General features: G+C 62.1%; 54 protein-coding genes, 1 other RNA gene and 1 riboswitch. Of the genes, 28 read left to right on the forward strand and 27 right to left on the reverse strand.

What is annotated here, in order from left to right:
- The coding region (locus M0D66_RS04325) for a YadA family autotransporter adhesin (protein WP_266209151.1) at positions 1-1,432 on the forward strand (1,432 nt) is incomplete at its 5' end.
- Between the two features lie 192 nt (positions 1,433-1,624).
- On the opposite strand, the gene M0D66_RS04330 is transcribed toward M0D66_RS04325, so the two are convergent.
- Complete coding sequence (locus M0D66_RS04330) at positions 1,625-2,470, reverse strand: MurR/RpiR family transcriptional regulator (protein WP_093635458.1); 846 nt, start codon at positions 2,468-2,470, stop codon at positions 1,625-1,627.
- Positions 2,471-2,761: 291 nt separating this feature from the next.
- On the opposite strand from M0D66_RS04330, the gene edd reads away from it, so the two are divergent.
- The 4 genes from edd to M0D66_RS04350 all read left to right on the forward strand — a co-directional run bounded on the left by edd (position 2,762) and on the right by M0D66_RS04350 (position 7,463).
- A complete protein-coding gene (gene edd, locus M0D66_RS04335; protein ID WP_093635460.1) occupies positions 2,762-4,666 on the forward strand; it encodes a phosphogluconate dehydratase in 1,905 nt (634 codons plus the stop codon).
- Positions 4,667-4,668: 2 nt separating this feature from the next.
- Complete coding sequence (gene eda / locus M0D66_RS04340; protein WP_054034506.1) at positions 4,669-5,310, forward strand: bifunctional 4-hydroxy-2-oxoglutarate aldolase/2-dehydro-3-deoxy-phosphogluconate aldolase; 642 nt, start codon at positions 4,669-4,671, stop codon at positions 5,308-5,310.
- Positions 5,311-5,563: 253 nt separating this feature from the next.
- The gene (locus M0D66_RS04345; protein ID WP_266209153.1) at positions 5,564-6,949 is read left to right on the forward strand and encodes a GntP family permease; all 1,386 of its coding nucleotides are present in this window, start codon (positions 5,564-5,566) and stop codon (positions 6,947-6,949) included.
- 10 nt (positions 6,950-6,959) lie between these two features.
- Complete coding sequence (locus tag M0D66_RS04350) at positions 6,960-7,463, forward strand: gluconokinase (RefSeq protein ID WP_093635466.1); 504 nt, start codon at positions 6,960-6,962, stop codon at positions 7,461-7,463.
- Between the two features lie 99 nt (positions 7,464-7,562).
- Here the strand turns inward: M0D66_RS04350 and purB are convergent, their stop codons facing one another.
- Positions 7,563-8,951, reverse strand: a complete 1,389-nt coding sequence (purB, locus tag M0D66_RS04355; protein ID WP_200618171.1) for an adenylosuccinate lyase — start codon at positions 8,949-8,951, stop codon at positions 7,563-7,565.
- 141 nt (positions 8,952-9,092) lie between these two features.
- On the opposite strand from purB, the gene M0D66_RS04360 reads away from it, so the two are divergent.
- The 6 genes from M0D66_RS04360 (at position 9,093) to M0D66_RS04385 (ending at position 14,888) form a co-directional block, all read left to right on the forward strand.
- The gene (locus M0D66_RS04360) at positions 9,093-10,055 is read left to right on the forward strand and encodes a LysR family transcriptional regulator (RefSeq protein WP_266209154.1); all 963 of its coding nucleotides are present in this window, start codon (positions 9,093-9,095) and stop codon (positions 10,053-10,055) included.
- Between the two features lie 138 nt (positions 10,056-10,193).
- Positions 10,194-11,507: a Glu/Leu/Phe/Val dehydrogenase gene (locus M0D66_RS04365; protein WP_054034502.1), complete on the forward strand. Its 1,314-nt coding sequence runs from the start codon at positions 10,194-10,196 to the stop codon at positions 11,505-11,507.
- Between the two features lie 265 nt (positions 11,508-11,772).
- The gene (locus M0D66_RS04370; protein WP_054034501.1) at positions 11,773-12,666 is read left to right on the forward strand and encodes a glutamate/aspartate ABC transporter substrate-binding protein; all 894 of its coding nucleotides are present in this window, start codon (positions 11,773-11,775) and stop codon (positions 12,664-12,666) included.
- An 82-nt stretch (positions 12,667-12,748) separates the two neighbouring features.
- Positions 12,749-13,489: an amino acid ABC transporter permease gene (locus tag M0D66_RS04375; RefSeq protein WP_200618173.1), complete on the forward strand. Its 741-nt coding sequence runs from the start codon at positions 12,749-12,751 to the stop codon at positions 13,487-13,489.
- A complete protein-coding gene (gene gltK, locus M0D66_RS04380) occupies positions 13,489-14,166 on the forward strand; it encodes a glutamate/aspartate ABC transporter permease GltK (RefSeq protein WP_054034499.1) in 678 nt (225 codons plus the stop codon). The genes M0D66_RS04375 and gltK overlap by 1 nt, the downstream gene beginning before the upstream one ends.
- Positions 14,163-14,888, forward strand: a complete 726-nt coding sequence (locus M0D66_RS04385) for an amino acid ABC transporter ATP-binding protein (RefSeq protein ID WP_200565197.1) — start codon at positions 14,163-14,165, stop codon at positions 14,886-14,888. Before gltK ends, M0D66_RS04385 begins: the two co-directional genes overlap by 4 nt.
- A 119-nt stretch (positions 14,889-15,007) precedes the next feature.
- Here the strand turns inward: M0D66_RS04385 and M0D66_RS04390 are convergent, their stop codons facing one another.
- Positions 15,008-15,937 (reverse strand): class II glutamine amidotransferase, encoded by a 930-nt coding sequence (locus M0D66_RS04390; protein WP_200565196.1) that lies wholly within the window; start codon positions 15,935-15,937, stop codon positions 15,008-15,010.
- A gap of 190 nt (positions 15,938-16,127) precedes the next feature.
- Between M0D66_RS04390 and pyrC the strand changes: the two genes are divergently transcribed.
- From pyrC to rnpB, 3 genes are all read left to right on the forward strand, one after another.
- Positions 16,128-17,207, forward strand: a complete 1,080-nt coding sequence (gene pyrC, locus M0D66_RS04395) for a dihydroorotase (protein WP_266209155.1) — start codon at positions 16,128-16,130, stop codon at positions 17,205-17,207.
- Positions 17,208-17,218: 11 nt separating this feature from the next.
- Entirely contained in the window at positions 17,219-18,052 is an 834-nt protein-coding gene (locus M0D66_RS04400; protein WP_266209156.1) for a DUF3025 domain-containing protein, read from the forward strand.
- Between the two features lie 41 nt (positions 18,053-18,093).
- Positions 18,094-18,507: RNase P RNA component class A (gene rnpB, locus M0D66_RS04405), an RNA gene on the forward strand.
- A gap of 110 nt (positions 18,508-18,617) precedes the next feature.
- On the opposite strand, the gene M0D66_RS04410 is transcribed toward rnpB, so the two are convergent.
- Positions 18,618-19,040 (reverse strand): OsmC family protein, encoded by a 423-nt coding sequence (locus M0D66_RS04410; protein WP_063497318.1) that lies wholly within the window; start codon positions 19,038-19,040, stop codon positions 18,618-18,620.
- 682 nt (positions 19,041-19,722) lie between these two features.
- Here M0D66_RS04410 and rplM point away from each other — a divergent pair.
- The 3 genes from rplM (at position 19,723) to erpA (ending at position 21,190) form a co-directional block, all read left to right on the forward strand.
- Positions 19,723-20,151 (forward strand): 50S ribosomal protein L13, encoded by a 429-nt coding sequence (rplM, locus tag M0D66_RS04415; protein WP_020069304.1) that lies wholly within the window; start codon positions 19,723-19,725, stop codon positions 20,149-20,151.
- An 11-nt stretch (positions 20,152-20,162) separates the two neighbouring features.
- Complete coding sequence (gene rpsI / locus M0D66_RS04420) at positions 20,163-20,555, forward strand: 30S ribosomal protein S9 (RefSeq protein WP_007180423.1); 393 nt, start codon at positions 20,163-20,165, stop codon at positions 20,553-20,555.
- A gap of 269 nt (positions 20,556-20,824) precedes the next feature.
- Complete coding sequence (gene erpA / locus M0D66_RS04425; RefSeq protein WP_007180424.1) at positions 20,825-21,190, forward strand: iron-sulfur cluster insertion protein ErpA; 366 nt, start codon at positions 20,825-20,827, stop codon at positions 21,188-21,190.
- Between the two features lie 78 nt (positions 21,191-21,268).
- Here the strand turns inward: erpA and M0D66_RS04430 are convergent, their stop codons facing one another.
- A complete protein-coding gene (locus tag M0D66_RS04430) occupies positions 21,269-22,399 on the reverse strand; it encodes an anhydro-N-acetylmuramic acid kinase (RefSeq protein WP_093635474.1) in 1,131 nt (376 codons plus the stop codon).
- A 206-nt stretch (positions 22,400-22,605) separates the two neighbouring features.
- Between M0D66_RS04430 and tyrS the strand changes: the two genes are divergently transcribed.
- The 3 genes from tyrS to M0D66_RS04445 all read left to right on the forward strand — a co-directional run bounded on the left by tyrS (position 22,606) and on the right by M0D66_RS04445 (position 25,155).
- Complete coding sequence (gene tyrS / locus M0D66_RS04435; protein ID WP_093635476.1) at positions 22,606-23,850, forward strand: tyrosine--tRNA ligase; 1,245 nt, start codon at positions 22,606-22,608, stop codon at positions 23,848-23,850.
- 54 nt (positions 23,851-23,904) lie between these two features.
- The gene (gene dtd / locus M0D66_RS04440; protein ID WP_093635478.1) at positions 23,905-24,363 is read left to right on the forward strand and encodes a D-aminoacyl-tRNA deacylase; all 459 of its coding nucleotides are present in this window, start codon (positions 23,905-23,907) and stop codon (positions 24,361-24,363) included.
- A gap of 111 nt (positions 24,364-24,474) precedes the next feature.
- Entirely contained in the window at positions 24,475-25,155 is a 681-nt protein-coding gene (locus M0D66_RS04445) for a histidine phosphatase family protein (protein WP_266209161.1), read from the forward strand.
- Between the two features lie 33 nt (positions 25,156-25,188).
- Here M0D66_RS04445 and ruvB read toward each other — a convergent pair whose 3' ends face one another.
- Positions 25,189-26,253 carry a Holliday junction branch migration DNA helicase RuvB gene (gene ruvB / locus M0D66_RS04450; RefSeq protein WP_093635482.1) on the reverse strand — a complete coding sequence of 355 codons (1,065 nt, stop codon included), beginning with the start codon at positions 26,251-26,253 and terminating at the stop codon, positions 25,189-25,191.
- Between the two features lie 121 nt (positions 26,254-26,374).
- On the reverse strand, positions 26,375-26,956 hold the full coding sequence (gene ruvA / locus M0D66_RS04455; RefSeq protein ID WP_093635484.1) for a Holliday junction branch migration protein RuvA: 582 nt from the start codon (positions 26,954-26,956) through the stop codon (positions 26,375-26,377).
- 180 nt (positions 26,957-27,136) lie between these two features.
- Between ruvA and M0D66_RS04460 the strand changes: the two genes are divergently transcribed.
- Entirely contained in the window at positions 27,137-27,769 is a 633-nt protein-coding gene (locus M0D66_RS04460; protein ID WP_093635486.1) for a LysE family translocator, read from the forward strand.
- Between the two features lie 4 nt (positions 27,770-27,773).
- Here M0D66_RS04460 and ruvC read toward each other — a convergent pair whose 3' ends face one another.
- The 6 genes from ruvC to M0D66_RS04490 all read right to left on the reverse strand — a co-directional run bounded on the left by ruvC (position 27,774) and on the right by M0D66_RS04490 (position 34,377).
- The gene (gene ruvC, locus M0D66_RS04465) at positions 27,774-28,316 is read right to left on the reverse strand and encodes a crossover junction endodeoxyribonuclease RuvC (RefSeq protein WP_093635488.1); all 543 of its coding nucleotides are present in this window, start codon (positions 28,314-28,316) and stop codon (positions 27,774-27,776) included.
- A 172-nt stretch (positions 28,317-28,488) separates the two neighbouring features.
- The gene (gene purH, locus M0D66_RS04470; protein WP_200618177.1) at positions 28,489-30,054 is read right to left on the reverse strand and encodes a bifunctional phosphoribosylaminoimidazolecarboxamide formyltransferase/IMP cyclohydrolase; all 1,566 of its coding nucleotides are present in this window, start codon (positions 30,052-30,054) and stop codon (positions 28,489-28,491) included.
- A gap of 55 nt (positions 30,055-30,109) precedes the next feature.
- A complete protein-coding gene (locus M0D66_RS04475; RefSeq protein WP_007180440.1) occupies positions 30,110-30,343 on the reverse strand; it encodes a Fis family transcriptional regulator in 234 nt (77 codons plus the stop codon).
- The gene (dusB, locus tag M0D66_RS04480; protein WP_200565189.1) at positions 30,340-31,407 is read right to left on the reverse strand and encodes a tRNA dihydrouridine synthase DusB; all 1,068 of its coding nucleotides are present in this window, start codon (positions 31,405-31,407) and stop codon (positions 30,340-30,342) included. The genes M0D66_RS04475 and dusB overlap by 4 nt, the downstream gene beginning before the upstream one ends.
- Positions 31,408-31,684: 277 nt before the next feature.
- Positions 31,685-32,926, reverse strand: coding sequence for a UbiH/UbiF/VisC/COQ6 family ubiquinone biosynthesis hydroxylase (locus tag M0D66_RS04485; RefSeq protein ID WP_093635494.1), 1,242 nt, complete (start codon positions 32,924-32,926; stop codon positions 31,685-31,687).
- Positions 32,927-32,970: 44 nt separating this feature from the next.
- Positions 32,971-34,377 (reverse strand): aminopeptidase P N-terminal domain-containing protein, encoded by a 1,407-nt coding sequence (locus tag M0D66_RS04490; RefSeq protein ID WP_266209165.1) that lies wholly within the window; start codon positions 34,375-34,377, stop codon positions 32,971-32,973.
- Positions 34,378-34,610: 233 nt separating this feature from the next.
- Here M0D66_RS04490 and M0D66_RS04495 point away from each other — a divergent pair, with 233 nt between their 5' ends.
- Both M0D66_RS04495 and M0D66_RS04500 read left to right on the forward strand, forming a co-directional pair.
- Complete coding sequence (locus tag M0D66_RS04495; protein ID WP_175050754.1) at positions 34,611-35,225, forward strand: glutathione S-transferase C-terminal domain-containing protein; 615 nt, start codon at positions 34,611-34,613, stop codon at positions 35,223-35,225.
- A gap of 294 nt (positions 35,226-35,519) precedes the next feature.
- Positions 35,520-36,278, forward strand: a complete 759-nt coding sequence (locus tag M0D66_RS04500; protein WP_093635496.1) for a M48 family metallopeptidase — start codon at positions 35,520-35,522, stop codon at positions 36,276-36,278.
- A gap of 126 nt (positions 36,279-36,404) precedes the next feature.
- On the opposite strand, the gene lnt is transcribed toward M0D66_RS04500, so the two are convergent.
- The 7 genes from lnt to M0D66_RS04535 all read right to left on the reverse strand — a co-directional run bounded on the left by lnt (position 36,405) and on the right by M0D66_RS04535 (position 44,229).
- Positions 36,405-38,114 carry an apolipoprotein N-acyltransferase gene (lnt, locus tag M0D66_RS04505; RefSeq protein ID WP_266209167.1) on the reverse strand — a complete coding sequence of 570 codons (1,710 nt, stop codon included), beginning with the start codon at positions 38,112-38,114 and terminating at the stop codon, positions 36,405-36,407.
- 49 nt (positions 38,115-38,163) lie between these two features.
- Positions 38,164-39,060: an HlyC/CorC family transporter gene (locus M0D66_RS04510; RefSeq protein ID WP_054034680.1), complete on the reverse strand. Its 897-nt coding sequence runs from the start codon at positions 39,058-39,060 to the stop codon at positions 38,164-38,166.
- 230 nt (positions 39,061-39,290) lie between these two features.
- The gene (locus M0D66_RS04515; RefSeq protein ID WP_266209168.1) at positions 39,291-40,004 is read right to left on the reverse strand and encodes a gamma-glutamylcyclotransferase; all 714 of its coding nucleotides are present in this window, start codon (positions 40,002-40,004) and stop codon (positions 39,291-39,293) included.
- 39 nt (positions 40,005-40,043) lie between these two features.
- Positions 40,044-40,505 carry an rRNA maturation RNase YbeY gene (gene ybeY, locus M0D66_RS04520; RefSeq protein ID WP_054034485.1) on the reverse strand — a complete coding sequence of 154 codons (462 nt, stop codon included), beginning with the start codon at positions 40,503-40,505 and terminating at the stop codon, positions 40,044-40,046.
- A gap of 84 nt (positions 40,506-40,589) precedes the next feature.
- Positions 40,590-41,663, reverse strand: a complete 1,074-nt coding sequence (locus tag M0D66_RS04525) for a PhoH family protein (protein WP_093635501.1) — start codon at positions 41,661-41,663, stop codon at positions 40,590-40,592.
- Between the two features lie 46 nt (positions 41,664-41,709).
- Positions 41,710-43,083, reverse strand: coding sequence for a tRNA (N6-isopentenyl adenosine(37)-C2)-methylthiotransferase MiaB (gene miaB, locus M0D66_RS04530; protein ID WP_200618183.1), 1,374 nt, complete (start codon positions 43,081-43,083; stop codon positions 41,710-41,712).
- A gap of 162 nt (positions 43,084-43,245) precedes the next feature.
- Positions 43,246-44,229, reverse strand: coding sequence for a LysR family transcriptional regulator (locus M0D66_RS04535; protein WP_054034481.1), 984 nt, complete (start codon positions 44,227-44,229; stop codon positions 43,246-43,248).
- A 116-nt stretch (positions 44,230-44,345) separates the two neighbouring features.
- Between M0D66_RS04535 and M0D66_RS04540 the strand changes: the two genes are divergently transcribed.
- From M0D66_RS04540 to ribB, 4 genes are all read left to right on the forward strand, one after another.
- Entirely contained in the window at positions 44,346-44,747 is a 402-nt protein-coding gene (locus M0D66_RS04540) for a VOC family protein (RefSeq protein ID WP_266209170.1), read from the forward strand.
- 31 nt (positions 44,748-44,778) lie between these two features.
- A complete protein-coding gene (locus tag M0D66_RS04545; RefSeq protein ID WP_266209171.1) occupies positions 44,779-45,945 on the forward strand; it encodes an MFS transporter in 1,167 nt (388 codons plus the stop codon).
- A gap of 184 nt (positions 45,946-46,129) precedes the next feature.
- The gene (locus M0D66_RS04550; RefSeq protein WP_175050764.1) at positions 46,130-46,819 is read left to right on the forward strand and encodes a helix-turn-helix domain-containing protein; all 690 of its coding nucleotides are present in this window, start codon (positions 46,130-46,132) and stop codon (positions 46,817-46,819) included.
- Between the two features lie 143 nt (positions 46,820-46,962).
- Positions 46,963-47,145, forward strand: a riboswitch (FMN riboswitch).
- Positions 47,146-47,291: 146 nt separating this feature from the next.
- Positions 47,292-48,011 carry a 3,4-dihydroxy-2-butanone-4-phosphate synthase gene (gene ribB, locus M0D66_RS04555; RefSeq protein ID WP_200618187.1) on the forward strand — a complete coding sequence of 240 codons (720 nt, stop codon included), beginning with the start codon at positions 47,292-47,294 and terminating at the stop codon, positions 48,009-48,011.
- A gap of 93 nt (positions 48,012-48,104) precedes the next feature.
- Here the strand turns inward: ribB and M0D66_RS04560 are convergent, their stop codons facing one another.
- The 4 genes from M0D66_RS04560 to glpD form a co-directional block, all read right to left on the reverse strand.
- Complete coding sequence (locus M0D66_RS04560) at positions 48,105-48,791, reverse strand: HAD family phosphatase (RefSeq protein ID WP_200565178.1); 687 nt, start codon at positions 48,789-48,791, stop codon at positions 48,105-48,107.
- Positions 48,792-48,998: 207 nt separating this feature from the next.
- Positions 48,999-49,712, reverse strand: a complete 714-nt coding sequence (locus M0D66_RS04565) for an MIP/aquaporin family protein (protein ID WP_054034471.1) — start codon at positions 49,710-49,712, stop codon at positions 48,999-49,001.
- A gap of 91 nt (positions 49,713-49,803) precedes the next feature.
- Positions 49,804-51,303 (reverse strand): glycerol kinase GlpK, encoded by a 1,500-nt coding sequence (gene glpK, locus M0D66_RS04570; protein ID WP_093635515.1) that lies wholly within the window; start codon positions 51,301-51,303, stop codon positions 49,804-49,806.
- Between the two features lie 239 nt (positions 51,304-51,542).
- Entirely contained in the window at positions 51,543-53,072 is a 1,530-nt protein-coding gene (glpD, locus tag M0D66_RS04575; RefSeq protein ID WP_093635518.1) for a glycerol-3-phosphate dehydrogenase, read from the reverse strand.
- 202 nt (positions 53,073-53,274) lie between these two features.
- On the opposite strand from glpD, the gene M0D66_RS04580 reads away from it, so the two are divergent.
- On the forward strand, positions 53,275-53,649 hold the full coding sequence (locus tag M0D66_RS04580; RefSeq protein WP_256455538.1) for a hypothetical protein: 375 nt from the start codon (positions 53,275-53,277) through the stop codon (positions 53,647-53,649).
- 79 nt (positions 53,650-53,728) lie between these two features.
- On the opposite strand, the gene M0D66_RS04585 is transcribed toward M0D66_RS04580, so the two are convergent.
- The 3 genes from M0D66_RS04585 to M0D66_RS04595 form a co-directional block, all read right to left on the reverse strand.
- The gene (locus M0D66_RS04585; protein ID WP_093635522.1) at positions 53,729-54,355 is read right to left on the reverse strand and encodes a TetR/AcrR family transcriptional regulator; all 627 of its coding nucleotides are present in this window, start codon (positions 54,353-54,355) and stop codon (positions 53,729-53,731) included.
- A gap of 101 nt (positions 54,356-54,456) precedes the next feature.
- Positions 54,457-54,654, reverse strand: a complete 198-nt coding sequence (locus tag M0D66_RS04590; RefSeq protein ID WP_054034465.1) for a hypothetical protein — start codon at positions 54,652-54,654, stop codon at positions 54,457-54,459.
- 308 nt (positions 54,655-54,962) lie between these two features.
- Positions 54,963-55,742 carry a DeoR/GlpR family DNA-binding transcription regulator gene (locus M0D66_RS04595; protein ID WP_093635526.1) on the reverse strand — a complete coding sequence of 260 codons (780 nt, stop codon included), beginning with the start codon at positions 55,740-55,742 and terminating at the stop codon, positions 54,963-54,965.
- Positions 55,743-55,915: the final 173 nt, after the last annotated feature.

Consider the following 55,915-nt stretch of genomic DNA (forward strand, 5'->3'; position numbering starts at 1 on the left):
GAGCAACATCACGAACCAGATCAACAACGGCGAACTGGGCCTGGTGCAGCAGGATCAGACCACACGTGATCTGACGGTTGCGAGCGACAAGGACGGCACGCGCGTCAACTTCGCGGGCACCGCAGGTGCGCGTGAACTGGTCGGCGTCGCAGCCGGCACGACGAGCAACTCCGCAGTCAACGTTGGTCAGTTGAGTCCGGTTGTTGCGTCGCTCGGCGGCGGTGCGCAGGTCAATGCCGATGGTTCGGTCACCGGCCCGACGTACCACGTGCAAGGCGGCACGCAGAACACGGTCGGCGGCGCACTCGATTCGCTCGATAACGGTCTGTCGACGCTGCAGACGCAGATCAACAACGGCAGTATCGGCATGGTCACGCAAGATCAGACCTCGCGCGACATCCTTGTTGGTGCGGCTACGGACGGTCTGCGGGTCAATATGGCCGGCACAGCGGGCAACCGCGTCGTGACGGGAGTGGCGGCAGGTGCGGTCAATGCGTCAAGCAGCGATGCGGTGAACGGCGCGCAACTGCATGCAAACGCCCAGAGTACGGCAGACGCCTTGGGCGGCGGTTCGACCGTCAATGAGGACGGCACGATCTCAATGCCCACGTACAACGTGGGTGGCACGACCGTGAGCGGCGTCGGCGCAGCAATCACCAACATCGACGGTCGTGTAACGCAGAACACGTCGGACATCGCTAGCCTGCAGACTACCGTCGGCACGATGAGCGGCTCGGTGGCGAACGCGGTGTCGTATGACAGCGCGGCACACAACCAGGTGACGTTGGGCGGTTCGGCCAGCGCGCCGAAGGTGAAGCTGACCAATTTGCAGGACGGTGAACTGTCGGCGACGAGCTCAGATGCCGTAACTGGCTCGCAGCTGTGGAATACCAACCAGCAAGTGGCTAACCTGAACCAGGCGGTGCAGAACCAGCAGTCGACCGGCAGCAGCAGCATCGCGACTGACACAGGTGGTCCGGCAGCATCGGCGACCGGCAGCGGTTCGATGGCGATGGGCGGTGGCGCTCAGGCAAGTGGCGACAACTCGGTGGCACTCGGCGCAGGCTCGGTGGCAGATCAGGCCAACACGGTATCGGTGGGTTCGCCGGGCAACGAGCGCCGTATCACGAACGTCGCTGACGGCCAAGGCCCGACCGACGCCGTGAACATGCGTCAGTTCCAGCAGGGTATCGGCTCGGTCGCGCGTAACGCTTATAGCGGTGTTGCAGCCGCTACAGCGTTGACGATGATTCCGGACGTCGATCCGGGCAAGACGATCGCAGTCGGCGTTGGTACCGGCAACTACAAGGGCTATCAGGCTGTATCGTTGGGCATGTCGGCGCGTATCACCCAGAACCTGAAGATCAAGGCCGGTGCAGGGATCAGCTCGGCGGATACGACTTATGGCGTGGGTGCCGCGTACCAGTGGTAAGTGTCGTGTGATGGTTGCGGAAAGCGCTGCAGCTTAGGTGCTTTTCGTGAACCGGTCTTAGGTAGGTAGTAAAAAGGCGGGCTCTCTTCGGGGAGTCCGCCTTATTTTTTTGGTGCCGGTAACACGGCGCTCGTCAGACCCGATTGCATCGCACCGCGCTTGCGTCGCGATCAGAGCCAACAGGGTTTCGTGTTACGTCCTCGGATCGATCCTTCTGCGGTTGATCACTTCCTTCGCTTGCGCCAGCTTCTCGACCAGTTCCGGCCCGCGGCTCAACGCGACCCCCACTGCCAGAATATCGCCGATCGCCAGATGCGAAACGCGTGAGGTCATCGGCGAAAAAATATCCGTGTCTTCATCGACATTGGCGAACAAGCCGACCGTCGCCAGTCGCGCCAAAGGCGAATTGCCGTGCGTGATCGCAATCACCTTCGCGCCCGCCGCCAACGCAGACTTCACTGCGTCCACGATATCGCGCGTACGTCCGGTATTCGAGATCGCCACCACCACATCCCCTTCACCAAGCAGCGCCGCCGACATCAGAAACGTGTGCGGATCCGAATACGCAACGCTCGGCATGCCGAGGCGAAAAAACTTGTGCTGCACATCCAGCGCAGCAATACCCGAACCGCCCGCGCCGTAAAACTCAATGCGCCGCGCCTGCGCCAGCAGCGCGATCGCCGCCGCCACGCTATCTGACGACAAATTGTTGCGCACCTGGATCAGCGCGCCGATGGTCCGGTCGAGCACCTTCGCTGCGACGCCCGGCGTCGGCTCATCCGGCCGCACATCCCGGTAGACGGCCGGCACTTCCGCGGCTATGCCCTGCGCCAGCCGGATCTTGAACTCGCGGAAGCCCGAAAACCCCAGCGCATGACAGAACCGCGCGATGGTCGGCTGACTGACACCCGCGCGCGCGGCCACTTCGGTCATCGAGAGATCGAGTACCTCACGCGGTGCTTCGATCACGTAATCGGCCAGCTTGCGTTCTGACGGACGCAACTGATCGCGCATCTCTTCCACCTGGGACAGCATCATCGGAAAACTCGCACTATGCTGAAGAATGCGTGGACTATATCTGATTGCTGAAGAAGGTACAAAAACTACATATCGGGCCGTAGGTGTATTCCCTGGTTTTTGCCGCATACACCGCCAAAGCAAAGCCAGTAAGGCAATCCGGCCATTCAAAAATGTCGCAATGCAACAGGAGTCGCGATTGCGATCGTGTAGTTTTTCTACTAACATTGCGACGTCGACTGTTTCGACATCCCCGCGATACCTGCCTGGCATAGTGCGCCTACGCCTCACGCCAGCGACGAAGGAGCTCCGATGGTTTCCCCGCATTCGCAATTGTTGAAGGTCACGCAACGCGTGGTCGAGCGCAGCAAGCCCACTCGCGAGGCGTATCTGGCCCGTATCGAGCACGCCCAGGGCAAATTCCCGGCACGCGGCGCGCTCTCGTGTGCCAATCTGGCGCACGGGTTTGCTGGTCTTGAAGGCCACGACAAGCTCGTCATCAAGCAGATTCGCCAGCCGAACATCGGCATCGTGTCCTCCTACAACGAGATGTTGTCCGCGCACGCGCCGTACAAAAACTACCCGGACATCATCAAAGAAGCCGCGCGTGAAAACGGCGGCGTCGCGCAATTCGCGGGCGGTGTGCCGGCCATGTGCGACGGCGTCACGCAAGGCAACGCGGGCATGGAACTGTCGCTGTTCTCGCGTGAAGTGATCGCGATGAGCACCGCAGTGGCCCTCACGCACAACATGTTCGACGCGGCGCTGTGCCTCGGCATCTGCGACAAAATCGTGCCGGGCCTCCTGATCGGCGCGCTGCAATTCGGCCACCTGCCGACGATTTTCGTGCCGGCCGGCCCGATGGGCAGCGGCCTGTCGAATGACGACAAAGCCAAGACACGCCAGCTGTTTGCCACCGGCCAATGCGGCCGCGACGCGCTGCTCGAAGCAGAAGCCGCCGCGTATCACAGCCAGGGCACCTGCACGTTCTACGGCACGGCAAACAGCAACCAGATGCTGATGGAAGTGATGGGCCTGCATCTGCCGAGTTCGGCGTTCGTGCACCCGCATACGCCGCTGCGCGACGCATTGACCGCGCAGGCCGCACGCCGCGTGCTCGACCTGACGGTAGATCGCGGCAACTACATGCCGATCGGCCACGTGGTCGACGAAAAAGCGATCGTCAACGGCATCGTCGCGTTGCTGGCAACGGGCGGTTCGACCAATCACACGCTGCACCTCGTCGCAATCGCGCGCGCGGCCGGCATCGTGATCGACTGGGACGACTTCGACACGCTGTCACAAGCCGTGCCGCTGCTCGCCAAGATTTACCCGAACGGCAAGGCCGACGTGAACCACTTCCACGCCGCAGGCGGCGTCGCGTTCCTGGTTCGCAATCTGCTGGAAGGCGGCTTGCTGCACGAAGACGTGAACACCGTCGCGGGCAAGGGTCTCCATCACTACACCGAAGAGCCGAAGCTGCTCGACGGCAAGCTGCAATGGGTGCCGGGCACGGAAAAGAGCGAAGACACGGCGGTGCTGCGCGGCATCAAGGAACCGTTCCAGCCGGACGGTGGCTTGCGTCTGATGCAGGGCAAACTCGGCCGCGGCGTGATCAAGATTTCGGCGGTCGCAGCGCAGCATCGCAAGGTGAAGGCGCCAGCGATTGTGTTCGATTCGCAGGAAGCCGTGCAGGCGGCGTTCGACAACGGCGAACTCAAGCGTGATTTCATCGCCGTGGTGCGCTTCCAGGGCGCCCGCGCAAACGGCATGCCCGAACTGCATCGTTTGACGCCGTTGCTCGGTGTGTTGCAGGATCAAGGTTTTCACGTTGCACTGGTGACCGACGGACGCATGTCCGGCGCGTCGGGCAAAGTGCCGGCGGTGATTCACCTGTCGCCGGAAGCCTTGCTGCAAGGCCCGATCGGCAAGGTTCGCACGGGCGACATGCTGGTGATCGATGCAGACGCAGGCGTGCTCGACATCGAAATCGATGCAGCCGAATGGGCGGCGCGGCCGGAAGCGTTGCCGCAGCATCAGGCGGAAAACGAAGTCGGCTTCGGCCGTGAACTGTTCGGCGTGTTTCGTGCGGCGGCAGCGCCGGCGGAGCAGGGCGCCTCGGTGTTCGGTCCGATGGTGGGCGAGCACGGCGGACACAAGAAAGCACACTCAAGCACCACTCAAGCCAGCCACGAGCTGCAGAAACAAGGAGTCTGACTATGACGGCGAAAACAGTAAGCGATATCGTGCGCCTCGGCCCGGTGATTCCGGTGCTCGCGTTCGACTCGGTCGAACAGGGCGAAAACGTGTCGCGCGCGCTGCATGCGGGCGGCGTGAAGGTGCTCGAAATCACGCTGCGCACGGCTGCGGGGCTCGGCGCGATCGAACGCGCGAGCCAGCTGTCCGAAGACATCGTGGTTGGAGTCGGCACGATCACGAAGCCCGAGCATTGTTTTCAGGCGAAGAAAGCGGGCGCGCAATTCGGCGTGTCGCCAGGTCTGACGAAAGACATGCACAAGGCAGCCCAGGATGCGGGTTTGCCGCTGCTGCCGGGTGTCATGACGCCGAGCGACATTATCGCGGCGCTCGAACTCGGCTACGAAATCGTCAAGTTCTTCCCGGCGCAGCAAGCCGGCGGTATCCCGATGCTGCAGGCGTTTTACGGCCCGTTCCCGACGTTGAAATTCTGCCCGACTGGCGGCATCACGGCCGAAAGCGCCATCAACTTCTTGGCCCAACCGAATGTGGTGTGCGTGGGCGGATCGTGGTTGACGCCGAAGGCCGCACTTGCCGCGCAAAACTGGGATGAAGTTACGCGTCTCGCACGTGCCGCCAGCGAGCTGGCCGCGCCTGCCCATTGAGTTGAAACGGCCCGTACTTTAGTCCAGTAACCAGGTCCTACACAAAGGAGCCTCGTCGAAACAGCCTGTCAGGCTGTCGCGCCGAGGCTCCTTTGCGATGTGCGTGCCGGATTCACGCGCTTTTAAAGACAACAAACAGTAAAATTCAGCGTCCGCGCGGCTTGCCGGGTTTTCAGGCACCGCTCGAGGTCGCCGTGAGACAGGTGCCAGCTGTGTTCCGCACCAACAATCAATAACGCAAAGGAGGAGCTTCATGGAAGCTGTCCACGGCAGCACGCTGCTGGTCTTCGCGGTGATCGCCATCGCACTTCTGATCCTGCTGATCACCCGCTACAAGGTTTACCCGTTCCTCGTCCTGATCATCGTTTCGCTGCTGTTGGGTCTCGCATCCGGCATGCCGATCGGCACGATCGTCAAATCGTTCGAAACCGGCAACGGCAACACGCTCGGCCACATTGCGATCGTGGTCGGCCTCGGCACCATGCTCGGCAAAATGATGGCCGAATCGGGCGGCGCCGAGCGCATTGCGACCACACTGATCGACAAGTTCGGCGAGAAGCATATTCACTGGGCGATGATGGTCGTGGCGATCATTGTCGGTTTGCCGGTGTTTTTTGAAGTCGGCTTCGTGCTGTTGATTCCGATTGCGTTCAACGTCGCCAAACGCACCAACAAGTCGCTACTGCTGGTCGGCCTGCCGATGGTTGCGGGCCTGTCCGTCGTGCACGGTCTGATTCCGCCGCACCCGGCCGCGATGCTCGCGGTGCAGGCGTATCACGCCGACATCGGCAAGACGATTGCGTACGGGCTGATCGTGGGCGTGCCGACGGCGATCGTCGCTGGTCCGCTGTTCGCACTGTTGATCAGCCGTTACATCAAGCTGCCGGAGAACAATCCGCTCGCCGCGCAATTCCTCGGCCACGGTGACGACGCGCAGAATAACGCGAGGAGCGCGGCGCCGAAGCGCGAGTTGCCGAGCTTCGGCATCACGTTGTTCACGATTCTGCTGCCGGTGATTCTGATGCTGGTCGGCAGCTGGGCCGACCTCGTGTTTACGCCGAAGACGTTGGCGAACGACCTGCTGCGTTTCGTCGGCAACTCGGACGTCGCGCTGTTGATCGCCGTGCTGGTCAGCTTCTGGACCTTCGGCGCGAGCCGCGGCTTCAATCGTGAGCAGATCCAGAAGTTCTGCGGCGAATGTCTGGCGCCGATCGCGGGCATCACGCTGATCGTGGGCGCGGGCGGCGGCTTCGGGCGCGTGCTGATGGATAGCGGCATCTCGAAGGAAATCGTCAACGTGGCAACGGCCATGCATCTGTCGCCGCTGCTGTTCGGCTGGCTGGTGGCCGCGCTGATTCGTCTGGCTACGGGTTCGGCAACCGTTGCGATGACGACGGCCTGCGGCATCGTTGCGCCGATCGCTTCGGCGAGCGGCGTGCAGGTCACGCCGGAATTGCTGGTGCTCGCCACCGGTTCGGGCTCGCTGATTTTCTCGCATGTGAATGACGGCGGTTTCTGGCTGATCAAGGAATACTTCGGTATGACGGTGGGGCAGACCTTCAAGACGTGGTCGCTCCTCGAAACCGTTATTTCCCTGATGGGCTTGGGTTTGACTTTCGCGCTCGCGACGGTCGTGTAAGGAGTTTTTGATGATTTTGATCGCAATGGGCGTGTCGGGCGCCGGCAAAACGAGGATTGGCGAAATGCTGGCGGAACGCCTGCACTGCGCATTCACCGACGGCGACGCGTTTCACAGCGCCGCCAACAAGGAGAAAATGCACCACGGCATTCCGCTGACCGACGAAGACCGTTGGCCGTGGTTGCAAACCATCCGTGTCGCGATCGAAGAGAAGCAGCGGGCGGGCGAGAAGGCGGTGTTCACGTGCTCGTCGCTGAAGCGCTCATACCGCGATGTTCTGCGCGGCGGGAGCAACGGCGATAAGGACGTGTGTTTCGTCTATCTGAAGGGTTCGTTCGAGGTGCTGCGCGAGCGGCTGACCACGCGCACTGGCCACTTCTTCGATCCGTCGCTGCTGCAGAGTCAGCTCGATACGCTCGAAGAGCCGGGTCCGGATGAAGCGATCACGGTGAGCATCGAGTTGTCGCCAGAGGCGATCGTCGACGAGGTGTTGAGGCAGATGACGGAGCGGTGAGGTTTTAGTTAAACCCGCTGACGTTGCACGATGAAAAAAAGGCGCTCACGTTTGTGAGCGCCTTTTTTATGGCCGAAGCTGCAAGGCAGTGACTGGGTCTTAAGCGATCCGCTTGGCCAGTTCGACTGCCTTGCCGATATACGAACCCGGCGTCATGGCGAGCAAACGATCCTTCGCATCTTGCGGAATCGCGAGACCGGTCACGAACGTTTGCAGCGCTTCACGCGTGATGCCCTTGCCGCGCGTCAGTTCCTTCAACTGCTCATACGGGTTCTCGATGCCGTAACGGCGCATCACCGTTTGCACCGGCTCGGCCAGCACTTCCCAGCAGTTGTCGAGGTCTTCGTTCAGACGCTGCGCGTTCACTTCGAGCTTGTCCAGACCGCGGATCAGCGAGTCGTACGCGAGCAGCGAGTAGCCGAACGCGACGCCCATATTGCGCAGCACCGTCGAGTCGGTCAGGTCGCGCTGCCAGCGCGAAATCGGCAGCTTGTCGGCGAGGTGGCGCAGCGTGGCGTTGGCGAGACCGAGATTGCCTTCCGAGTTTTCGAAGTCGATCGGATTGACCTTGTGCGGCATCGTCGACGAACCGATTTCGCCGGCCTTCGTGCGTTGCTTGAAGTAACCGACCGAGATGTAGCCCCACACGTCGCGGTCCAGATCTAGCAGGATCGTATTGGCGCGCGACACGGCGTCGAACAGTTCGGCCATGTAGTCATGCGGTTCGATCTGGATCGTGTACGGATTGAACGTGAGCTTCAGGCGCTGTTCGACGACTTCGCGCGAGAACGTTTCCCAGTCGAATTCCGGATATGCGGACAGGTGCGCATTGAAGTTGCCGACCGCGCCGTTCATCTTGCCCAGCAGCTCGACCTTGGCGATACGGTCGATCGCGCGTTCCAGACGTGCGGCGACGTTGGCGATTTCCTTGCCGAGCGTGGTCGGGCTGGCCGGCTGGCCGTGCGTGCGCGACAGCATCGGCTGTTCGGCTTGCGCGTGAGCCAGCGCAACGAGGCGCTGATACACCGAGCGCAGTGCCGGCAGGATCACGTGTTCACGCGCGCCGGCGAGCATCAGGCCGTGCGAGGTGTTGTTGATGTCTTCCGAGGTACAGGCGAAGTGGATGAACTCGCTCGCGCGTTCCAGCTCTTCCTGACCCTTCACCGATTCCTTCAGCCAGTACTCGACCGCTTTCACGTCGTGGTTCGTCACACGTTCGATGTCCTTGATGCGCGCGGCGTCGTGCGCGGTGAAGCGCTCGGCCAGTTGCAGCAGGAATTGTTCGGCGGCTTCGGAAAAGCGCGGCACTTCGGCGAAACCGGCGTGCGAGAGCGCGATCAGCCAGTGGATTTCAACCGTCACGCGATTGCGCATGAAAGCGGCTTCCGAGAGCCAGTCGCGCAGGGCTTCGGTTTTCGAGGCGTAACGGCCGTCGAGCGGCGAGAGCGCGTTCAGCGCGAAAAGGGTGTCGGGGCGGGTGTCGGACATGATGGGGGCCGGAGTCAAAGCGAGCGCTCAGCGAGCGGATCGGGAACGGAGGGAACCGCGAATTTTACCACTCAACCCGGCGGCACCACCCCGCGCCGCTAGAATGCTGACTTCCTCCCTCCCGCTGGCAGCAGGCTTCGCATGGAACTGAAATGGCTCGAAGACTTCGTTTCGCTCGCGGAAACGCGTAGTTTCAGCCGCTCGGCTGAACTGCGTCATGTCACGCAACCGGCGTTTTCGCGGCGGATTCAGGCGCTCGAAGCGTGGCTCGGCACCGAACTGATCGACCGTTCGGTTTATCCGACGCGACTAACTGCTGCCGGCCAGGTGTTCAACGAGCAGGCGCTCGCGATGCTGTCGCAGTTTCACGAGGCGCGCGCGCTACTGCGCGGCCATACGGCCACGCCGCAGGCGACCATCGAGTTCGCGGTGCCGCACACGTTGTCGCTCACTTACTTCCCGCGCTGGCTGCAGCGCATCGAAGCGCAGATGGGTCCGATTCACACCCGGCTGCGGGCGTTGAACGTGCACGATGCGGCGTTGTCGCTGGTGGAAGGCGGCTGCGATCTAATGATGGGCTACCACCATCCGAGTCATCCGGTCGCGCTCGATCCGGCGCGCTACGACATGCTCACGCTCGGCAACGAGCCGATCAGCCCGTTCTCCGCGCCGGGCCGAGCGGGCCGGGCGCGTCACACGTTGCCGGGTACCCCCGAGGCGCCCACGCCCTATCTGTCCTACACGCCAAACGCGTATCTGGGCCGCATGACCGAGGTGATCCTCGCCAACGCGCCGGAGCGCCTGTATCTCGACCGTTTGTACGAAACCGACATGGCCGAGGGGCTCAAGGCCATGGCGCTGGCCGGCCACGGCATCGCCTTCCTGCCACACAGCGCCGTAGAAGACGCAGTCGCCGACGGCAAGCTGATCCGGCTCGACCGCGCGACCCGCGGCACGCCTGAGGGGCAACTCACGCTAACCATGGAGATCCGGCTCTATCGCGACAAGCTCGTAGCGAAGATCGACGATGCGCGGCAGATACTCGTGCGGCAACTGTGGGATGTGGTGTCCGAGGAGATCGCCCAACGCGCAAGCGCGGCCTGAGAACCTGCTTCCCCACGACGCGAATTTGCGGCTTTTTGATGGTTATGCACAAAAAACATAATCGGATAATGAAACGGCATTGGATTTCAAAACGGCGTTTTTCGACAATGCTGTCACTCGATCAACGCCGGAGCGTTCATGTCATCCCAGCAACAAGCAGCACAATCCGCGTCAACGTTGCAGTCTGTTCCTTCCTACCTGAATAAAGATGACCTCGGCCCGTGGGGCAACTACCTGCGTCAGGTCGACCGTGTCGCGCCGTACCTCGGTTCGCTGTCCCGCTGGCTCGAAACCCTGAAGCGCCCGAAGCGCATTCTGATCGTCGATGTGCCTATCGAACTCGATAACGGCACGGTCGCGCACTTCGAAGGCTATCGCGTGCAGCACAACGTGTCGCGCGGTCCGGGTAAGGGCGGTGTGCGTTATCACCAGGACGTGACGCTGTCGGAAGTGATGGCGCTGTCGGCGTGGATGTCGGTGAAGAATGCTGCTGTGAACGTGCCGTACGGCGGTGCGAAGGGTGGTATCCGTGTCGATCCGCGTACGTTGTCGCGTGGTGAGCTGGAGCGCGTCACGCGCCGCTACACGAGCGAAATCGGCATCATTATCGGACCGAATACCGACATCCCCGCGCCGGACGTGAACACGAACGAGCAGATCATGGCGTGGATGATGGACACGTACTCGATGAACCAGGGCCAAACGGCTACGGGCGTCGTGACGGGCAAGCCGATCGCGCTGGGTGGTTCGCTGGGCCGCCGTGAAGCAACGGGCCGTGGCGTGTTCGTGGTGGCCTCCGAAGCTGCACGCCGTATTGGTGTCGACATCGAAGGCGCACGGATTGCCGTTCAGGGTTTCGGTAACGTCGGCGGCATCGCCGCACGCCTGTTCCAGGAAGCGGGCTCGAAGCTGGTCGCGGTGCAGGATCACACCGGCTCGCTGTACAAGTCGACCGGTATCGATGCTGTTGCGCTGGCGGATTACGTGGCGAAGAACGGTGGCGTGGGCGGTTTCCCGGAAGCCGACGCAGTCACGAACGAAGAATTCTGGACCGTCGAATCGGACATCCTGATTCCGGCCGCGCTGGAAAACCAGATCACCGAAAAGAACGCCGGCAAGATCAAGACGAAGATCGTCGTGGAAGGCGCCAACGGCCCGACCACCACGGCAGCGGACGACATTCTGCACGACCGCGGCATCCTCGTGATTCCGGACGTCGTGGCCAACGCCGGCGGCGTGACGGTGTCGTACTTCGAGTGGGTGCAGGACTTCTCGAGCTTCTTCTGGACGGAAGACGAGATCAACCAGCGTCTCGAGCGCGTCATGCGCGAAGCATTTGCCGCAGTGTGGCAAGTGTCGAGCGAGCAGAAGGTGTCCGTGCGGACTGCGGCGTTTATCGTCGCATGTAAGCGGATCCTCGAAGCGCGCGAATTGCGCGGACTGTACCCCTGATCGATTGGCTTGAAACGGCGGCCCGCCACCTCGCGGGCCGCTGCGAATCCTTGCTTTGACGTGGTCCACAAGACCGCGTGTTTCACCCGGCGGGCGGCATCCTATCGATGCCGCCCGCCTTTGCGTATCCGTCGTGTTTGCATTGCCCGGTTAAGCCCCCGTAATCTCGTAGCGGCGCGCGGGCGCAACAAACATGGTTTATAGCAATACTTTCAGAATAATTACTTTGCTAAACTGGCGCCGGTTCTTGCCAAGGAGATCACACATGAAGGTTAAAAAAGCTGCGCTGCTGCTCGCGACTCTCGGACTGTTTACGGTTGGCGCGCATGCGCAAGACGCTGGTACGCTCAAAAAGATCAAGGACACGGGTGTCATTTCGCTGGGGCACCGCGAATCGTCGATCCCGTTTTCGTATTACGACGACAAGCAGAATGTCATCGGCTACTCGCAGGAATTCGCGCTGAAGGTGGTGGAGGCGGTCAAGGCAAAGCTAAATATGCCTAACCTGAAGGTCAAGCTCACCCCGGTCACGTCGCAAAACCGTATTCCGCTGGTGCAAAACGGCACCGTCGACATGGAATGCGGCTCCACCACGAATAACACCGAGCGCCAGCAACAGGCTGCGTTCTCGAACACGATTTTCGTGATCGGCACGCGCCTGATGACCAAGAAAGACTCCGGCATCAAGGACTTCGCTGACCTGAAGGGCAAGACGGTCGTCACGACCGCCGGCACGACCTCCGAGCGCCTGCTTCGCAAGATGAATCAGGACAAGAGCATGGGCATGAACATCATCAGCGCGAAAGACCACGGCGAGTCGTTCCTGACGCTCTCCACCGGCCGCGCTGCTGCGTTCATGATGGACGACGCGCTGCTGGCTGGCGAACGCGCCAAGTCGAACAACCCGGGCGATTTCGTGATCGTCGGCACGCCGCAATCGCATGAAGCGTACGGCTGCATGATTCGCAAGAACGATCCGGAATTCAAGAAGGTTGTCGACGACGCGATCGCGAAGGTCGAAACCTCGGGCGAAGCCGATCAGATCTACAAGAAGTGGTTCGAATCGCCGATTCCGCCGAAGGGCCTGAACCTAGCCTTCCCGGAAAGCGATGACATCAAGGCGCTCTACAAGAGCCCGAATGACAAGGCAATCGATTAAACCTTAGCTGTTTTTTTGAAACGCTGAACGAAACGGAAGGGGCCACGCGCTTCTTCCGTTTCTTTTTGCTGGAGTCTTGGTCATGTCATATCACTGGAACTGGGGCATTCTGCTGAGTCCGGTCTCCACCGGCGAGCCGACCACCTATCTGGGCTGGCTGCTGTCCGGCTTCTGGGTGACGATTACCGTGTCGCTGTCGGCATGGGTGATCGCGCTGATCGTCGGTTCGTTGTTCGGTGTACTGCGCACGGTGCCGAACAAATGGGCGTCGGGTATCGGCACGCTCTATGTCGCGATCTTCCGCAACATCCCGCTGATCGTGCAGTTCTTTATCTGGTATCTGGTGATACCGGAGTTGCTGCCCGCGTCGATGGGGAACTGGTACAAGCAACTGCCGCCGGGCGCGCAGTTCTTCTCGTCATCGATCATCTGTCTCGGACTATTCACCGCCGCGCGCGTGTGCGAGCAGGTGCGCTCGGGTATCAACGCATTGCCGCGCGGCCAGCGCGCCGCGGGTCTGGCAATGGGTTTCACGCAATGGCAGACGTATCGCTACGTGCTGTTGCCGGTTGCGTACCGGATCATCGTGCCGCCGCTCACCTCCGAGTTTCTGAACATCTTCAAGAACTCGGCGGTTGCGTCGACCATCGGTTTGCTGGATCTGTCGGCCCAGGCGCGCCAACTGGTCGACTACACGTCGCAGACGTATGAGTCGTTCATCGCGGTCACGCTGGCCTATGTGCTGATCAATCTGGTCGTGATGCAACTGATGCGCTGGGTCGAAGCCAAGACCCGGTTGCCCGGCTATATCGGAGGTAAGTGATGCATCATTTCGACTGGAGCGGTATTCCGGGCGCACTGCCTACGCTGTGGACCGGCGCTATCGTCACCATCAAGATCACGCTGATCGCGATCGTGATCGGCATTGTCTGGGGCACCCTTCTCGCGATCATGAGGCTGTCGCCGATCAAGCCGTTCGAATGGTTTGCCAAGGCCTACGTGACGGTGTTCCGTTCGATCCCGCTGGTGATGGTGCTGCTGTGGTTCTTCCTGATCGTGCCGCAGGTGCTGCAGAACGTGCTGGGCTTGTCGCCGGATATCGACATTCGTCTGGCATCTGCGATGGTCGCTTTCTCGCTCTTTGAGGCGGCGTACTATTCGGAGATCATCCGCGCCGGCATTCAGGCGGTGCCGCGCGGGCAGGTCAACGCCGCGTTTGCGCTCGGCATGAGCTACCCGCAGGCGATGCGCCTCATCGTGCTGCCGCAGGCGTTCCGCGCGATGGTGCCGCTGCTGCTCACCCAAGGTATCGTGCTGTTTCAGGATACGTCGCTCGTCTACGTGATCAGCCTCGCCGACTTCTTCCGCACCGCCACGAATATTGGCGACCGTGACGGCACGAATGTTGAAATGGTACTGTTCGCGGGCGCGTGTTATTTCGTGATCTGCGTGATCGCGTCGAGCCTCGTCAAAGGTCTTCAGAAAAAGGTCGCAAGATGATCTCTATCAAGAATGTTTCGAAGTGGTACGGTCAGTTTCAAGTGCTGACGGACTGCACGACGGAAGTCAAAAAAGGTGAAGTGGTGGTGGTGTGCGGGCCGTCGGGCTCGGGCAAGTCCACGCTGATCAAAACCGTCAACGGCCTCGAGCCGTTCCAGAAGGGCGAGATCGTCATCAACGGCCAATCGCTGACCGACAAGAAAACCAACCTGTCGAAGTTGCGTGCGAAGGTCGGCATGGTGTTCCAGCACTTTGAGCTGTTCCCGCATCTGTCGATCGTGCAAAACCTGACGCTCGCACAGGTCAAGGTGCTCGGCCGCTCGAAGGACGAAGCCACGACCAAGGGCTACAAGCTGCTCGATCGCGTCGGCCTGCGTGCGCATGCGGACAAGTTTCCGGGGCAATTGTCGGGCGGTCAGCAGCAGCGCGTGGCGATTGCACGCGCGTTGTCGATGGACCCGATCGCGATGCTGTTCGACGAACCGACTTCCGCGCTCGATCCGGAAATGATCAATGAAGTGCTCGATGTGATGGTCGAACTCGCGCAGGAAGGCATGACGATGATGTGCGTCACGCACGAAATGGGCTTTGCCAAGAAGGTCGCGCACCGCGTGATCTTCATGGACAAGGGCTTGATCGTGGAAGACGACAGGAAGGAAGACTTCTTCGCGAATCCGAAGTCGGATCGCGCGAAGGATTTTCTGGCGAAGATCCTGCACTGAGGTTATTGCTGGGCCAAGTTGGTTGACGTGGCCCTTGCAGAAAAAAAGCCGCTTCGAAAGAAGCGGCTTTTTTGTGTCTGATGACGTTTCAGGCTTTCGCGAACGCCACCCAACCCGGGTCAGGATTCGAAAGCGGCGGTGTCGTCCGCGGCTTCGAGGTCGAGCTCGGCGGCTGTGGCCACCGCCTCAACCGAAGCCGCAATCGTAGTCGCCGAAGCCGACGCATCCAGCGCCGGATTAAGCAGCTTCTCCAGCACCGAAGCCGGCACCGGCACGTTAACCCGGCCGATCACTTCGCCATGCTGGAACATCAGCAGATCGCCCGGTTTGAAGGCGGTCCACACTTCGTTGTCGGTGAGCGGCTTGGTCGCAATCACGGCGACGCGGTCTTCCGGTGTCGTGTATTTGGCGAAATCGATCGACACGTCGGCATCGACCAGATGCGCGGTGGAGAACGGCCAGCGCCGCACGATGTAGTGCAGATGCGTCGAGCAATGCGCGAACAGCGCTTGGCCGTTCGACATCAGGAAATTGAACACGCCGAATTGCGTGATCTCGCGCGTGAGCGTTTCGAGCGCCGCGAACAGTTCTTCCAGCGGCGGCTGGCAGCCCGGAAAAGCCTTGCGCAAGCCTTGCAGCAACGCGCAGAAGGCGAGCTCGCTATCGGTTGTGCCGACGGGCTGATAGACGCCGTTGAGCGCCGGCGAATAATCTTTCAGGTCGCCGTTGTGCGCAAAGATCCAGTGACGCCCCCACAGTTCACGCATGAACGGATGGCAGTTTTCCAGCAGGATGTGCCCTTGCGTCGCCTTGCGAATATGCGCGATCGTATTCTTCGATTTGATCGGGTAGCGCTTGACCATCTCGGCGATCGGCGAGGTGGCCGACGATTGATGGTCGATGAACAGGCGGCAGGCTTTGTCTTCGAAGAAGGCGATGCCCCAGCCGTCCGCGTGGTGATCGGTGACGCCGCCGCGCGCCGCAAAGCCGGTGAACGAGAACGTGACGTCCGTCGGCGCGGCGCAGTTCATTCCGAGAAGTTGGCACATGTTGCGGGTAAGCCTGTGAACGGGGCGAGCCGTTACAATGATGATTTTCCAAGCATATCACCGAGCCAGAAGCGCCAAATAGCAAAATTGACGTGTGTTTAGGCTCCAGCGCTGCGAATTGCTGTGATTTGTACCGCTTCGAGCGCGCCGATTTGCTTTTTTTGCCGCCGAATCTCGTTCCCCTCTCGCCATGACCGCTTCCAACGCCTCCCTCGATTCCGTCGACACCATCGACTCCGTTACGCTCGCCCGCCCGGACGACTGGCACCTGCACGTTCGCGACGGCGAGATGCTCGCTGCTGTGCTGCCGGATACCGCGCGCCAGTTCGGCCGCGCGATCATCATGCCTAACCTGAAGCCGCCGGTCACCACGACCGCAATGGCGCATGCGTACCGCGAGCGCATCGTCGCGGCGATTCCGGAAGGCGCGAAGTTCGAACCGCTGATGACGCTGTACCTGACCGACAACACGCCGCCCGACGAAATCCGCCGCGCGCGCGAAAGCGGCTTTGTGCATGGCGTGAAGCTGTACCCGGCGGGTGCCACGACCAATTCGGACGCAGGCGTTACCGACATCATGAAGTGCGCCAAAACGCTCGAGGTGATGCAGGAAACCGGCATGCCGCTGCTGGTGCACGGCGAAGTGACGGATTCATCGATCGACCTGTTCGACCGCGAGAAGGTGTTCATCGACCGCGTGATGACGCCGCTGCGCCGCGCCTTTCCGGCGCTGAAGGTGGTGTTCGAGCACATCACCACGAAAGATGCAGTCGACTACATCCGCGAAGCCGGCGTGGCGCCGGGGCTGCTGGGCGCAACGATCACTGCGCACCATCTGCTGTACAACCGCAACGCGATCTTCCAGGGCGGCATTCGCCCGCATTACTACTGCCTGCCGGTGTTGAAGCGCGAGACGCATCGCGTGGCGCTGGTCGAGGCGGCGACCTCGGGCAATCCGCGATTCTTCCTCGGCACGGATAGCGCGCCGCATCCGAAGGGTTTGAAGGAGCACGCCTGTGGCTGCGCGGGTTGCTACACGGCACTGCATGCGCTCGAGCTCTACACGGAAGCGTTCGACAAAGCCGGCGCGCTGGACAAGCTCGAAGGTTTCGCCAGCTTCTTCGGCGCGGATTTCTACGGTCTGCCGCGCAGCGAAGAGAAAGTCACGCTGCGTCGCGAAGAATGGACGCTGCCGGCTGAATTGCCGGTCGGCGATACGCCTGTCGTGCCGCTGCGTGGCGGTGAGTCGATTGGCTGGCGCCTCGTCTGAGGTTGTACTAGATGCAGGTGCAAGAGGCGGCGCGCGTAGGCTTCGGTTTCGCCGATATCGACTGGTCGAAGCCGTGGTTCGCACAGTTCGCGGCGCGCGGCGAGCGCTGGCAGCAGGGCGCGCTGACGAGCTACGTGGCCTTGCTCGCAGAGATGAATGCCGATGCCGGCGAAATGCGGCAGGTGACAGGGCGCGGCCGGCGCCTCGCATTCATTGCGCAGGACGATCTGCCGCCGGGTGCGGCTTACGAGGCGCACATCGCGTCGACGGGCTGCGTGCCGACACGACACAACCTGCATGACTTCTTCAACGGGTCGATGTGGTTTGCGTTTCCGCGGATCAAGGCGGCGCTGAACGCGCGACAGTCGGCGGCGATCGACGTGTTAGGCGTCGGCCCGACTCGCGGCGGCGTGCGCGATACGCTGACCTTGTTCGACGAAAACGCGTTGCTGTTCGCGAGTGCCGATCCGGCGTTGAGCGCGGCTTTGCGCGGGTTCGACTGGCAGACGCTAATGGTTGTGCATCGTGATGCCTGGGGCGCACGCTGCGAAGTACGCTGCTTCGGTCACGCGCTGCTGGAAAAGCTGATCGCGCCGTTCAAGGCCTGCACGGGCCACGCTTGGATCGTCGACGTGCCGTCCGAGTACTTCGAATGGGACGCTGCGGCGCGCGACGCATGGCTCGACGAGTCGGTCAGCACGGCACTCCTGAACACCGTGGATGTGACGAGCCGCATGTTTGCGCCACTGCCGGTACTGGGGATTCCGGGCTGGTGCGCCGAGAACGAATCGCCCGCGTTTTACGACGACGCGTCCGTCTTTCGTACAGGACGACGTTCGCGCTAAAGCCGCGCCCTATTCGCTGCGGTGTTAAAATGCGCCCCAGCAAAGCAGGCCAGGCAGTCGCGGCCTCTGCGGCTTCGGCCAAAGAGGGCGAGGAAAGTCCGGACTCCATAGGGCAGGGTGATGGCTAACGGCCATCCGTGGTGACACGCGGAACAGGGCAACAGAAAGCAAACCGCCGATGGCCCGGCGCAAGCCGGGATCAGGTAAGGGTGAAACGGTGCGGTAAGAGCGCACCGCGGCTGCTGCAAGGCAGACCGGCACGGTAACCTCCACCCGGAGCAATTCCAAGTAGGCAGGCTAGCATCTTCGAGATGCAGGACGGGGCCCCCGTCACGTCTGCGGGTAGGAAGCTTGAGCACGTCAGTAATGGCGCGCCTAGAGGAATGACTGCTACGCGCGTCGCGTTTTCGGACGTGGCGCGTGCACAGAATCCGGCTTATCGGCTTGCTTTGCCACCCAACAAAAAATGCCGGCGTCCGTGTGGACGTCGGCATTTTTATTTTGACGCGCTGGTTTGGCTCAATGCGCGGTTATCCGCGCAGAAACCTGGGCCGAAGCGCCGCGTTCAACCCGCGACGATATCGAACGAGTGCGTGAGCTCAGCGGTCTTCGCGATCATGATCGACGCCGAGCAGTATTTGTCGTGCGACAGGTTGATCGCGCGCTCCACGGTAGCCGGGTTCAGATTCTTGCCCGTCACGGTGAAGTGGAAGTGAATCTTGGTGAACACCTTCGGATCTTCGCTGGCGCGTTCGGCCTTCAGTGTCACCGAGCACCCGGCGATTTCCTGGCGGCTTTTCTTCAGGATCATCACGACGTCGTAGGCCGTGCAGCCGCCCGTGCCGAGCAGAACCATTTCCATCGGACGCGGCGCGAGATTGCGGCCGCCGCCTTCCGGCGCGCCGTCCATCGTGACCAGATGACCGCTGCCCGTCTCGGCCGCAAATGCCATCCCGTCTTGCCCCATCCAGCTAACTTTGCATTCCATGCTGTGCTCCACCGCGCTGCGCTTATATCGAAAACGCATTGTAGCCCGGTGTTTGCGCGTCCGCCCGAGGGGACTTTCGCTGGAACTTATGCCCGATGACCGCTTGCGTGTTGCGGTGCGGCATGTTTCGGCGATTCGGGAATGCCCTGACGGGTTTAGGGGTTTTACTCTAGATGATGTCTGTGTATGCAAGCCCTTAAAAGGACTTTTGTGATTGATTTTAAAAGGAATTTATAATTTTTTGATCGGCGAGGTCGCCTGCCACATTGTAAAAACGCATTTCACAATGCAAATATTCTTGCGTCGCACAAGGGCGCCTCATATAATCGATCCCATCGGTTGCAGCAGTTCTGCAACCTCCGCTGTCTCCTCCACCTCCTCCTTTGGTGGATTAAACCCGAACCGCTCGTTCGGGTTTTTTTTCGCCCATAGCTTCGATCTCGCGAACGCCGGATTCGGGGCGAACGGGAAGGGCAAATGGTCAAATCTTGGTGCCGGATCGCCCGATTTCACGCCGAAACCCCCGCAAGCTTTGACTCGGCGTGACAAATTCCTTTATAATTCAGAGCTTTTCCGCATCCGCGCCCGCGGAGGAAGAACAGGGAGAGCCTGCACGCGCCTCGATGCGCACACTACAAGCAGGAAAAAATACATTGGGCGCAGCAATTTTTTTGGATCGATCATGAAGACGTTTTCCGCAAAAGCCCATGAGGTTACGCGTGAATGGTACGTGATTGACGCGACGGATAAGGTTCTCGGGCGTGTCGCCAGCGAAGTGGCACACCGTCTTCGCGGCAAGCACAAGCCTGAATTCACTCCGCACGTCGACACCGGTGATTTCATCATCGTTATCAACGCCGGCAAGCTGAAGGTCACGGGCAACAAGGCTACTGACAAGAAGTACTACCGTCACTCGGGTTACCCGGGCGGTATTTATGAAACGACGTTCGGCAAGATGCAAGAACGCTTCCCGGGCCGTGCGCTCGAGAAAGCGGTCAAGGGCATGCTGCCGAAGGGCCCGCTCGGCTACGCGATGATCAAGAAGCTGAAGGTCTACGCTGAAGCAACGCATCCGCATTCGGCGCAACAGCCGAAAGCGCTCGAGATCTAAGGGGAGCCCACATGATCGGTAACTGGAATTACGGCACGGGCCGCCGCAAGAGCGCCGTCGCACGCGTCTTCATCAAGGCTGGCAAGGGCGAGATCATTGTAAACGGCAAGCCTATCGCCGATTACTTCTCGCGCGAAACGTCGCTGATGATCGTGCGTCAGCCGCTGGAACTCACGAACCACGGCGTCACGTTCGACATCAAAGTCAACGTGAACGGTGGCGGTGAAACGGGTCAAGCCGGTGCGGTTCGCCACGGCATCACCCGCGCGCTGATGGATTACGACGCAACGCTGAAGCCGGAACTGTCGAAGGCTGGCTTCGTTACGCGTGACGCTCGTGAAGTCGAACGTAAGAAGGTCGGCTTCCACAAGGCACGTCGCCGGAAGCAATTCTCGAAGCGTTAATCGCTTCGTGTGCAATCCGGCTTTCGGGCTGGAATGCTGCAAAAGCCGCCAACGCTTTCGCGAAGGCGGCTTTTTTTATTGGTTTGCAGCCAAGCTTTGCAGTAAGGGTTTTGTTGCTGGAGGTGCCGGCGCGGTCTGCTCAGGCAAGCTGGTGGCGGGATCAGGGCCGACCGTTGAATTTGCTGGAAGAACCCATTGATTTTGTGGGCTTCGGCACGATATCGAGATCAGCCCTACAATAGCGGTTAGAAGCTTTTTGGAGAGTTCGAATGAACGCAGTCACCGATACACCCGTGACCGAGATGCCCGCCCCCTTCGTTTTTACCGACGCAGCGGCTGACAAGGTCAAGCAACTGATCGAAGAAGAAGGCAATGCGGACCTCAAACTGCGCGTTTTCGTGCAGGGCGGCGGCTGCTCGGGCTTTCAGTACGGTTTTACCTTCGACGAAGCCGTCAACGAAGACGACACCGTCATGAACAAGAGCGGCGTCCAGCTGCTGATCGATTCGATGAGCTACCAGTATCTGGTCGGCGCTGAGATCGACTACAAGGACGACATCAACGGCGCGCAGTTCGTCATCAAGAACCCGAATGCTACGACCACGTGTGGTTGTGGCTCGTCGTTTTCGGTTTGATGGCTGATTAGTCGACAGGTTGTAAAAGAAAACGGGGCTTCGGCCCCGTTTTTTATTGCCTGAACTGAATTCCCCCAATCACCGCGGGTAGATCGCCCCCAGTACGCGTTCGGCGGTGGCGCCGGTGACGGCCGGCAAATTACCCGGCAGGCGCGCCACGCAGCGCATTGCCAGCCACGCGAACGCCAGCGGCTCGACCTGGCTCGGCGGTACGCCGAGCGCGTCGGTTGTCATCACGGGCACGCCGCTTACGCCACTGTCCTCCAGCGCCTGATGCAGCGCTTTCAGAATCTCTGGATTGCGCGCTCCACCGCCGCACACATAGACCGCCTTGGCGTCCGATGCATGCCGTTCGATTTCGCGAGCCACCGTTACGGCGGTCAGCGCGACCAGTGTGGCTTGCACGTCGGCGGGGGCGAGGGCGGCGAATGGTTGGAGCTTGGCATCCAGCCATTGCGGGTTGAACAAGTCGCGGCCGGTGCTTTTTGGCGGTTGGGCCGAGAAAAAGGGCTCGTCGAGCAGTGCGTTCAGTAACGAGCGATCGACCTGTCCACTTGCGGCGAAATGGCCGTTTTCGTCGAAAGGCTTGCCGAGATGGCGCTGCGCCCATTCGTCAAGCAGCGCGTTCGCTGGTCCGCAGTCGAAGCCGCGCACGCCGCCGGTCGCGTTCAGGATCGTGATATTGCTGATGCCACCGAGATTGCAGACCACCCGTGTTTCGTCTTTCGCGCCGAACACCGTGGCGTGAAACGCCGGCACGAGCGGCGCGCCCTGGCCGCCGGCCGCGACGTCGCGGCTGCGAAAATCGGCGACCACGTCGATGTGCATCATTTCCGCGAGCAGTGCGGGGTTGTTGATCTGCCGCGTGTAACCCTTTTCCGGCCGATGCCGCACCGTCTGACCATGCACGCCGATTGCACGGACTTCCGAGGCCGGCACGCGGCTCGCGCCCAGCAGTTCGTGGCAGCACACCGTGTAGCGTGTGGCGAGCGCATTGGCGGCCAGCGCCTCACGCTCGATCTCGTTGTCGCCCGGCTGTTGGAGCGCGAACAGCGCGTCGCGCAAGCCTGCCGCGAAACCGACAAACGCTTCGGCCAGCACCACCGGCGGCTTTCCTTTCGCGAATCTGACGGCAACACCGTCCACGCCGTCCATGCTCGTGCCGGACATCAATCCTAGGTACACGCCGTCTGCGGGGTCTTGCGCCACGTTGCTGCTCCTCTCGATGATTCGTTGCGATCTGTTTTAGCAGATTATCGGTGCAAGTGCGGTCGAATATAAAGCGTGACGCTGCCAATGGCGCGTCCCGACAGACCGAAATCATGCGCTGACGGCGCGCTTGTGGCCGAGTCAGTAGGCGCGGCGGCGCGCATCTATGGGACAATCTCCTTTTTTCGCGACTTCACGTTTCCAGCATGACCACCGAGTCCACCAAGCCCAGCCCCGCCTTCCCGATCACCGACGAAGTCCGTCACGCACTCGCCGTCACCAAACGCGGCGTCGACGAACTGCTGATCGAAGAAGAATTCGCACAGAAGCTCGCGAAGAGCGCGGCCACCGGTGTGCCCCTGCGCATCAAGCTCGGCCTCGATCCGACCGCGCCGGACATCCACATCGGCCACACGGTCGTGCTGAACAAGATGCGTCAGTTGCAGAATCTCGGTCACACGGTGATTTTCCTGATCGGCGACTTCACCTCGCTGATCGGCGATCCGTCGGGCCGCAACGCTACGCGCCCGCCGCTTACGCGCGAGCAGATCGAATCGAACGCGAAGACATATTTCGAGCAGGCCGCGCTCGTGCTCGATCGCGAAAAAACCGAAATCCGCTACAACAGCGAATGGTCGATGCCGCTCGGCGCCGACGGCATGATCAAGCTCGCCTCGCGCTACACGGTGGCGCGTATTCTCGAGCGCGAAGATTTCACCAAGCGCTTCCAGGGCGGTGTGCCGATCTCGATCCACGAATTGCTGTACCCGCTGATGCAAGGCTACGACTCGGTCGCGCTGAACGCCGACCTTGAGCTCGGCGGCACGGACCAGAAGTTCAACCTGCTGGTTGGCCGTGAACTGCAGAAGCAGTATGGTCAGGAACAGCAGTGCATTTTGACGATGCCCTTGCTCGAAGGCCTGGACGGCGTCGAGAAGATGTCGAAGTCGAAGAACAACTACATCGGTATCAGCGAAAAACCGACGGATATGTTCGGCAAGCTGATGAGCATTTCCGACGTGATGATGTGGCGTTACTTCGAACTGCTGTCGTTCCGTCCGATGGACGAGATCGCCGGCTTCAAGAAGGAAATCGAAGCGGGCCGCAATCCGCGCGATTTCAAGGTGATGCTGGGTCAGGAAATCGTCGCGCGCTTCCACTCGCAAGCCGATGCCGAACGCGCGCTCGAGGACTTCAATCATCGCGCGAAGGGCGGCGTGCCGGACGATATTCCGGCCGTGACGCTCGCGGGCGCACCGCTCGCAATCGGCCAGTTGCTCAAGCAGGCCAATCTCGTACCGTCGACCAGCGAAGCGCTGCGCAACATCGAGCAGGGCGGCGTGAAGATCGACGGCACGACCGTGTCGGACAAGGGCCTGAAGGTCGAAGCCGGCGAGTACGTCGTGCAGGTCGGCAAGCGCCGTTTTGCGCGCGTCACGCTGACGGCTTGATGGCTCAGCGATAACGATGCTGATTCGGGCGTTGTTGCATCCGGAGTCGAGCCGATGATCGCGCTGATCCAGCGCGTTCGCCGCGCGGAAGTGCGCGTGGACGAGCGCGTGACCGGCGCGATCGAGGCGGGCTTGCTCGCGCTCGTGTGCGCCGAACGTGGCGACACGGAGGCCGCAGCCGACCGGCTGCTCGCCAAGGTGCTCGGCTACCGTGTCTTCAGCGACGCGGCCGGCAAGATGAATCTCTCCGTGCAGAATCTCGACGGCGCCGGGCGTGCAGGTGGCTTGCTGCTCGTTTCGCAGTTCACCCTGGCGGCCGACACCAATAGCGGCCTGCGCCCCAGCTTCACACCCGCCGCGCCGCCCGACGAGGGCAAGCGACTATTCGACTACTTCGTCTCGGCAGCGCGCGCAAAGCACCCGATCGTCGAGACGGGCGAGTTCGGCGCCGATATGCAGGTGTCGCTCGTCAATGACGGACCGGTCACGTTCTGGCTGCAGACGAACGCTTGAGCTTCCACTGCTGCCGCATGGTGTATTCGGCGGCAGGCATCCACTCCTCCAGCCGCTTTTTGCGACAATAGCGGCTCGGCATAACCGGCTACTGGCGCCCACGTCCATCCCATGACCACGCAGATTCTGTTCATCCGCCACGGCGAGACCGACTGGAACCGCATCAAGCGCATTCAAGGTCACATCGACATTCCGCTCGCGACGACCGGCCTCGCGCAGGCGCAACGCCTTGCACGCCGCATCGCGAGTGAGGTGAAAGAGGGCGCGCGGCTTGACGCGATCTATTCGAGCGATCTGCAACGTGCCCAGCAAACCGCGCAGCCGATCGCCGACGCGCTCGGCCTTCAGCTGCAACTGCGTGAGGGTTTGCGTGAGCGTTCGTATGGCGCGTTCCAAGGGCACGACAGCGACGAAATCGCAGTCCGGTTCCCTGATGAATACGCGCACTGGCAAACCCGCGATCCGGGTTTTGCGCCGCCTGAAGGTGAGTCGCAGCGCACGCTCTATCACCGCGTGCTGCACGCGATCGAGCCTCTAGTAGCCGCGCATCCGGGCGGTCGGATCGCTGTCGTCGCGCATGGCGGCGTGCTCGATTGCGTGCGTCGTTTTGCGTGCGGATTGTCGCTCGATGCGCCGCGTGATTACGCGTTGCTGAACACGAGCGTCAACGTGGTGGATTATGCCGACGACGCCAACAAGGCGACGATCGTGTCGTGGGCGGACGTGTCGCACCTCGACGCACCGAGCGACGACGATAGCTTCAAGAAGAGGGTGCCGGAACCGGGGCGTTAAACGGCGCAAGTTATTTCAACTCGCGCATCCGGTTCAGGTCGCGGCCGCATCCCACAGGCCGGATATGGGGCTCGAAGCGTCCGGCGCGGCGAGGCCGAAATGCCGATACGTGAGCAGCGTGGCGACGCGGCCGCGCGGCGTGCGCTGGAGGAAGCCTTGCTGGATCAGATACGGTTCGAGAACGTCTTCGATCGTGTCGCGCTCTTCGCCGATTGCCGCTGCCAGATTGTCCACGCCGACCGGGCCACCGTCGAATTTGTGCAGGATCGCCTCGAGCAGTTTGCGGTCCATCAGGTCGAAGCCGACCGCATCCACGTCGAGCATTTTGAGTGCCGCGTCCGCCACTTCTGCGGTGATGTTGCCGTCCGCTTTCACCTCGGCGAAATCGCGCACGCGGCGCAACAGCCGATTCGCGATCCGCGGCGTGCCGCGTGCGCGCTTGGCGATTTCGAATGCGCCATCCGGGTGAATCTGCGCATGCAGCAACGACGCCGAACGCGTGACGATGCGCGCCAACTGTTCTGCGTTATAGAACTCGAGCCGCGCGACGATACCGAAGCGGTCGCGCAGCGGATTGGTCAGCATACCCGCGCGGGTAGTTGCGCCGACCAGCGTGAACGGCTGCAGATCCAGCTTCACGCTGCGCGCGGCCGGTCCTTCGCCGATCATGATGTCGATCTGATAGTCCTCCAACGCCGGATACAGAATTTCTTCGACGACTGGCGAGAGCCGGTGGATTTCGTCGATGAACAGCACGTCGTTGGCTTCGAGATTGGTGAGCAGCGCGGCGAGGTCGCCGGCGCGTTCAAGCACCGGGCCGGAGGTTTGCCGCAGATTGACACCCATTTCTCGCGCGATGATGTGCGCGAGCGTGGTCTTGCCGAGACCCGGCGGCCCGAACAGCAGCACGTGGTCGAGCGATTCCGACCGGCGCTTGGCGGCCTCGATGAAGATTTCCAGCTGACCGCGCACTTTTTCCTGCCCGACATATTCTTCGAGCTGGCGCGGGCGCAACGCGCGCTCGAACGCTTCTTCGTTCGGCGAGACGGGCGTGGCCGCGATGATGCGCTCGGCGGCGAGTTTGTCGGTTTCGATCATGCGGTCATTGTACCGCGCCCCGCCCGTTGCGAAACTCGGCCGAACGGCCAGGGTGTGCGCCGCGCTGCCGTGTGCGAAGCTTTACTTGTCGCACGCGGCTCCACCGTCGCGGCACGAGCTTTTAACCCTTGGACAACGCCTTCAACGCGAGCTTGATGCCTTCGGAAACACCGGTGCCGGCCGGCACGTTCTTGACGGCCGCCAATGCTTCTTTTTCGGAGTAACCCAATGCGATCAATGCGTTCAGGATATCGGAGGCGTGGTCGGACGCCGACGCCGCGCCCGCCAGCGCGCCCAGGTCGGCGCCGATCTTGCCCTTCAGTTCGAGGAGCAGCCGCTCCGCTGTTTTCTTGCCGATGCCCGGCACGCGAGTCAGGCGCGCGGCGTCCTGCATGGTGACGGTCTGCGCCAGCTCATGCACGCTCATGCCGGAGAGCACGGCGAGCGCCATACGCGCGCCGATGCCGGTGATCTTCAGCAATTCGCGGAACGTCGAGCGTTCCTCGGCAGTGCCGAAGCCGTACAGCAAATGCGCGTCTTCACGCACGATCATTTGCGTGAGCAGCACGACGCGTTCGCCGGTCGAGGGCAGGTTGTAGAACGTGCTCATCGGCACATCGACTTCGTAGCCGACCCCGTTGCAGTCGACGAGTAGGTGCGGCGGGTTTTTTTCCAGCAGAACGCCGGCAATGCGACCGATCATGGCGGATTCAATCTTGAGAGAAAGGGCGAGTGTAGCGCAGTGGATGCGCGGCGGCGCGTCGTCAAGCTGCGCAGTAGCGCGCTGCATTATGCGCAATCGCGGTTGACCAGCGTGTTGCAGCCCCCTAGACTGAGATCCCTTTTGGCGGGTTCTCGCCCGGCACAACCAGAAGGAGCTTCCATGCTGAGCCTCACCACTCTCGCGCTGTTTGCCGGCGCGTGTCTCGCATTGACCGCCACGCCCGGCCCCGACATGCTGCTGATCGCTTCGCGCAGCGTGAGCCAGGGGCGTCCCGCTGGTTTCGCCTCGTTGGCGGGTATTCTGGTCGGGACTTACTGTCACGCACTAGCCGCCGCATTCGGTCTGTCGCAGCTGTTTCTGGCTGTGCCGATGGCCTACGACGTCGTGCGTTTCGCCGGCGCCGCCTACCTGCTGTATCTCGCCTGGAAGACGTTCCGCACGCAAGGCACCGTGCTGTCGCCGAATGCGTCGATGAGCCGTTATCCGGTTGGCCGCATCTTCCGGCAAGGACTTTTCACCAATTTGCTGAACCCCAAGGTCGCGCTGTTCGTGCTCGCGCTATTTCCGCAGTTCGTGCGGCCGGAAGCGGGTTCGGTGGCGTTGCAGATCATGGTGCTCGCGACCGTGCTGAATCTGATCGGCTTCTGTGTGAACGGCGCCGTGATTCTGATGGCGAGCAAGCTGAGCCGTAAGCTCAGTGCCGGGCGCAGGCCGTCGCGCGTGCCGCAGTATTTGTTGGGGACGGTGTTTGCCGGACTGGCGTGCCGCTTGGCGCTGGCGAGTCGAAACTGAGGGCCTAGCCGACCAACCGTCCGCGCCGCACTCGCAGGCCCTTCTTGGCCAGCGACGGCGCGATGCCGCCCAGCGTGCTAAGCGTCGAGCCCCCATGCGCGTGGCAGATCGCCATGCCGAGGGCGTCGGCCGCATCGGTGCCTGGCACGCCGGAGAGGTTAAGCAGCCGTACCACCATCTGCTGCATCTGTTCCTTGGTCGCTCGGCCATAACCGACCACGGCCTGCTTCAACTGCAAGGCCGTGTATTCGGCAACCGGCACGCCACCGGCCACCAGTCCACAGATCGCCGCGCCGCGCGCCTGGCCGAGCAGCAAAGTGGATTGCGGGTTGACGTTGACGAACACTTTTTCGATCGCCGACTGATCCGGCGAGTGCTGGCGGATCAGCGTCGAAATGCCTTCGAAGATGGTGCCGAGACGCGACGGCAGATCGGCGTCGGCGGTTTTAATCGTGCCGCTCGCGACGTAGCTGAGCTTATGGCCGTGTTGATCGATCACGCCGAAGCCGGTCACGCGCAAGCCGGGGTCGATGCCGAGAATTCTCATGAGGTGCCGCACGTGCGGTAAAAACCAGGTGCTTGCGATACTACAACGAACGCGCCATGTGGCGGGCGGTGTTCCAAAACAAAACGGCCCGGCGGAAAACTCCACCGAGCCGTTTCGCTCAAGCTACGCGGGCGAGCGGCGCGTAACGCTCACGCCGCCCGCGAAGCCGAATTCAATGCCGGAAGTGACGCACGCCGGTCAACACCATCGCGATGTTGTGCTCGTCTGCTGCACCGATCACTTCGTCGTCACGCATCGAGCCGCCCGGTTGAATCACGCAGGTTGCGCCTGCCGCCACCACCACATCCAGACCGTCACGGAACGGGAAGAACGCGTCCGACGCCACGGCCGAGCCGGTCAGCGTCAAACCAGCGTTCTGCGCCTTGATGCTCGCAATACGCGCCGAGTCCACGCGGCTCATCTGGCCCGCGCCGACGCCGAGCGTCATGCCGTTGCCGCAGAACACGATCGCGTTCGACTTCACGTACTTCGCGACGCGCCATGCGAACAGCAGGTCGTCCATTTCCTTCGGTGTGGGGTGGCGCTTCGTGACCACGCGCAATTCGTGCGGCTGCACGTTCTTCGAATCGAGCGATTGCACCAGCAGGCCGCCGCCGACGCGCTTCAGATCGAACGCGTTATGGCCTTCGCCCAAGGCGATTTCCAGCAGACGCACATTCTGCTTGGCCGTGAACACCTGACGAGCCGCCGCGCTGAACGACGGGGCGATCAGCACTTCGACAAACTGCTTGGCCACAGCTTGCGCTGCCGTTTCGTCGACTTCACGGTTGAACGCGATGATGCCGCCGAACGCCGAGGTCGGATCGGTCTGGAACGCCTTCGCATACGCTTCGTTCGCGTCCGCGCCCACTGCGACGCCGCACGGATTCGCGTGCTTGACGATCACGCAAGCCGGCACGTCGAACGTCTTCACGCATTCCCACGCTGCATCGGAATCGGCGATGTTGTTGTACGACAGTTCTTTGCCCTGCAACTGGTTGTAATTCGCCAGTGCGCCGGCCGGCACCGACAGATCGCGATAGAACGCGGCGCTCTGGTGAGGGTTCTCGCCGTAGCGCAGATCCTGCACCTTGTCGAAAGCCAGGTTGAAGGTAGCCGGGTACGTGTTGCGCGACGAGTGTTGCAATTCGTCGGTCAGGCTCGTCAGGTAGTTCGTGATCGCGCCGTCGTACTGCGCGGTGTGCGCGAATACCTTGGTGGCCAGACGGAAGTTCGTCTTGTAGGCAACCGTGTTGTTGTTCGCGCGCATTTCGTCGAGCACGACCGCGTAATCCGCCGGATCAACCACGACGGTCACGTCGCGATGATTCTTCGCGGCCGAGCGCAGCATGGTCGGGCCGCCGATGTCGATGTTCTCGATCGCGTCTTCCAGCGAGCACTCTTCCTTCGACACGGTCTGCACGAACGGATACAGATTCACGACCAGCAGGTCGATCGTCGGAATGTCGTGCTTTTCAAGCGCGGCCATGTGTTCCGGCAGGTCGCGGCGCGCGAGAATGCCGCCGTGCACCTTCGGATGCAGCGTTTTCACACGCCCGTCCAGCATTTCCGGGAAGCCCGTGTAGTCGGCGACTTCGGTGACGGAGAGGCCCGCGTCCGCGAGCAGTTTCGCGGTGCCGCCGGTCGACAGGATCTTGACGCCGAGGTCCGACAGCGACTTGGCGAAGTCGACGATGCCGGACTTGTCGGAAACGGAGATGAGCGCTTGCTTGATCATGATGAAGACGAAAAGCCGAAGGGAAACGTGGCAGGGCGCCTGAAACTACAACGAACTACAACAGACCGTGCTGTTGCAGTTTCTTGCGCAGCGTATTGCGGTTGATGCCGAGATACTCGGCGGCCAGCGACTGATTGCCGCCGGCCTGCTCGAGCACCACTTCGAGCAAGGGTTTTTCCACGCATGAAATAACCATGTCGTAGACGTCATGCGGATTGGAGCCGTCGAGATCCTGGAAATACATCCCCAGGCTGTCGCGGACAGATTGTTCGATATTGTTCTTGCTCATGCTGCTAGTCGGTCGGTATGGTCCGGCTCGCCGTCATTCTTGCTGAGCGTCTCGTCGACGTAGACGAGGCGGTCGGAAATCGCCTTTTGGGCGTCGAAGAATTCGTTGACGGCGAGGAGTTGTTCGCGCGTGGTGTCCAGCGTATTCATACGGTGCCGGAACACGTTGGCGCCAGAAAGGCCGCGAGTGTACCAGCCGATATGCTTACGCGCAGTGCGCACGCCCGTAAATTCGCCGTAGAACGCGTAGTGATCTTCGAGATGCTCGTTCATCACCTGCTGGATTTCGTCGATGCGCGGCGGCGGCAGCAACTCACCCGTTTGCAGGAAATACTCGATCTCGCGGAACAGCCACGGACGCCCCTGGGCGGCGCGGCCGATCATGATGGCGTCGGCGCCGGTGGCGGCGAGCACCTCGCGGGCTTTTTGCGGCGACGTGATGTCGCCATTGGCGACCACCGGAATGCGCACCGCTGCTTTGACGGCAGCGATGGTCTCGTATTCGGCGTCGCCGTGATACAGGTCGGCGCGCGTGCGGCCGTGCACGGTCAGCATGGAAATGCCGGCGGCTTCGGCCAGACGGGCGACCGTCAAAGCGTTTTTGTTGTCGCGATCCCAGCCGGTGCGGATCTTCAGCGTGACGGGCACGGCATCCGGGCCGACGCCCACCGCGCCTACCACGGCCTCGACGATGCGCTGCACCAGCGGCTCGTTCTGCAGCAAGGCGGAACCCGCGGCCACGTTGCACACTTTCTTGGCCGGGCAGCCCATGTTGATGTCGATGATCTGTGCGCCGTTCGCCACGTTGTAGCGCGCGGCTTCGGCCATCATGGCCGGATCCGCGCCGGCGATCTGCACGGCGATCGGTTCGACTTCGCCCGTGTGGTTAGCACGGCGCATGGTTTTTTCGCTTTTCCACAACTGCGCGTTCGAGGCGACCATTTCCGACACCGCATAGCCCGCGCCCAGCCGTTTGCACAGCTGGCGGAACGGCCGGTCGGTTACGCCGGCCATGGGGGCGACGAACAGGTTGTTACGCAGATTGTGGGGGCCGAGAGTGGGCATGACTTGGACGCGCTTGTGTCCGATTGTTAAGTTTCTGTCAATCGAAGATTGCGCGAAATGCGAAGGAAAACCGCCATTTTAGCGTTAACGGATAGTCGACACCCGACTTGAGTCTGTCGTAACTCATTAAATCTTCTATGAAAGTGGTCCGGTTCATAGAACCGGCACCGTTCGCGCGGCGCCGCCAATGTGCGTGCTTATTTGCCGTTGTATGTGCCTGGTACGGTGCCTAAAAAGGCTGCAACGGCCGAGGGCGTCAGGCGCGAACGGACCGCGCTCAGCGGCGCTGGCCGAACATCATTTGCCGCGCCAGCGCGGTTTTCACCGGCGGCACGAATTCGAGCGCGGTGAGAGCGAGGCCGCGCAAGGCGGCGAGCGGCGGGAAGTCGACGGTGAATAGACGTGCGAGCGTGTCGGTTGCGCCGATCGTCAGGCGGCGGTCGAGCGCGCGGCGTTGCGCGAACGTCGCCAGAGCCAGCGGGGTCGGACCTTCTGCCGACAAGGCATCGGCGAGCGCGTGCGCGTCGCGCAAACCCAGATTCAGACCCTGACCTGCCACCGGATGCAGCGTCTGCGCCGCATTGCCGATTGCGACGACATGGCCGTTCACCAGCGTATCGACCGCGTTCAGTCCGAGCGGGAACGATGCGCGTCCCTTGATTTGCGTAAAGCGGCCCATGCGGTTGCCGAATGCGGTGCCGAGTTCAAGCAGGAATTCGTCGTCGGAGAGTTGTGCGCGTCGCGCGGCTTCGTCAGGGGCGCAGCACCAGACCAGCGCGTAATTCGCGCCGCGCACGCCGCCCATCGGCAGCAATGCGATCGGCCCTTGCGACGTGAAGCGCTCCCACGCCACATGCGGTTGCGGTGCCGACACGGTGACCGTGCCGACCAGCGCGGTCTGCCCGTAATCGCGCGTACCGCCGCCGGCGCTGCTGCCTGCCTCCCCGGTGGCTTTCTGTTTCTGGTCGCCGAACAGCCCCCCTTCGGCATTCACCAGAATCCGCGTGCGCAGATTGCGCGTGACACCCGCGGTTTCGATCGGCAGCGTGACGCCGTCGAGGTCCTGAGTCGGCGCCGCGGCGGAGGTGGAGCGGAACCAGTGCACCGAGCTCGCGTGAACCGCTTCGGCGAGACCATGCACGATCGAGCCATAACGCAGGACGTAGCCGAGCGCCGGCAAACCGTGCTCGCTGTGGTCGATCAGCGTGCGGCCGAAATGGCCGCGCTGCGAGACGTGGATGCGCTGGATCGCGGTGGCGTCGGCAGGCCAGCGCAGCGGCTCGAGAATCATCCTGCTGCCGTGCGAGACGGCGATCGCGCGTGGATCGGCAATCGAATCTTCCGGTTCGCGCGCGTCGATCAGCGCGATCTTCAGCGCCTGCGTCGCGCTGCGGCGCGCCAGCCAGCCGGCAAGCGCCAGACCGACCGGCCCGGCCCCGACGATCGTCACGTCGAAATCGAAGCCATGGTCGGACGCGGCGGGTTTCAGAATCACCGTCGACTGGGAAACGTCGTTCATTGCGGGTTTGCTTCCTTGTGTTGCTGCCTGGGTAACTGCCGCGGTTACTGCTTTAGCGGCTGGGCCGCGCGGGTTTCCTGCATCAGCGCCTCGATCTCGTCGGCCGCCACCGGGACGTCGCGTGTGATCAGCTCGCAACCCGCCGCCGTGACGATTGCGTCGTCCTCAATGCGGATGCCGATGTTCCAGTAGCGCTCGGGCACGCCTTCAGTCGGACGGATGTACAGACCGGGCTCGATGGTCAGCGTCATCCCCACCTGCAGCGTGCGCCACGGCAGCGCGCCCGCTTCGTCGCGCGGCGCGCCGCGTTCGCGGTAGTCGCCGACATCGTGCACGTCCATGCCGAGCCAGTGGCCGGTACGGTGCATATAGAACGGCGCATAGGCGCGCTCCGCGATCACCTGGTCGACCGAGGCGAACTTCGTCCGGTCGATGATGCCGGTGTCGAGCAGGCCTTGCGACAGCACGCGCACGGCGGCCTGGTGCGGATCGTCGAAGGTCGCGCCGACGCGGGTGGCGTCGACGGCAGCCTGCTGCGCGGCCAGCACGATGTCGTACAACTCGCGCTGCGCCGGCGTGAAGCGGCCGCTCGCCGGGAAGGTGCGGGTGATGTCGGAGGCGTAGCCGTCGAGTTCGCAGGCGGCGTCGATCAGGATCAGGTCGCCGTCCTGGGCGATCGCGTTGCCGGCCGGGTAGTGCAGCACGCAGGCGTTGGCGCCCGCGGCGACGATCGACGTGTAAGCCGGCGCCTGCGAGCCGAATTTGCGGAAGGTGTAGAGCAGCTCGGCTTCGAGTTCGTACTCGCGCACGCCGGGGTGGCAGGTGGCCATCGCGCGGCGATGCGCCTGCGCGGAAATCTGCCCGGCGCGGCGCATGATGGCGAGTTCGTGGGGATCCTTGATGAGCCGCATGTCGTCGAGGAACGGGATCAGATCATGCGCGGCCGTGGGCGCGGCGACGCCGCTGCGACCCAGCGAGCGCACCGCGTCGAGCCAGCCGCGCACCTGTTCGTCCAGTTCCGCCGACGTGCCGAGCGCGTAATGCAGCGATGGCTTGTCGGCGAGAATACGCGGTAGCTGCGCGTCGATTTCGTCGACGGGGAAGGCGGCGTCGAAGCCGAACGCCTCGCGTGCGCCCTCCGGCCCGAAACGGAAACCTTCCCACGTCTCGCGCTCAACATTTTTCTCGCGGCAGAACAGGATCGAGGTCGGTTCGCCCGATGCGGCGCTTGCGTCCAGCACCAGCCACGCCTCGGGTTCCGTGAAGCCCGTCAGATAGTAGAAGTAGCTGTCGTGCCGGTAGGGGTAGTCGGCGTCCCGATTGCGCAGCTTTTCCGGCGCGGTGGGGACGATGGCGACGCCCCCACCCGTCGCGCGCAGCGCGGCGAGGACGCGCTCGCGGCGCGTGCGGTAGACGTCGATGGCGATGGTGGGTTCGGTCGGCTGGTTCATCGTGAGATTGTAGCGCCCAATGCGGAGACTTATTTTGCGCGGATACTGGCGGTGAGAGGTGGTCGCCCCGGCCACGTTGGCCATTTGGCCGGGTAGACGGCATGCTGGCGTCGCGGCAATGTTGCAATCCATCCACAGCGAGCGTCCATGCGGCTTGCGAAGCGACTGCGCTGTGCTCGGGAATGCCGCCGACCACTTATACTTTCGCCGAATTCAAGAAAAGGCAGATGGTAATGATGAAACTCATCGGTTCGCTCGCCAGCCCGTTCGTGCGCAAAGCGCGGATCGTTCTGGCCGACAAGAAGATCGACTACGAACTCGTGCCCGAGAACGTCTGGGCGCCGGATACCACGATTCACACCTTCAATCCGATCGGCAAGGTGCCGTGCCTCGTGATGGAAGACGGCGAAGCGGTGTTCGACTCGCGGGTGATCTGCGAATACGTGGATACGCTGTCGCCGGTCGGCAAGCTGATTCCGCCGTCCGGGCGTGAGCGCGTCGAAGTGCGCTGCTGGGAAGCGCTCGCCGACGGCATGCTGGACGCCGCGGTGCTGATTCGCCTCGAAAGCACCCAGCGCGCGCCCGAGCAGCGCGTGGACGCGTGGGTCGCGCGGCAGCAGCGCAAGATCGATGAAGGCCTGATAGCCATGTCCCAAGGCTTGGGCACCAAGCCGTGGTGTACGGGCAATCACTACACGCTCGCGGATATCGCTGTGGGCTGCGCGCTGGGCTACCTCGATTTCCGCATGCCTCAGTTGAACTGGCGCGAAGGGTATCCGAACCTGGATAAACATTTCCAGAAACTGTCGCTGCGTCAGTCGTTCATTGATACGGTGCCGGCGGACTGAACGGAGTACGCGTTACCGCTCAACGGTGCGGTTGTCTGGAATCGCGCCGCCCGCAATTTTCGCTAAATTGCAAAATGATGTCATTCACGCTTTCATAAGCATAAATTTAAGCTTACGTTTGTGGTAAAAATGCGCCTACCCGTCAGGCGCATTTTTTTGTCTGTCGCGTGGCGTAATGGTTTATGCAATCGACATACGCGGAGTTTTTCTCCCGTGATCTGCGGCCATTGCGAATGGGCGGTGCATTAAAACGCGCCGTCGATATTAATAACGTCCGCAAAAGAGACTTCCACCATGAAATCGTACCGCTTTGTCATTGCCGCTTCCGCCTGTGCGCTGTTTGCTGCGTGCTCGAACGTGAGCAACGTTAATCCGACTGCGCTGATCCAGTCCGGCCAGCAGGCCGCTCAGGCCGCCACACTCAGCGATGCTGACGTGCGTACGCTGACCGACAAGTCGTGCGCGCAGCTGGATAGCGAAAATCAGATTGCCCCCGCAAACAGCAAGTATCAGAAACGCCTGAACAAGATCGCCGCGCAACTGGGCAACAACATCAACGGCGTGCCGGTGAACTACAAGGTGTACATCACCAAGGACGTCAATGCATGGGCGATGGCCAACGGCTGCGTTCGCGTCTATAGCGGCCTGATGGACATGATGAACGACAACGAAGTGCGCGGCGTGGTCGGCCACGAGATGGGCCACGTTGCACTCGGCCATACGAAGAAGGCGATGCAGGTCGCGTACGCGACTTCGGCGGCGCGTACGGTGGCATCGTCGGCGGGCGGTGTGGCGGGGGCATTGTCCGGTTCGCAGCTTGGCGATTTTTCCGAGAAGCTGATTAATGCGCAGTTCTCGCAAACCCAGGAAAGCGCGGCCGACGATTATTCATTCGACTTGCAGAAAAAGAAGAATCTCGATCCGTCGGGATTGGTGACGGCGTTCAACAAGCTCGCACAACTGGATGGCGGCAAGTCGAGCATGTTGAGTTCGCATCCGGCTTCACCGGCGCGCGCACAACATATTCAGCAGCGAATTGCGTCGAATCAGTAAAGCCTGATTTCTTATAAGCGCGCGCTCACGGGGTTCCGGAGCGCGCGTTTTTCTATTGAGGCGAGATTCACCACTGCGTTTTCACATATAAACGGCATGCGCACAGTCACGCCGTTTTATCGCGAGTTATTTCTTACCGTTTTGCCGCCGCGTAATCCCCGGCCCGAATGCAAACCCGAACGCCAGCAGCAATAGCGAAACGGCCAGCACCGTGTTATTGCCGCTCGTCACATAAGGCGTGCTGCCCGAGGTGCCTTGCACCGTCACATCGAGCGAGCCGATCGTGAACGGCGTCAAGCGCCCGATCACCTTGCCGTTGGCATCGATCGCAGCGGTCATGCCGGTGTTGGTCGCGCGCAGCATCGGCCGGCCGGTTTCCAGCGAACGCATGCGCGCAATCTGCAGATGCTGATCCAGCGCGATCGTGTCGCCGAACCAGGCGAGATTGGTCGAGTTGACCAGTACACCCGCGGGCGTGTCGCTCTCGCGAATGTTCCGCGCAATCTCCTCGCCGAAAATATCCTCGTAGCAGATATCGACCGAGACCGGCTGGTTATGCACGATGAACGGCTTCTGCACCGGCGCGCCGCGCGCGAAATCGCCGAGCGGAATGCTCATCAGGTTGACGAACCAGCGAAAGCCCCACGGCACGAATTCACCAAACGGCACGAGATGGTGTTTGTCGTAGCGATATACGTCGCGCGTGCCCGGCGTGACGCCGAACAGGCTGTTCGTGTAGTCGACCACCTGACCCTCCGGCGTAATCGTGCCGCCGATCGCGCCGAACACGATCGCGGTGCCGGTCGTGTCTGAAAAGTTGCGCACTGCTGACGCGAACTGCGGCGGCAATTGCTGCGCGAGCACCGGAATGGCGGTTTCCGGCGTGACGATCAGATCGGCCGACTTGGATGTGATCATCTGCTGATACTGGTCGATCGCAGCGCGCATGCCGGCTACTTCGAACTTCATTTCCTGTTTGACGTTGCCCTGCAGGAGGCGCACCGTCAGCGGCGCGTTGGCCGGCAGGGTCCATTGCGCGAGCGGCAGCAGCAGGCCGGCTGCGATCAGCGCAACCGCGATTCCCCCCGGCACAGCAACGCGTGCGACGCTGCGTTTAGCCTCGTTGCCGGCATCGGTGGTATCGAGCTGCCCGCGCGAAGGCAACAGCGGTATCAGCGCCTGCACGATCAATGCGGCCACCAGCGCCAGCATCCAGCCGACGCCGTACACGCCCGCCACAGGCGCAAACCCGGCGAACGGGCCGTCTACCTGCGCATAACCACTCGAGAGCCATGGAAAACCGGTGAACACCGTGCCGCGCAACCATTCGCCAATCGCCCACGCGCTCGCAAACGCCAGCGCGCCATGCCAGGTCGGAGAAAACGGTTTGTCGTTGTCGGATGCGCCGTTGCGCGCGTGCCCCGCGCAGAACGACCAGACGCCGGCAGCCAGCGCCGGATACACCGCCAGATACAACGTGAACAACACGACCGCTGCGCCCGCGAGCGGTGCGGCCATGCCGCCGTAGTCGTGCATGCTGACGTACAGCCACCATACGCCGGTGGCGTAGTTGCCGAAGCCGAATGCGCCGCCCGTCAGCGCGGCGCTTTTCCAGCCGGTCGTGCGCGTGAGCCATGCGAAAAAGAACACGAAAATCACGAGTTCGAGCCAGCCGCCATGCGGCGTTGGCGCGAACGACAGCGTATTGGCCGCACCGGCGGCCAGCGCGACGAGGTAATGCCAGCGGGGCAGTGCACGGCCGCGCGCCTCCTGGGTGGCAGGGGCAACAGGGGCACTCACGCCGCGGCGCGAACGGGATGTAATCGGGTCGGCCATTGTTGCGCGGTCGGCGTGAGGAGTTGAAGAGGCGAAGAAAAGGAGCGGATCAGGTCTGCACGTGCTGTGCTTCGCGCTCGCGCTGGCCCGCGAGCGGGTCGCGGCGCACCAGCAGCATGTGAATCTGGCGGGCGTCGCCGCGCAGAATCTCGAAGATCAGATCGTCGAGGCGGACTTTTTCGCCGCGATGCGGCACCCGTCCAAAATGATGCGTGACGAGACCGCCGATCGTATCGACTTCGTCGTCCGGAAAATGTGTGCCGAAGGACTCGTTGAACTGCTCGATCTCCGTGAGCGCGCGCACGCGGAAGCGGCCGTCCGGCGAAGCGATGATGTTGCCACTTTCTTCGTCGAAATCGTATTCGTCTTCAATATCGCCGACGATCTGTTCCAGCACGTCTTCAATCGTGATCAGGCCTGCCACGCCGCCGTATTCGTCGACCACCACCGCGAGGTGATTACGATTCACGCGGAAGTCGTGCAGCAGCACATTCAGGCGCTTGGACTCCGGGATGAAGACGGCGGGGCGCAGCATGCCGCGCACGTCGAATTCGTCTTCGGCGTAGTAGCGCAGCAGGTCTTTCGCGAGCAGCACACCAATGATGTTGTCGCGATTGCCTTCGAATACCGGATAGCGCGAGTGCGCTTTTTCCAGCACGTAGGGGATGAATTCGGCGGGATTGTCCGCGATGTTGATCGCGTCCATTTGAGCGCGCGGCACCATGATGTCGCGGGCGCTGAGTTCGGACACCTGGAATACGCCCTCGATCATCGACAGCGAGTCGGCGTCGATCAGGTTGCGCTCGTGCGCGTCCTGCAGGATTTCCAGAAGTTCGGCCCGCGAGTCGGGCTCGGGCGAGATGAAGTCGGTCAGACGCTCGAGGAGTGAGCGTTTTTCCTGTGGTTTGTCGCTAGTTCGGTGTCGACTGGGATACGTGTCGTTCATGGTAGTGCGCCCGGCGAGACTGGGCGCGCTGTTGCAGAGCATTAAGGATACACCAGGCACATGGCAGGACCGTGTCCTGCCGGGCTGGGCGATGAGTGAAGCAGTGGTGACCCGCCCGGCCGCGCGCGGTGGGCATGGGTCAATCCTAACTGATTACGCGAGGAAAAGCGTTTTCGAGCAAAAAAGTAAGGATTGAGCGGGGCGCTGAAGTGGGCGCGGCTGCGTTTGCCTTATTGTACCGAGCCTTGGCCCGTTTGCCGCTCAGCGTCATGACCGGCCTCGCGGCTTTCCTCGCGGCAACGCTCGAGCAGCGCTTCGAGCGCGCGGTCGGGCATGCCGCTTTCGCGCAACGCGTGGACGGTGCGGCTCACGTAGTCGAGCGTGGTGCCGTAGCGGCCGCTCGCGCAGCCGAACACGGTTTTGACGACCTCGTCACGTAGTTTGCCGGTGTAGGTCGGCACGTCGCGCCGCATCACGAACGCGAGCGCGTCGACGCGGCGGCCGTCGGCGAGCACGCAGGGCAGCCACGTCGGGCGATACGAACCCATTGGCATTTCACGGCGCCACAGCGCTTCCAGATGCGGCATCGCACCCTCGGCGGCGAGGCGGAAGGCGATGCCGGAGCACGAGCCGCCGCGATCGAGCGCGAGCACGAGGCCCGGCTGTTCGGGCGTGCCGCGATTCACACGCGACCACAGATACAGTCCACGGTGATAACCATGCACTTTCGAGCGGGCCGCTTCGACACTAGGCAGACCGGGATTCCAGATCAGCGAACCATAACCGAACAGCCACAGATCGCTCTTGCGGTCCCAGTCGCGCAACGTGCATTCGAGCGACGCGCGCAACTCCTCCTCAGTCAGCAGCCGCGGTTCGCCGAGCGCGGGCGGGTAGTCCGGGCAGGGCGTGCGTCGCGTATCGGTTTCAGGGGAGGACGTGCTCACGGTAGTTTCTGACGGAGAGGGTAAAGGGGTTGGGAAAGACTATTGGTAAGGATCCGGGAAACCGAGCTTGCCGAGGATTTCGGTTTCGATCGCTTCCATCTCCTCGGCTTCTTCCTCGACCTCGTGGTCGTAGCCTTGCGCATGGAGGGTGCCGTGCACCAGCAGATGCGCGTAGTGCGCGATCAGCGGCTTACCCTGTTCGGCGGCTTCTTTTTCGACCACCGGACAGCACAGGATCAGATCGCCCGTCACCGGATCGTCTTCCGATTCGGCGTACGCAAATGTCAGCACATTGGTCGAGTAATCTTTGCCGCGATAGGTGCGGTTCAGCGTGCGGCCTTCTTCGGCATCGACGAAACGCACGGTCAGCTCGCCGTCTGCGAAGAGCGCCGCCTTTATCCAGCCGGCCACGGTGGCGCGCGGCAGCAGCGCCTTATGTTCCGGCCAGGTCTTGGCGGCGGGGAATTGCAGATTCAACGTCAGTTTCGGTGCGCGGCTCATGCTTGTTCGGTTTGTTGCCTGGTTTGCTGCGGCCTGTCCAGTGGAGTTCGGCGCAAAATTAGCGACGTAAATTAACGAGGCAATCTAGCGCGAATCCGCCGGAGTGGCGGTTTTCTGCGAATGCGCATCGTACGCCTCCACAATTCGCGCGACCAGCGGATGCCGCACCACGTCCGCGCTCGTGAAGCGCGTGAGCGCAATGCCACGCACGTCCGCGAGAACCTGCTGCGCTTCGATCAGCCCGCTCTTGTGACCACGCGGCAAGTCGACCTGGGTCGTGTCGCCGGTGACCACGGCCTTCGAGCCGAAGCCGATCCGCGTGAGGAACATCTTCATCTGTTCGGGCGTGGTGTTCTGCGCCTCGTCGAGGATGATGAACGCGTGATTCAGCGTGCGGCCGCGCATGTACGCGAGCGGTGCGATTTCGATCATCTGGCGCTCGAACATCTTGGCGGTCTTGTCGAAACCGAGCAGGTCGTACAGCGCGTCATACAACGGACGCAGATACGGATCGACCTTCTGCGCCAGATCGCCCGGCAGGAAGCCAAGACGTTCGCCCGCTTCGACGGCCGGACGCGTCAACACAATGCGTTTGACCTGATCACGCTCCAGTGCGTCCACCGCGCAAGCCACCGCGAGATAGGTCTTGCCCGTTCCCGCCGGACCAATGCCGAACGTCACGTCGTGCGAAATGATCTGCTTCAGATACTCGCGTTGCATCGGCGTGCGGCCGCGCAGGTCGGCGCGGCGCGTGTACAGCTTCGGGCCGAGTTCTTCGAGGTCGTCGTCGCCGCTGTCGGCGGGCTGGTCGAACGGGTGATCCGGATTGCCCGGAAAGCGCGGGTCCAGCGCTTCCGTGCCGTGGCCGTTGCCGTTCGCGCGATGGCGTGCCGGCTGACGCACTTCAACGAGCGCGAGCTGGATGTCGTCGACCGACAGGGGCTTCTGCGAGTTGTCGTAGAACTTTTCGAGCGCGGTAAGCGCGAGTTTCGCGCCGCGCCCGCGAATCGTGATGCGGTGGCCACGGCGTTGCAGCGTCACGTCGAGCGCCTGCTCGATCTGCCGCAGATTTTCGTCGAGCGGTCCGCAGAGGTTGGCGAGCCGCGCGTTGTCGTCGCGCGGTGCGGTGAATTCCAGATGCTGCTGAGTGGTCTTCAAGGCGGAGGATCGATCCTGTGGGGTTCGTGACGCTGGCTGGCGTCGCTCAGTGGGTGGTTGCGGGCGCGTCGTCATGTACCAGCACGAGCTCGCCACGTAACGAATGTGGGTACGCATGGACGATTTTCACGTCCACCATCTGGCCGATCAGCCGTGCGTGCGACGCGACCGGCGCCGGGAAATTCACCACGCGGTTGTTCTCGGTGCGGCCCGCGAGTTCGTTCGGGTCCTTGCGCGCCGGGCGTTCGACCAGAATCCGCTCGATCTTGCCGACCATCGAATCGCTGATGCGCTGCACGTTCTCTTCGATCGTAGCCTGCAAATATTGCAGACGTTTGAGCTTCACTTCACGCGGGGTGTCGTCGTGCAGATTCGCAGCCGGCGTGCCGGGACGCGGGCTGTAGATGAACGAGAAGCTGGTGTCGTACTTCATCTCGTGCACGAGCGCCATCATCTTGTCGAAGTCTTCTTCCGTCTCGCCCGGGAAGCCGACGATCATGTCGGTCGACAACGACAGGTCAGGGCGGATCGCGCGCAGCTTGCGGATCACCGATTTGTATTCGAGCACGGTGTAGCCACGCTTCATCGCCATCAGGATGCGGTCGGAGCCGTGCTGCACCGGCAGATGCAGGTGGCTGACGAGCTTCGGCACCTTGGCGTAGGTGTCGATCAGGCGCTGCGTGAATTCCTTCGGATGCGACGTGGTGTAGCGAATCCGTTCGATGCCAGGAATGTCCGCGACGTATTCGATCAGCTGGGCGAAGTCGGCGATTTCCGACGAACCAAGCGTGATGCCGGCGCGGTAAGCATTCACGTTCTGGCCGAGCAGCGTGACTTCGCGCACGCCCTGGTCGGCGAGGCCGGCGATTTCAGTCAGCACGTCGTCGAGCGGACGCGACACTTCTTCACCGCGCGTGTACGGCACGACGCAGTAACTGCAGTACTTGCTGCACCCTTCCATGATCGACACGAACGCGCTCGCGCCATCCACGCGCGCCGGCGGCAGGTGATCGAACTTTTCGATTTCCGGGAACGAGATGTCGACCTGAGCGCGGCCGCTTTCGCGGCGCTTGTCGATCATTTGCGGCAGACGGTGCAGCGTTTGCGGCCCGAACACCAGATCGACATACGGTGCGCGCGCAACGATCGACGCGCCTTCCTGGCTCGCCACGCAACCGCCCACGCCGATGATCAGATTCGGGTTCGCTTCTTTCAATTCGCGCACACGGCCGAGTTCGGAGAAGACTTTCTCCTGCGCTTTTTCGCGCACCGAGCAGGTGTTGAAGAGAATAACGTCCGCGTCTTCCGGGGTGTCGGTTTTGACGAGGCCTTCAGCCGCGCCGAGTACGTCGACCATCTTGTCGGAGTCGTACTCGTTCATCTGGCAGCCGTAGGTCTTTACATAAACTTTCTTGGTCATCGATTTTCGCCGGTCGCAGTGGTTAACCTGGGGGCGTCGTTTAAAAGGTGGAGAGAGGTGAAAACGTGCGGACGGCGCCGCGGGGCGGCGCTAGGGCTTGCTCGAGCCCGCTTGAGCCTATTCCGGTCCACTTTCAATGCACGTTTGCAGCGTAGCTCAATATTATAGCCCTTCACCGGATGCGGTTTCCGCGGCGGCCTTGGCGCGCGGCCGCTCCGGCGGCAAGCCCAGCAGGCCCTCCAGTTCGTCCGAGACCTGCGCGAAACGCTCGCTCAGAAAATCGAGCAGCACGCGCACGCGGGGCGCCATGAAGCGGTTGCGGTGGTAGAGCGCGTGCAGCGGCGCGTCCGGGTAGCGCCATTCGGGCAGCAGGATTTTCAGGCAGTCGCCCCGCAGGTCCGCTTCCACGTCCCACATCGACTTGATGACAATCCCGTAGCCGCGCCGCGCCCATTCGCGGGCGACCGCGCCGTCGTTGGTTTCCCGGGACGTTTCGAACGGCACAGTGTAGTGCTGCACTTCCTCGCCGCGCGTGAAACGCCATTCGTTGGCCGGGCCGGATGCGGTGCCGAGCACGATGCAGTCGAAATTCGCCAGATCGTTCGGGTCTTTCGGCTCGCCCTTGCGGGCGATGTAGTCCGGCGACGCGCACAGCACACGGCGGTTCGGCGCCAGCTTGCGGGCGATAAGCGAGCTGTCCTGCGGCACGCCGAAGCGGATCGCCAGATCGATGTCTTCCTGCACCAGATTCGATAGCGAGTCCGACAGCGTCAGCGCGAACGTGACTTCCGGATAAAGCGCGTTGAACTCGTCGAGCCAGTGCATCAGCAGGTTGCGGCCGAAGTCCGAGGTCGCGGAGATCCGCACCTTGCCGCGCACCACGCCCTGGCCGGCTTGCAGCGCGGCTTCGGCGTCGTCGAGCGATTGCAGCGCCTGGCGGCAGCAGTTGAGGTAGAGGCGGCCTTCGTCCGTGAGCCTCAGCTGACGGGTGGTGCGCTCGAACAGGCGCGTTTTCAGGCCAGTTTCGAGTTTGGCCAGCCGCGCGCTAGCGGCGGCCGGCGTCAGGCCCATCTTGCGGCCCGCCGCCGACAGGCTGCCCTGCTGCGCCGCTTCGACGAACAGGCGGATATCACCGAGGTTATCCATCGCGATCTTTCAAAGTTATTTGAAAATGTTTCAAATGCTACGCCAATTATCAAATCGACGTGTTCCGCTCACAATGCACTCCTCGTAAACCCTTTGTGCTCCGTGCAGCCCACACCATGCAACTCGATCACGCAACGATCGTCACCGCCGACCTCGAGACCGCCCGACGTTTCTTCGTCGACGTCGCCGGGCTGACGGAGGGCGCGCGTCCGCGGTTTTCGATCGACGGCTACTGGCTGTATGCGAACGGCCGGCCGGCGATTCATCTGATCGATGCGACGGTGCCCGCCGTAACGGGCAGGGCCATGCCACGCATCGACCATGTCGCCTTCCGGCTGGAAAGTGCCGACGAATGGGCGGCGCTCTTGCGGCGCGTGCATGCGGCGGAGCTGCCTTATCAGCTTGCCGAAGTGCCGCAGATGGGGCCGCAGCAAGCCGGGCAGCAGTTGTTTATCGCGCTCGCGCCGGGCGTGGTCATCGAATTCGTAACGGCGCTGCGCAACGCCCACCGTAGCTAACACGCTCAACTTTAGAACCTGGAGTAGAAAAATGCCCATTCCATTACTGGCGCTCGCGATCAGCGCCTTCGCGATCGGCACGACCGAGTTCGTGATCATGGGCTTGCTGCCCGAGGTCGCGCGCGATCTGGCTGTGTCGATTCCGTCGGCCGGTTTGCTGGTGAGCGGCTATGCGCTCGGCGTGGCCGTCGGTGCGCCGCTGCTCGCCGTGGTCACCAGCAAGATGCCGCGCAAACTCGCGTTGCAGTTGCTGATGGGCGTGTTCATCGTCGGCAATACGCTGTGCGCGATTGCGTCCAGCTATTCGGTGCTGATGATCGCGCGCGTGGTGACGTCGTTTGCGCATGGGTCGTTTTTTGGCATCGGCGCGGTGGTAGCGGCTTCGCTCGTGCCGGCTGAAAAGCGGGCAAGCGCCATTGCGCTGATGTTCACCGGTTTGACACTCGCGAATGTGCTCGGCGTGCCGTTCGGGACGTTTGTCGGCCAGGAGTTTGGCTGGCGTGCGGCGTTCTGGATCGTCAGCGCATTTGGTGTGCTGTCGCTGGCCGGCGTGTCGTTGCTGGTGCCGAATCGCCATGATTCCGGCCCGGTCGGCCTCGGTCACGAAGTGCGTGTGCTGAAGGATCCGCAAGTCTGGACCGCGCTCGCGATGACGGTGCTGGGTTTCGGCGGCGTGTTCGTCGTGTTCACCTATATCGCGCCGATCCTCGAGCAGGTCAGCGGCTTCTCGCCGCGCGGCGTGACGCTGATTCTGGTGCTGTTCGGCGTCGGTCTCACGATCGGCAATACCGTGGGCGGCAAGCTGGCGGATCGTGCGTTGATGCCTTCGCTGATGGGCATTCTGGTGACGCTCGCGGTGGTGATGGCGATCTTCGCGCGGACCAGTCACTCGCAGGTGGCGGCGGCGATTACCATTTTCGTGTGGGGCATTGCGGCGTTTGCGACGGTGCCGCCGTTGCAGATGCGTGTGGTCGAGAAGGCCGCTGCCGCGCCGAATCTGGCTTCGACGCTGAACATCGGTGCATTCAACGTGGGAAACGCGGGCGGCGCGTGGCTCGGCGGTCTGGTGATCAATCATGGCCATTCGCTCGATACGCTGCCGTGGGTCGCAGCGGCGGTTAGCGTGGTGGCGTTGTTGCTCACGTGGTTCGCGGCGCGGATGGATGCGCCGGCAAGGACGGTGGCGCAAAGCGCCTGAGTCTGCGCGAGCGCATCCGCTCCAAATACGCCCATATGAAAAATTCGCACAAGCTTTGCGAGAATCGTCCTCCGCAATGCTGATAACAGTGTGAAGATAACTTCGTTGGGCGCGGCGGGGCGCGGTGCTATCTTGCTTCCACTAACCGCTTGCCCGCCGTCCGGCGGCGCTCCTGGAGGCAATCATGCATTCCCCGCTTGCGCTGGTTCGCGATCCCACGGCTGACACCGATGCGTCGCCGCGTGCCGCTGAACCTTTCGATGCTCTTGAACATCTGGTCGGCGTGAATCTCGCCCGTTTGCGCGCCGAGCGCCAACTTTCGCTCGACGCTCTCGCCCGCGCCTCCGGCGTCTCGCGAGCGATGCTCGCGCAGATCGAGTCGGCGCGCAGCGTGCCGTCGATCAAGGTGCTCTGCAAAGTGGCATCGGCGTTGAAGGTTTCGGTGGCGGCGTTCTTGCGGCGTCATGCGACCAATGGCTTCGAGCATTTGCCGGCCGAGCGTTCATCGCGGCTCGTCAGTTCGAATGGGCGCTACTCGGCCCGGCCGCTTTATCCTGATGCCGAGCCGACCGCCGCGGAGTTTCACGAGCTGCGTATCGCGCCGTTGCACACCGAGGCCGGCACGCGCCGCGCGCCGGGCACCACGGTGAATCTGGTGGTGAGCGAAGGCACGCTGGAAGTCAGCGTGCACGACCAGCGCCAGTTGCTGGCCACGGGCGACGCGATCGTGTTCGACGCCGACCAGCCGCATAGCCTGCGCAATCCCGGCGACACCGAAGCGCGCGCGTTTCGCGTCACGTTGAAGGCGGAAACGCCGCCGCGCTGGGATGTGCCCGCGCAGCACGATTTGACACGCCAGGCCGCGCCGGTTTGACCGGCTTGACGAGTGCAGTTTTTCAGGCGGATGTGCTGTCAAAATCGGCGGTGAAGCCGGGATGTCCGTCTAGTCAGTAGGGGTTGCGCTGCAGGTTTCGCGCGACTGTTGTATTCTTTGCCGGCCGGTCAATCCGGCAATCAGTGCGTCTTCAGGGCGGGGCGAAATTCCCCACCGGCGGTATGCCGGCAGCGCGAAAGCGTGAGCCGGTGAGCCCGCGAGCGCCCGCTTTGTTCAGCTTTCAGCGTATCGAAAGCGCAGTGGGGTCAGCAGATCTGGTGAGAAGCCAGAGCCGACGGTTAGAGTCCGGATGGAAGAAGATGTGCAGATAGTCATGTTCGTTTCCGTGATGCCGCCAGAGGTTCGGGCGGTGCGCGAGCGCCGCTTTGCGCGGCGTTCAACGGCGCGTCTTTGTCTGTTTGCAATGCCCTGAAACGTTTTTCGCCCAACTTTTGCGATGAGCGTTTCAACCATGTCCTTTGCTACTTTTCCTGCTCCGTCGGTGATTGCGGATAGCGCATCACTTGACCTTCCCCTGCTCGCCACCGAGCCCGTTCCGCCGCGTATCGCCGCCGCCTTGCAAGCCATGCGCGATGGCCGTGCTGTCGTCCTGCAAGACGATCACGACCGCGAGAACGAAGCCGATCTGATCGTTTCCGCCGAGCGTCTTTCCGTCGAAACCATGGCCTTGCTGATTCGCGAATGCAGCGGCATCGTCTGCCTGTGTCTGCCTGACGAGAAGATCCGTGCGCTCGAATTGCCGCCGATGTCTGTCAACAACGAAAGCCGTCACGGCACCGCGTTCACGGTTTCGATCGAAGCGCGCGATGGCGTGACCACCGGCGTGTCCGCACTCGATCGCGTGACGACAATCCGCGCGGCCATCAGCGATACGGCGAAACCTGCCGACATCGTGCGTCCGGGCCACGTGTTTCCGCTGCGTGCGCAACCCGGCGGCGTGCTCGCGCGTCGCGGCCACACCGAAGGCACAGTCGATCTGGCGATTCTCGCGGGTCTGAAGCCGGCCGGCGTGCTGTGCGAGCTGATGAACGCGGACGGCACGATGACGCGCGGCGCGGATGTGGAGCGCTTCGCTCAACAACACAATCTGCCGATGCTGACGATCGCCGAGCTGGTGGAATTCCGTGAGGCGCTGGCGACGGCGCGCGAATGCGTCGCGGATGAGGTTTGATACGTTAGAAAAAACCCCGCGCTCGGAAAAGCGCGGGGTTTCTCAGGAATTTGAAGCCGACTCTTGCAGCCGGCTTTTTTATTGCTGCGCCCGTTAAGACTGCACGTCGCCAAACTCCCCACGCACACCGGCCTCGACCAGCGCGGGCAGTTCATCCATATGCTTCATGATGCGTGTCATGCCCATCTTGCGCAGCGCATCTGCATAACCGTCGGGGATATGGCTCGCACCGACGAAGGCAATCGTCTTCATGCCCGCCGCTCGCGCGGCATTCAGACCGGCCACGCTATCTTCCACGACGACGCAGCGCGAGGGTTCCACGCCCAGTGTCTTTGCAGCGAACAGATACACATCCGGATAAGGCTTCGGCCGTGCGACCTGTTCGGCGCTGAAAATCCGCTCGCCGAAAATCTGCTGCAAACCCGCGCGCCGCACCGACGCATTCACGCGCGCCATCCGGCTGTTCGACACAACCGCGGCCGGCAGCGTCACGCGTTGCAAGGCCTCGCGCACGCCGTTGATCGGGCTGAGCGACGCCGCGAGCTCAAGCTCGACATTGTGTTCAATCGTATTGAAGAAATCGGCCGGCAGCGTGATATCGAACGACTTCTCGATACCTTCGAGAAAGCGCGAGGTCTGCTGGCCGAACGCCGTTTTGACAACGGGTTCGAAGTCGAGGCCGGGGAAGGTGGCGGACAGCGTTGCGAGCATTACGCGGTCAGCGATGATTTCGCTGTCGACGAGCACGCCGTCGCAGTCACAGATGAGGTGGTCGATCATGCTTTAAGACGGAAAGCGAGAGGCACGCGAGCAAGACAGTTGCAAGCTCATGCGCGGAGATTGAAAGCATCATGATACGTGCTTTGGCGCCGCATGCGCGGCGCCGTCGCTTGCCGTCGGCGCTAATTTGCGCCGTGGGACCGCGTTTAGTGAGCCTTTAGTGTGCCTCGTGCGGGCCCTAAATACGCACCCACGTGCGCCGCAGAATCAGTGCGCGTGCAGATACAAATACAGCCCTGTTGCCGCCGCGCCGCCCAGCAAGGGACCGCACACCGGAATCCACGAATAACGCCAGTCGCTGTCGCGTTTGCCCGGAATCGGCAGCAGCGCGTGCATCAGACGCGGCGACAGATCGCGCGCGGGGCTCATTGCGTAACCGGTCGGGCCGCCGAGCGAAATACCGATGCCGAGTACCAGCAGGCCGACCGGCAGCGCGTCGAGCGCACCGAGGCCAACTTGCGGCGAAGCGAGATACAGCACGCCGAGAATCAGCACGAAAGTCGCGATCATTTCGGTGAGCAGGTTATGCGGCACGCTGCGAATTGCGGGCGACGTGCAGAACACGCCGAGCTTCACGTCTGCATCGCCTTCCTTGTTGAAGTGCTGACGATAGGCGAGCCACACGAGCAGGGCGCCCGCCATCCCGCCGAGCATCTGCGCCGCGACGTAGCCCGGCACTTTGGCCCACGCGAATTTGCCTGCCAGCGCGAGGCTGATCGTGACCACAGGATTCAGGTGCGCGCCGCTATACGATGCCGTGACGTACACGGCGATGAACACGGCCATCGCCCAGCCCATCACGATCACGATCAAGTCCGCGCCTTTGCCCTTGGTGCGCGCGAGCAGCACATTGGCAACCGCGCCGTTGCCGAGTAGCACCAGAAGTGCGGTGCCGATGAATTCCGCAATGTAAGGAGACATGATTTGGTATCCGAAATATAGTTGTTAGGGAAGCCGCTGGATAGGCGGCTTCGTTATGTCGAAAGGCGTCTTAGGAACCGATGAACGGCAATCAGGGCGTGTCGGCCCAGGCCTTCGCGGCGCGGATCGCGCGCTGCCAGCCGTCGAGGCACTCCTTGACTTCGGCGTGCGGCAGGGCAGGCGTGAAACGACGATCGAGGGCCCACTGGCTTTTCAGTTCGTTCACGTCTTTCCAGTAGCCGACCGCGAGACCGGCCAGATATGCCGCGCCCAATGCGGTTGTCTCCGATACCTTCGGACGCACAGCGTCGACGCCGAGAATGTCCGCCTGAAATTGCATCAGCAGATTGTTCGCGCAAGCGCCGCCGTCCACACGCAATTCGCCGATGCGAATGCCGGAGTCGGCTTCCATTGCCTTCAGCACGTCGAGCGACTGATAGGCGATCGAGTCGAGCGCGGCGCGGGCAATGTGCGCCGAACTCGTGCCACGCGTCACGCCGAACAGCGTGCCGCGAGCTCGTGCATTCCAGTGCGGCGCACCGAGGCCTGCAAATGCGGGCACCAGATACACGCCATCGCTATGCGGCACGCTGCGCGCCATCGTTTCGATCTCGGCTGCGTTCTTGATGATGCCGAGGCCGTCGCGCAGCCATTGCACCACCGCGCCGCCGATGAAGATGCTGCCTTCGAGCGCATAGTTGATCTGGTCGCCGATCTGCCACGCAATGGTGGTGACGAGATTGTTCTTCGATTCGATCGGCTTGTCGCCGGTGTTCATCACGAGGAAGCAGCCGGTGCCGTAGGTGTTCTTCACCATGCCCGACTCCGTGCACATCTGGCCGAACAGGGCCGCGTGCTGGTCACCGGCGATGCCCGCGAGCGGAATCTTGGAAGCGAATACGGTTGTCTTGGTCGGCCCGTACACTTCCGACGAGGCACGCACTTCCGGCAGCATATTGCGCGGAATGTCGAGCGCTTCGAGCAGTTCGTCGTCCCACTTCAGCGTGTGGATGTTGAACAGCATCGTGCGCGACGCATTGGTCACGTCGGTGACATGCAGACCACCCTTGGTGAAATTCCACACCAGCCAGCTATCTACCGTGCCGAAGGCGAGGCGGCCTTGCTTCGCTTTTTCGCGTGCGCCTTCGACGTTGTCGAGAATCCAGCGGATCTTGGTCGCCGAGAAGTACGAGTCGATTGGTAGACCGGTTTTTGCGCGGACTTTTTCTTCGAGACCTTGCTCTTTAAGCTGGTCGCAGAAGTCGGCGGTGCGGCGGTCTTGCCAGACGATCGCGTTATAAATCGGATGACCGGTTTCGCGGTCCCACACGATGGTGGTCTCACGCTGATTAGTAATGCCAATCGCTGCGATCGACGTGCCGTTCATGCCCGCGCGCGTAACCGCTTCAGCGGCGACGCCGGCCTGCGTCGACCAGATTTCCTGCGGGTCATGTTCGACCCAACCGGGACGTGGATAGATTTGCTGGAATTCTTTCTGAGCGGTCGACACGATATTGCCGAGCCGGTCGAACAGCATCGCGCGGGAGCTGGTGGTGCCTTGGTCAAGCGCGAGGATGTACTGATCCTGCATTGTCTCTTCTCCATGTGTTTTATGAATCGCCGGATTGCTGACCGGCGACGGGAACGGCGTGTTGGTTCAAGCGGGTTGCAACAGTTCGAGCTTGTGCGTCCCGGCTTTGTCAGTAGCCGAGGGGTGAAAATCGATTCGGGTCATGCGGGTTCATCCACGTAGCCAGGGCGTGTTGCGATAACCTGACCTGGGTGGTCCGGCTATGCGGCTCAGCTGAATGACCTGACTAACTGGTTTGGCTAGGCACTCTGTCGGAACGGTTCGCGGGTGAACCATGCGTCAATGTCGTGTGTGATCGAATCGAGTGTGCCCGGTTCGACGTGCAGTCCGAGTTTCGAGCGGCGCCACAATACATCTTGCGCGCTGCGTGCCCATTCGGTGTCGCGCAGGTAAGTGAGCTCGGCTTCGTAGAGACCCGGCGCGAAAGCGCGGCCGAGATCGGCCACCGAGCGCGCGTTGCCAATGACGTTTTTCACACGCGTGCCGTACGCACGCGCGAGGCGGTGAGCCAGATCGGCGGGCAGCCATGCATTCTGCTGCTTGAAACCGGCGAGGAAGCGCTCGAAGTTGGCCTGCGGAATATCGCCGCCGGGCAACGGCGCACCGGCCGTCCACGAGGGCGTGCCGTTCTGCAGCGCGTACGCGAGTTTGTCGACGGCTTCTTCCGCCAGCTTGCGGAAGGTCGTGATCTTGCCACCGAATACCGATAGCAGCGGTGCTTCGCCCGCAGGTGCGTCGAGTTCGAGCGAGTAGTCGCGCGTAACCGCTGAGGGATTGTCCGCGCCTTCTTCCTCGAGCAGCGGACGCACGCCCGAGTAGGTCCAGCGCACGTCTTGCGGCGAGATCTTTTCTTTGAAGTAGCGGTTGATCGAATCGCACAGGTACTGCGTTTCGTCGGCGTTGATCGCCACTTGCGACGGGTCGCCACGATATTCGAGGTCGGTTGTGCCGATCAGCGTGTAATCGTGTTCGTACGGAATCGCGAAGATGATCCGCTTGTCCGGATTCTGGAAGATGTACGCGTGATCGTGTTCGAACAGACGGCGCGTGACGATATGGCTGCCTTTCACGAGGCGCACGCTGTGCGTTGCTTCCCGGCCGAGCGCGCCATGCAGCAATTCGCCGACCCACGGTCCGGCCGCATTCGCGATCGAAGCGGCGCGCACGTCGAGGATCGTGCCGTCGTCACGCTTGAGTTGCGCGCGCCATTCGCCGCCGGCGCGTACCGCGCTCAGCAACTTGGTGCGCGTGAGAATCTTCGCGCCGCGTTCCTTCGCATCCAGCGCGTTCAGCACGACCAGACGCGCGTCATTCACCCAGCCGTCCGAATACACGAAACCGCGCTTGATCGAATCGACGAGCGGTGCGCCAGCCGGATGGTTGCGCATCACGATGCCGCGCGAGCCGGGCAGCAGTTCGCGTTTAGCGAGGTGATCGTAAAGGAACAAGCCGGCGCGGATCAGCCAGGCCGGACGCAGATCGGGCATGTGCGGCATCACGAAGCGCAGCGGCCACATGATGTGCGGCGCCGCGCGCAGCAGCGTTTCGCGCTCCTGCAGGGCTTTGCGCACCAGCCCGAACTCGCGGTATTCGAGGTAGCGCAGGCCGCCGTGAATCAGCTTGGTGCTGGCCGACGACGTATGGGCCGCCAGATCGTCCTGTTCGCAGAGCAGCACTGACAGGCCGCGGCCCGCCGCATCGCGTGCGATGCCTGCGCCGTTGATCCCGCCGCCCACGACGAGCAAATCGTATCTCGAGCCTTGCGTCACCTGCTGTGTCCTCTGCGTCGTATTCGGAAACTGGTTTGGAAAAACTATCGAACCGATAGTGTTCGTTTGCGAACTTTAATGAACATATTCGAAAAAGTAAAGTTCGGTTTTCTTAAGCGCCCCTCTAGTGCCTGGCTAAGGTGGTGGCGTAACGCGCGGCCACGGACGATACTCTCGGCAGCAGCCATTTCGAGGTGAATTCATGCGTGGACTTTGGATAATCGGGGCCGCTGCGCTCCTGACGGGATGCATCAGCTCGCCGAGCCTGAACGGGACGACGGGCGCGCCTTCGTTCGCATCGTTGCAGCAGATGTGCAGCGCCCAGACGGTCGACTACGGCAACGACGCGCAAGGCGTCTACGCGGCGCTGTTCGATGCGTACGTGGCGAACCGGCGCGGCAAGTTGTCGAAGGACGATTACTGCGCGTTTCAGGCGTCGCTGGCACAGCATTACACGAGCCTCGGTGCGAGTGCTGATCCGCAAGTGCGCAATCAGTGGGTGGCTTTCTTCACCGACCAGCGAGCCAAAGCGTTGAGCTGGCGCGCGGCGGCCGATCCGACATTGCGGGCGGGCTGAGTTTCACGTCGGCTTATTTTTTACTCGAAACTCCTCACCGGCTTATTCGCGTTTCGTGATTTGATGGACCAACCCGGGGCTAGCCGCGCTGCGGCTGCGCCCCCCGCCACAACATTCGCCGAATCTGCGCGAACACGGCCTCACGCGTCGGCGCGTTGCTCCCTGCGGCTTGCTGCGCCTGTGGCAAAGGCAATTGATTGGCGAGCGCCAGCATGGTGAAGCCGTGCAGGCTCGCCCAGTACGCGTAGCCGATCAATTCCGGATCCCCTTCCAGAAGGCCCGCGGCCACGAGCTGCTCGAAGTGCACCCCGAGCATGCGCCAGGCGCGGTGCGATGCGGCCTGAAGTTCGGGATAGGCGCCATCCTGCTGCGTCAGATCGAACATCAGGCGGTAAGCATGCGGCTCGTCGAGTGCGAACGCCACGTAGGCGTCGCTGACGGCGGAGCGGTCGGTCGCGGGTGCTTCCTTTGCCACGGCTTCGAGCCGCGCCGCGAAGCGGTTGAACGCCGCCGCGCGGACCATCGCAAGGATTTCGTCTTTGTCGCGGAAGTAGCGATAGGGCGTCATCGCGCTGCAACCCAGCTCCTTCGCGAGTTCGCGCATCGTCACGCCTTGCGCGCCGCGCGTGGCGAACGCGTTTTCGGCTACGCGCCGCATGGTTTCGCGGAATTGCTGGATGTCGTCGGAAGAGAGCGTTTTTGGCATGCGCGAAGGCAGAAGGTCCGTCGCGTCAATTTACTGTGTAAATGAATTGGGCACAACAAAGCGGCCGTTGATGCGGCCGCTTTGCTTGGTAATCAAGGGTACTAGGAAAAACGCTTGATGGCCCGGAGCGCACTGTCGCCGGTTTCGGTTACGCGCCATTGTTCGTTGCCCGACGCGAGCCGTTCGAGTTGCACAAGCTGGCGTTCCAGCAAGGCGTCGAGTTCTTCTCGCTCCATGTCGACTTGATTGGGAGCGTCCTTGACGAGCAACAACGTGGCGAATTCATGCGGACTCAGCATCGTTCTCTCCATGTCAAGCAAACGCGGACGGCCTTGGAGGCGACTGGCACGATGCCAGTGGAGTCCGCTAAAGGATCAGGCGGGAGGTGCGGCTATCACGACAGGTTCACGCTGCCGGCACTCCGCGTAACGCGGAACGGACGCCGGGGAACTGGAGTGTAGTCAACCGTCCGTCAAACACCAAATGGGCCCCAGTAAATTTTTCCTTTGACAATTGGGACTCGCAGCGGCGGTTTGGAGCAGCGGCCAGATCCTTGATTTCACTCGAAGTTTCGCGTGCACTGCAACATGGCGGAAGTCGCCTGGGATCACTCGGCGATATACACCTGGCAGTTGGCGGCGGCGAGGGTTTCGTTCATCTCGGCGGGTGGCGCGGCGTCGGTGAAAAGCGCGTCGATCTGATCGAGGTGACCTTGGCGAACGAGTGCCGGACGGCCGAATTTGGAGTTGTCGGCGGCGAGAAACACGGTGCGTGCATGCTGGATGATCGCCTCGGCCACGCGCACTTCGCGGGTGTCGAAATCGCGCAGCGTGCCATCCGTTTCAATGCTGGACGTCCCGATGATCGCGAAGTCCACCTTGAACTGCCGGATGAAGTCGATCGCCAGTTCGCCGACGATGCCCTTATCCCACGGCCGCACGATGCCGCCCGTCACCAGCACTTCGCAATCCGGATAGCCGCTCATCATGCTGGCGACATTCAGATTGTTGGTGATCACGCGCAGGCCGCGATGCCGGTTGAGCGCTCGTGCGACTTCTTCGGTCGTCGTGCCGAGGTTGATGAAGAGCGATGCCTGATCGGGAATGTGAGTGGCCACTAGCGCTGCAATGCGCCGCTTCTCTTCGTGAAACATCCGCTGACGCGCCGTGTACGAGACGTTCTCGGAACTGGTCGGTAGACTGGCACCGCCGTGATAGCGGCGCAGCAGGTTCATGTCGGCGAGCCAGTTGACGTCGCGGCGGATCGTCTGCGGCGTCACGTCGAAGTGGGCCGCGAGGTCGTCCACGGTCACGAAGCCGTCGCGTTGCACCCACTCCAGCAGTTCCTGTTGCCGGGCGTTGAGAGTCAGGCGGGGGTCTCGGGTCATGTGTCTCGGGTGGTGGGTTTTTATCGGCGCTGCCCGCCGCCGGCGCGAGAAGCTGAGCCGGAAGACGGGTAATGCGTGAACGAGGGTGAGCGTATTGTAAGACCATCGCACGTCTTGCCTGCCAACTCATGCGTCAGGGTTCGGATCCAGGACGACCGTGCTGCGATCCATTC

The organism is Paraburkholderia sp. SECH2 (assembly GCF_030464795.1).
GTDB classification, from domain to species: Bacteria; Pseudomonadota; Gammaproteobacteria; order Burkholderiales; family Burkholderiaceae; genus Paraburkholderia; species Paraburkholderia aspalathi.

Excerpts from the sequence above, each read along its gene's own strand:
- M0D66_RS04445 (WP_266209161.1), top strand. The coding sequence starts at position 24,475 with ATGACCACGCAGATTCTGTTCATCCGCCACGGCGAGACCGACTGGAAC.
- M0D66_RS04460 (WP_093635486.1), top strand. The coding sequence starts at position 27,137 with ATGCTGAGCCTCACCACTCTCGCGCTGTTTGCCGGCGCGTGTCTCGCA.
- M0D66_RS04495 (WP_175050754.1), top strand. The coding sequence starts at position 34,611 with ATGATGAAACTCATCGGTTCGCTCGCCAGCCCGTTCGTGCGCAAAGCG.
- M0D66_RS04330 (WP_093635458.1), bottom strand. The coding sequence starts at position 2,470 with ATGATGCTGTCCCAGGTGGAAGAGATGCGCGATCAGTTGCGTCCGTCA.
- glpK (WP_093635515.1), bottom strand. The coding sequence starts at position 51,303 with ATGCAGGATCAGTACATCCTCGCGCTTGACCAAGGCACCACCAGCTCC.
- M0D66_RS04595 (WP_093635526.1), bottom strand. The coding sequence starts at position 55,742 with ATGACCCGAGACCCCCGCCTGACTCTCAACGCCCGGCAACAGGAACTG.
- ruvB (WP_093635482.1), bottom strand. The coding sequence starts at position 26,253 with ATGATCGAAACCGACAAACTCGCCGCCGAGCGCATCATCGCGGCCACG.
- M0D66_RS04350 (WP_093635466.1), top strand. The coding sequence starts at position 6,960 with ATGATTTTGATCGCAATGGGCGTGTCGGGCGCCGGCAAAACGAGGATT.
- ruvA (WP_093635484.1), bottom strand. The coding sequence starts at position 26,956 with ATGATCGGTCGCATTGCCGGCGTTCTGCTGGAAAAAAACCCGCCGCAC.
- M0D66_RS04390 (WP_200565196.1), bottom strand. The coding sequence starts at position 15,937 with ATGTGCCAACTTCTCGGAATGAACTGCGCCGCGCCGACGGACGTCACG.
- M0D66_RS04400 (WP_266209156.1), top strand. The coding sequence starts at position 17,219 with ATGCAGGTGCAAGAGGCGGCGCGCGTAGGCTTCGGTTTCGCCGATATC.
- M0D66_RS04475 (WP_007180440.1), bottom strand. The coding sequence starts at position 30,343 with ATGAGCAAGAACAATATCGAACAATCTGTCCGCGACAGCCTGGGGATG.
- M0D66_RS04365 (WP_054034502.1), top strand. The coding sequence starts at position 10,194 with ATGTCATCCCAGCAACAAGCAGCACAATCCGCGTCAACGTTGCAGTCT.
- pyrC (WP_266209155.1), top strand. The coding sequence starts at position 16,128 with ATGACCGCTTCCAACGCCTCCCTCGATTCCGTCGACACCATCGACTCC.
- erpA (WP_007180424.1), top strand. The coding sequence starts at position 20,825 with ATGAACGCAGTCACCGATACACCCGTGACCGAGATGCCCGCCCCCTTC.
- ribB (WP_200618187.1), top strand. The coding sequence starts at position 47,292 with ATGTCCTTTGCTACTTTTCCTGCTCCGTCGGTGATTGCGGATAGCGCA.
- rpsI (WP_007180423.1), top strand. The coding sequence starts at position 20,163 with ATGATCGGTAACTGGAATTACGGCACGGGCCGCCGCAAGAGCGCCGTC.
- M0D66_RS04580 (WP_256455538.1), top strand. The coding sequence starts at position 53,275 with ATGCGTGGACTTTGGATAATCGGGGCCGCTGCGCTCCTGACGGGATGC.
- M0D66_RS04500 (WP_093635496.1), top strand. The coding sequence starts at position 35,520 with ATGAAATCGTACCGCTTTGTCATTGCCGCTTCCGCCTGTGCGCTGTTT.
- tyrS (WP_093635476.1), top strand. The coding sequence starts at position 22,606 with ATGACCACCGAGTCCACCAAGCCCAGCCCCGCCTTCCCGATCACCGAC.
- dtd (WP_093635478.1), top strand. The coding sequence starts at position 23,905 with ATGATCGCGCTGATCCAGCGCGTTCGCCGCGCGGAAGTGCGCGTGGAC.
- purB (WP_200618171.1), bottom strand. The coding sequence starts at position 8,951 with ATGTCCGACACCCGCCCCGACACCCTTTTCGCGCTGAACGCGCTCTCG.
- M0D66_RS04510 (WP_054034680.1), bottom strand. The coding sequence starts at position 39,060 with ATGAACGACACGTATCCCAGTCGACACCGAACTAGCGACAAACCACAG.
- miaB (WP_200618183.1), bottom strand. The coding sequence starts at position 43,083 with ATGACCAAGAAAGTTTATGTAAAGACCTACGGCTGCCAGATGAACGAG.
- M0D66_RS04540 (WP_266209170.1), top strand. The coding sequence starts at position 44,346 with ATGCAACTCGATCACGCAACGATCGTCACCGCCGACCTCGAGACCGCC.
- edd (WP_093635460.1), top strand. The coding sequence starts at position 2,762 with ATGGTTTCCCCGCATTCGCAATTGTTGAAGGTCACGCAACGCGTGGTC.
- eda (WP_054034506.1), top strand. The coding sequence starts at position 4,669 with ATGACGGCGAAAACAGTAAGCGATATCGTGCGCCTCGGCCCGGTGATT.
- rplM (WP_020069304.1), top strand. The coding sequence starts at position 19,723 with ATGAAGACGTTTTCCGCAAAAGCCCATGAGGTTACGCGTGAATGGTAC.
- M0D66_RS04565 (WP_054034471.1), bottom strand. The coding sequence starts at position 49,712 with ATGTCTCCTTACATTGCGGAATTCATCGGCACCGCACTTCTGGTGCTA.
- gltK (WP_054034499.1), top strand. The coding sequence starts at position 13,489 with ATGCATCATTTCGACTGGAGCGGTATTCCGGGCGCACTGCCTACGCTG.
- M0D66_RS04590 (WP_054034465.1), bottom strand. The coding sequence starts at position 54,654 with ATGCTGAGTCCGCATGAATTCGCCACGTTGTTGCTCGTCAAGGACGCT.
- M0D66_RS04545 (WP_266209171.1), top strand. The coding sequence starts at position 44,779 with ATGCCCATTCCATTACTGGCGCTCGCGATCAGCGCCTTCGCGATCGGC.
- M0D66_RS04360 (WP_266209154.1), top strand. The coding sequence starts at position 9,093 with ATGGAACTGAAATGGCTCGAAGACTTCGTTTCGCTCGCGGAAACGCGT.
- M0D66_RS04375 (WP_200618173.1), top strand. The coding sequence starts at position 12,749 with ATGTCATATCACTGGAACTGGGGCATTCTGCTGAGTCCGGTCTCCACC.
- M0D66_RS04485 (WP_093635494.1), bottom strand. The coding sequence starts at position 32,926 with ATGAACGACGTTTCCCAGTCGACGGTGATTCTGAAACCCGCCGCGTCC.
- ruvC (WP_093635488.1), bottom strand. The coding sequence starts at position 28,316 with ATGAGAATTCTCGGCATCGACCCCGGCTTGCGCGTGACCGGCTTCGGC.
- purH (WP_200618177.1), bottom strand. The coding sequence starts at position 30,054 with ATGATCAAGCAAGCGCTCATCTCCGTTTCCGACAAGTCCGGCATCGTC.
- M0D66_RS04385 (WP_200565197.1), top strand. The coding sequence starts at position 14,163 with ATGATCTCTATCAAGAATGTTTCGAAGTGGTACGGTCAGTTTCAAGTG.
- lnt (WP_266209167.1), bottom strand. The coding sequence starts at position 38,114 with ATGGCCGACCCGATTACATCCCGTTCGCGCCGCGGCGTGAGTGCCCCT.
- ybeY (WP_054034485.1), bottom strand. The coding sequence starts at position 40,505 with ATGAGCCGCGCACCGAAACTGACGTTGAATCTGCAATTCCCCGCCGCC.
- M0D66_RS04490 (WP_266209165.1), bottom strand. The coding sequence starts at position 34,377 with ATGAACCAGCCGACCGAACCCACCATCGCCATCGACGTCTACCGCACG.
- M0D66_RS04370 (WP_054034501.1), top strand. The coding sequence starts at position 11,773 with ATGAAGGTTAAAAAAGCTGCGCTGCTGCTCGCGACTCTCGGACTGTTT.
- M0D66_RS04560 (WP_200565178.1), bottom strand. The coding sequence starts at position 48,791 with ATGATCGACCACCTCATCTGTGACTGCGACGGCGTGCTCGTCGACAGC.
- dusB (WP_200565189.1), bottom strand. The coding sequence starts at position 31,407 with ATGCCCACTCTCGGCCCCCACAATCTGCGTAACAACCTGTTCGTCGCC.
- M0D66_RS04585 (WP_093635522.1), bottom strand. The coding sequence starts at position 54,355 with ATGCCAAAAACGCTCTCTTCCGACGACATCCAGCAATTCCGCGAAACC.
- M0D66_RS04410 (WP_063497318.1), bottom strand. The coding sequence starts at position 19,040 with ATGGAATGCAAAGTTAGCTGGATGGGGCAAGACGGGATGGCATTTGCG.
- M0D66_RS04535 (WP_054034481.1), bottom strand. The coding sequence starts at position 44,229 with ATGGATAACCTCGGTGATATCCGCCTGTTCGTCGAAGCGGCGCAGCAG.
- M0D66_RS04345 (WP_266209153.1), top strand. The coding sequence starts at position 5,564 with ATGGAAGCTGTCCACGGCAGCACGCTGCTGGTCTTCGCGGTGATCGCC.
- M0D66_RS04550 (WP_175050764.1), top strand. The coding sequence starts at position 46,130 with ATGCATTCCCCGCTTGCGCTGGTTCGCGATCCCACGGCTGACACCGAT.